The sequence below is a fragment of the Paraburkholderia sediminicola genome, assembly GCF_046027355.1.
Taxonomy (GTDB): domain Bacteria; phylum Pseudomonadota; class Gammaproteobacteria; order Burkholderiales; family Burkholderiaceae; genus Paraburkholderia; species Paraburkholderia sediminicola_B.
The window spans coordinates 115344-172526 of record NZ_JAQQEK010000019.1; the positions used below are offsets into that span (position 1 = coordinate 115344).

The window sequence follows — 57183 nt, forward strand, 5'->3', positions numbered from 1 at the left end:
CTTCTTCTCGATTTTTTTCACGAACGGCGGCAGATCGCTGTTCATGTGCCACTTCGTCAGTCGGAAACCGTCATCCAGTTTCTCAAGAGGACTGGCGGTCTGTTCGACCACATATCGCTCCGAACCGCCCAGAGTGTTGGTATGCACGTAGGCAATATGATTGATGTCGGCAAGGTTATCGGCAATCAACTGGTAGTTGGCGTCATAATGCAGATAGTCAGGGCGCCCGTGCCAGGCCGGATCCTTCAGATATGGGAAGTCCGGAATCTTCGACTCGTCGACAAGGGTCGGCTCCCCCATCCAGATCCACACGAGGTGCCCCGTGTCCACGATCGGATAGTTCCTGACCTTGAGGTTCGGCGGAACCGACTCCTGCCCCGGGATTTCCACGCATGCGCCACTCGAATCGAATAACAGGCCGTGATACATGCAGCGAACGCAGTTTCCTTCGAGACGTCCCATCGAAAGCCGCGCTCCCCGGTGGCAGCACCGGTCCTCCATCGCGCAGACTTTGCCGTCGTTACCGCGGTAAAGCAGCACCTTCTCGTTCAACAGCGTGCGCCCGACCAGCGCGTCGTCAATCAGCTCGTGACTCCAGGCTGCCACATACCAGCAGTTCTTCATAAACATCGTGCTATCTCCAGTTTGTTGAAATTAGACCGCACGGAGGCGGTCTCGACAGATCGCTATGCGTGATCGAGGTCCATCACGCCGATCGTGCATCCGCACGAAAATGTGGGAATCGGCTCGTAACACCATACCTGGCCGCGCGAGCCGTACGCCGCGCCCGCCGCAGCAATGAAGGTGCGTATTTCGTAGCCCCCCTGCCCACCCTCCCGGTAAATCTCCTCGTCGGCGTAATCGAGCAATGCGGCGCGATCGTTGCGAACCCATCGATCGAGAAAATCTCTATCCCAAGCCTCGTTGATCGTTCCGGAATCAGGCGTACACGGCCAATGAGAGATCCCGCCAGTTCCGATTACTGCAATACGCTCCGGCATACCCTCTGCAGCGTGACGAATCGCTTGTCCCAAGGCGTACGCGCGATGCAGCGGCGCCATGGGCGGACATTGGCAATTGATGTTGACGGGGATGACCGGCAGGTCGTAATCCGGTGTCAGGTGATGCAACGGCACCATGACGCCGTGATCGAACTTCCATTCCTCGCAATAGCTGACATCGACTTCTTGCATCACACCGTCGATCAATTTGCGCGAAATCGCGGTGCTTCCCGGTACCTTGCGGCGAGGGATGCGCAGCCACTCCGGATCCTCGATCGGACCTTCATAGTGCTGCGCCATGCCAATCGCGAACGACGGCATGTTATTCATGAAGAAATTAGCGAAATGCTCTGCGGCGATAACGACTAGCGCGTCTGGCCGTGCGTCTTCCAGCGCGCGTCTCATGCGCGCATAGCCGGCTTGCAGACGCGCATACTGATTCGGGTCTGCGCGTTCGCTGCGCGCCGTGATGCCCGGCCCATGACTGCAAACCCCGGAGAAAACAAGACTCATCACCGCGCTCCTTTTGTCGCATATAGTCCTTCGCGGACTGAACCGTATGCTTCGAGACCGTGTTTCATCGCGTTGATATACGCGTCCCACTCATAGCCGCAGGCGGCGGCAAAGTGCATCAACAATTGACCGTTAACCCCCAGCACATATAGCAGGCCGATATCCGGCCTGCTCAACGCTCCAGCCTCTTCCGCGCTCAGTTCGTAACCGTCAGCAAATGCACGTGGATCAGCTCGGTAACGCGTCATCACAGCACCGTCTCGATTGGCTTCATAGATCGCTTTCTGCAAGGCGTAGAGGCTCATTTTTCGGTTGTCAGCTCAGATGCGAAATGTGGCGGGAGTTCATAGGCACGGACCGCTCGTTCGCGCGCCACCACTACCCGAACTGCATCGCGCGCCCAAACGCGCGCCGCAAGCGCGCCGTACCGGGACCGGGCAGGCAGTTCGGCGTGGATTCGTTCATCGAAGCTCCACAGATAAAACACGAATAGATACGCGTCGACCGCCGAGAATTCCTCACCGAGTGCGTACGACGAGTCGCCCAATCGCGTCTCGATCTCGGCAAGCATCTTCACGAGCTTCTTCTCTGCGTGCGCGCGCACCGCGGAGATCGCATCCGGGTGGTCGCCCGCATAGGTTTGCGGCCTGAAGATTGATCGGTACGTGACGTGCAGGCTGCTGGAAATCCAGTTCATCCACTCGTGGGCCCTCGCGCGTTCCCGAGTGCCCGGACGAGGCATGAGTCCACTCTCGAGGGCGAGATCGGCGATATAGGACAGGATGGCCTGCGACTCGGTGATCACCGCATCCCCCGCTCCGAGTGCCGGCACGATCGCACTCGGGTTTATCTTCAGATAGTCCGGGCCGACGTTCGCGCCCGAGCGGATATCGACGCAAATTGCTTCATAAGACAAGCGTGATTCTTCAAGCACGATATGCGAAGCGAGCGAACAGGCCTTGGGACTGTAGTAAAGCGTGAGCTTCGGCGGAAACACGGTTGAGGCAGCTTGTTGCATGAACTAATCCTCTTATAAGACGACTTTCGATTGATTGCCTAGAACGAGCCGAATTCAGGATCGTTCGACATTGTCAGGCTGATGTTGAGTTGACTTAAGTTTACTGTCCGACTGCATGCGTCTCTGTCACTAAGTGTTGATGACAAATCATTCGTTCGATGTGGAAAAAGCTTTGTCAAGCGACTTCAGGCCGGATTTCTCAAATGCAAACGAGGACACGTCACAGGCAAACATGAGACGTGTCCTCGTTCGCTCCGCACTACGTCGGTTAGAACTTGTGTCGCAGCCCAAGCATCACGATGTTCTGCGTACCGCTCGTTGAAGGCGCATTCAGATAAAACCCGGCGGGCGCACGACTGCCCGAACCGCGCTGGAAATTGTCGGTCAAGCTAATATCGGTGCGCTTCGAGAGGTAATAATCGAGGCTTAGTACGGTCGTGTTCCAGTGTGAGCGCGCATCGATCCCGCCGTACCGACCCTGCGAATAGATATAGCCACCGAGGAAAAACAGGCTCGGCGTGACCTGGTAAGAAAATGACGTGTCGTAATTCGTCAGCGTGAAGCTGGTTTGATCGAGGTACGTGAAATGCACCTGATCGATCAGCGCAGCCCACCGCAAGCCATTACCGAAATCGTAGTAGCCGCCAATTCCGTAGTTGCGTTGCCGTTGCACGCCCACGGACGGATTCAGTGGGCTGCTCCGGAACAGCAGGAACGGCGCACCGCCGTAATCGTTGCTCACCGCACCATTGGCGTTGGCCATACCCGGCTGGTCGAGTTGGACAAAGGCGACTGCGATACGCAGACTATCAGTCTGGTAGCCGGCCCCGACGCTATATGCACGATTGACGCCGAACGCCCCGGCCGCATTGCTGAACGCGTATAGCACCTCCGCATTGAGGCCACGATAGGTGGGCGTGACGTACTTGAGCGAATTGCTGTATCGCCATGTTCCAATGAGATTATCGGCATCACCCGGATGATCCACCTGCCCGACGTTGCCGACCAACGTGGTCATCGAAGTGAAGTAATCCCAGAACGCGTCGTATTGCCGTCCAGCTGTGAGTGTCCCCCATTGCGGATTGGTCAGCCCGACCCATGCCTGCCGGCCGAACAGCCGGCCGCCCTGCCCCAGCTTTCCACTAACGTTGTCGAACCCGTTTTCCAGAGTCGCGATCACCGCGCTTTTTCCGCCTAGGTCCTCTCTGATCCTGAAGCCGAAACGGCTGGGCTGGGGCACACCGCCCACCATCTGATAGGCCGACGAGCCGCCCGCATTATTCACGGCCTCCAACGAAACGGAAATGATGCCGTACAGGGTGACGCTGCTCTGCGCATGGGCGACGCCCGCCGAGGCGATAGTAATCAACATTCCTATGTATATCTTTTTCACGCGAGTCTCCGATAGTTATTTTTGAATGAGATTAGGGGAACTCCTTCCGGCTCCGAGTGGCGTAAGGCAGCGCAATCAGCACCGATAACCCGCTGATGACCATCAGCGCCACCATCACATACAGGCCGTCCCCAAGGCGTCCCGTGCGGGTGGCGATCAAGCCGATCAGCCAAGGGCTCGCGAAGCCACCCAATGAACCGAGACTGCTCACCAGAGCGATGCCTGCTGCTGCTGCCTTTCCAGACAGAAACATCGGCGGCAACGACCAGAAGATCGGAATCGCCGCATAGATGAACGCGATCGCAACGCTGAGCGTGACCAGCGTTGCGATCAACCCCAGATTAGCGCCGAAGGCCGCGATGACCATGAGGGCGCCCGAGCCGACGAGCGAGCACACGGCGAAGTGCACGCGCCGCTCCGCCCTACGGTCCGAATGCATCGATATCAGGACTGTGCCGAGCGCGCCGATACCGCAGGGGATGGCGCTGTACATACCGATCATCAGCGCGTTGTGGACGCCGACTTCCCTGAGCATCACAGGCATCCACAGACTGATCGCATAGGAACCGCAGGCCAACGCGAAGTACAGGGATGCGCACCAGTACAGACGAATGCTACGAAAAGCCTCGACCACCGACGCCGCGGAAACGGTGTGCTTTTCCTGCTGCTCGACGGACAATGCCAGGCGCAAGGTCGATTTTTCATCGTCAGTGAGCCAACCCACCTGCTCCGGCCGGTCGACGAGGAGAAAGAAGGCTGCCACTCCCAGCAGCACGGCAGGCACCCCTTCGAGCACGAACACCCATTGCCAGCCGCGCAATCCGTTGACGTCCGCCATGCCGTGCATGATCCAGCCGGAAAGCGGCCCGCCCAGCATGCCGGCCAGCGCCGCTCCGGCAAAGAACCACGAGACGACCGTAGCGCGACGCCGCGGCGGGAACCAGTAGGTGAGGTACAGGACGATCCCCGGGAAGAATCCGGCTTCAAACGCCCCTAGCAAAAATCGCAGTACGTTGAGCTGCCACGAGTTCTGAACGAACATCGTGCAGGCCGACACGATGCCCCAGCACACCATGATCCGGCAAAACGTCCGCCTCGCACCGATCCTAGTCAGCAGCAGATTGCTTGGCACTTCGAATAGTACATACCCGATAAAGAAGATCCCCGCGCCAAGACCGTATGCGGCCTCGCTGATGCGCAGGTCGCGCGTCATCTCAAGGTGGGCAAAGCTGATGTTGATCCGGTCGAGAAACGAAACGAGATAGCAGGTGAACAAAAAAGGCACGATCCGCAGCATGATCTTGCGGTACAGCCGGTCCTCGCGGACTTGATGTTCTCCGCTTGCGTCATCCGATAAGGCGATGTTCACGTCCGAGTCTCCAATAGGTTTTTTTTGCGCTTTTGCGTCGTGGTTATCGGACGCCGGTTTGTCCGCTCTGGTCGGCGCCCATGAGTCGATTAGCAGGTAACAGCGGGCTCGCCGGCCCCGACTAACCGATCGTGCAGTTCCCGGGTAGACCCGACGCCGAGCTTGGCATATGCCCTGCGGCTGTAGGTAATCACCGTGTTAATGCTTATGCCGAGTTTCTTTCCGGTGTCGGCCAGCGTGCGACCGCTAAGCAGGCTCGAGCAGACATCCAGCTCGCGCGACGAGAGCGCTGCGCCGGCGTTGTGGTCGAGCGACTCGCGCCAGCGGGCAACCGGGATATCGTGGGGAATCGTGAGTCTCGCGTGCGCCTGTGCGAACGCGAGGAAGAGCGGCGCAACCTCCGTAAGCGCTTCTAGTTCCGCGTCGGTAAATCGGCCGGTATGTTCATCGCGGTAGCAGTTGAGCAAGGTTGCCGCGCCGCCCGCATGCTGGTTCGACATCGTGAGCCTGTCTTCGATGCCGACATGCTCGTAACACGCCAAACGATAGCGCGCGTTGGTCACCTCTTCACGCGTGCGGTAGCGCAGATGAACCGATTCGTCGCCGGTTTCGCGAATCGCAATCGACGCATCGTCGGCTCCGTCGTACCGATGCATTTCGCTCATGTAGTGCATGGCCGCGCGGGCTGCATTCGAGCGCGATACGCGACTCTCAGTGGCAAGCAGGCGCAAATCGTTGCCGCGCAGTCGAATGAACAACGCGCAATGATCGACCGTCGCGAACCTGTTCAGCGCATCGAGCATCGTGCGCGCGCAGGCGGGCGTGCCGAGCGAGCGCGTCAGCGACTCGATCAGGTCGATCGACAGGCGTGCGTCGACCGCACTCGCCCGGGTGGTCCAGCTACGCATGGGGGATGTCTCCGTCCGGCCCGTCACGCTGGGCCTTTTGTGGTTTGCGTCAGCGTAACGCGATCAACGCTTCGACAGCATCCCCTCGAAACAGGAGGCGACCCCTCGCGACCTCCTTCATCGGCAGGAGGCATACGTCACAGCCGCGCGTTCAACGAAGCCGCGCGGTGCTCCTTCGTCACCGCTCCTCCGGTTCGGGCAAACCGGTGGCGCTCACTTGGGCAATTGCCATCAGTCCGTCAGAGAACGGGCGGGTACGGTATGGCTGAGCACCTGTTTCGCAGCACACAGGTACGATGCACGCTGCGCCGCATCGCAGTCGCGATTGAAGATGATCGATACGGCGAAGCAGCGCTGCTGGACCTGATCGACGACCGGCACGGCGATCGACGAGTAGCCGTCGAGGACAATGCCAGGGGACACGCGAAATCCATCCACGACAGCCATGCCGTTCTCCCGCACCCAGGCGATTTGTTCTTTAAGATAGTTTTCGGTGATGTGGCGCGTATCGTCATGGCGCGGATTATCGACAAGCTCGCCCCGCACCTGCGCAGCGGTCCAAGCTGGCGGCAGATAGGCCATAAAAATCCTGCCGGCTGCCGTGCGGGTCAAGGCCGAAAGCGCGCGCCCCACCCGGAAATCGACGGGGAAAGTGCGCATGCCTTCGTTCTGGGCAATGATCGTGGCTGCGTCGCCGTTCCACATCGTCAGCACAACCGGCAAACGCGTCGCCCGGTCAAGCTCCGTCATCACGCGTCGCGCGGTCTGCATTGCATCTACCCGCCGGAGCGCTTCCATGCCAAGTCGGATGGCCGCCGGCCCGAGCTCATAAGGCCCGGCCTCGCTAACCTGCGTCACGAGACCCGTCTTCATCAGGCTGATCAGGTAAGCGCGCGCCTTGCTCGTTGTCATCCCAGCGCGAGCCGCAAGACGACTCATCGGCGTCGGCTCGCCAGCCTCCACCAGCGCGTCCAGCAGCAGAAAACCGTGTTCAATCGACTGTATGCCTTTATTCATCGGAAGTTCTACCCAAGTAGCTCGGTCAAGGGGCGTCGCGCGGCCGCAGGCGTTCATAGATCGGCGCGCGGCGCCCCTCACTAGGGTTTCCCCCGACGATCACGCCTTTCTGCATGCCAATGCCGACCTTGTTGACCGTCAAAAACCATTGGCGTAGACTCAATAATACAACGCTCGCTCAACAATGATTAGCACGGACGCGCATTCTTGCGATGAGTCCTCTTCACAATCCTCGCGCGCACGGAATAAGCCCCTCTCGCGCTCGGGGCGAGGCGCAGGTGGTGCTCAGCGATATTCGGTGACAGAGTGAGCCGCGCGCGTGTGCAGGGTCGCCAGCCGCACACATACAAAGCAGAGGGTTCTCTTCCCATTAATTGCTGATTTAATAGCAACCGATGCAATGGTGCCCAACGCAATCTCAGGCGGCCAGGCGCGGGATAACGAGCCCGACTAGGCCGTAACACGACATGGGGCCGTGCCGACACAGCCGCAACGCCACGAGGAGGTTGTCATGGATGTACGAACCATCGATATTCATCGAGAGCCGGCGTCCTCGTGCGTGTCCGTCGCCATCGATCTGATCGGACGTTTGGGCGAGCCGGGCTATGCTAGACAACTGACGGATTCCCTGTCGCAGGTGGTCAAGTTCGCCCACCTGTGCATCCTGTCTTTTTCGAAGCTGACGCCCCCCGGCCTGCTGGGCACCGGCAGCACGCTTTCGCCTGCCTGCGCGGAAGACACGGCCTATGTCTATCTTGGCGGCCACTTCTTCAATGCCGACCCGACTTGGCAACTGCGCACCGCGAACATCGACTCGGACAGACAGCTCTTCATCCAACGGCAACGGGCCGAAGATATCGCGAACGCGGATTACCGGGTGTCCTGTTACGAAAAACCGGGCATCGTTGATCGGTTGTCCCTCTTCCAACGCTTTGACCCCGGCAACTGGATTGCGGTCAATCTCTATCGCGATTCGAGTCAGGGGCATTTTGACAACTCTGAATACGCCCGGCTCATCACAGTGGCACCGATCCTGACCGCTAGTGCGAATAAGCACCGGCAGCTCGTCACACCCAAAGCGACGCACGCACCCAACGGCTTGCTGGAGCAAGCCGCCACCGCGCCGACCATCGAGCAGCGCCTTGCTGCGGTCAGCCCGATGCTGAGCGCGAGGGAATTCGAGGTCTGTGGCCGAATTCTGCTGGGCCTCAGCGCGAAGGAAATAGCACGGCAGCTCGGCATCGCGCCGAACACCGTAGCAGAGCATCGCAAGAATGCGTATGCCAAGCTAGGCGTTCGCAACCACAAGCAACTGTACGCACGATTTTCGTCCTAAGGCGACTGTGCGCTGCGCGCCGATACCGCAACCCGACCTCGACGTGCATGGAATCGCCTGCTTCAACGGTATGTCCGTGCGCACGCTGAATCGCCTGTTCGCTGCCGAAGGTACTACGGAAATTGCAGAAATCTGGAGCGGTTGGCTCGCCGCCAGTCCTACGCTGCCTAGCGAAGGAAGGGTAATGCGAGTGAGCCAGATGGCTTTCGATTGCAGAACGACCTGTATCACTTCGGCTGAGCATTTGAGAAGCGCTACGGTTTGCCGCCGTACGAGCTGCTGCGGCGGGATCGCCGAGCCAGGACTCCTTCGCACCAAATACCGGCTCCATCCGTCCTGCTCGAGACCGACGAGTAGCGCGTCAACCGCCCGATAGACTCGCTCGACAGCCTCTGCGCCAACCTCGCGCTCAAGCGCGAGATATTCAGCCTCGAGATCCTACGATAGTACGCGAACCAGGTTGACGCTTTGCTTCGTTAACGACGCTCGCACGCGACGCTGATCGTCCTCGAAACGCACCTTCGTGGCAAGACCCCTTACTTCCATCCGGGGCAGCACACCGGCAATGCTTGGGCTCGATATCGTACATAAATCAGAAATCTGCCTGGGCTCAAGCGGTCCATTTTCGTCGAGCGCGCGAATCACCCGCCACTCCTACTCGGTCAACCTATGTGCGGTAATGAGCGGACGAAACCGCTCCATCATTTTTTCCCGAGCTCGCAGCAGCACCGGAAAATTGTGGTGAAGGAAGCGCTTGGAGACTGGTTCAGACATGGCAGACGGTGGGCAGAGCGGGAGCCGCGTGCTCGGGAGAAACCCTCAGCGGCACGACAAGCTGTTGACGTCAAATCATATCAAGTGCAATATTGCTAACATATTAGTATTTTTGTGGCACGGCCTCGGACCCATGTTCGCACCATCTGATCACTTCCTTCACGCCGAAGGCGAAGCCCTCCCTCACGATTTTGACGTGCAGACGGCTCGTGGGCGTTGTCTCGCGGTTCAGCCTGCCCTGCGCCCGTGAACTGCGTCGTGTACGGCACGCTGCTCAACGACCGCACTACGCTCGATACGCTCGGCAATGCAGTTTATGAAGCACCGTTCGCGTTCGTGCTCGACAAGCCACTCGATGGGCCGGGCGTCACGCTCTTCGAAGTACTGTCGGCCACCTGCCACGTCGTACCAGCCATCGAAATCATGGACGCCTTGATCGAGCAGTTCGATCGCGATACCCATGCGATACGCAAGGTGTTCGACACAATCATCGATTTCGCCGCCGATGCAGGGATTGTGCTCGGTGATCGACCCGTGAAGCCGATGGCCGTCGATCTGCGCTGGGTCGGTGCGATGCTGCACAAGAACGGCGTGATAGAGGAAACCAGCCTTGCAGCTGCCGTGCTGAATCATCCGGCCACGGGCGTCGCGCGGCTTGCGAACAAAATCTCCCCTTATGACGAGGCCCTCAACGCGGGCGAGATCCCGCTTGCCGGCTCGTTCACGCGGCCAGCCCCGGCCATTGCGGTCGACGGCGTGGACGGGGTTTTCTTCGGGCCGGCTGACCTGGCGGCATCAATGGGCTATCACGGGCAAGCGAATCATCCTGAGTTGCAGCACGCAATCCTTGATGGTATCTGCACCGTCCGAGCCGCAGGTAAGGCTGCGGGCTTACTGATGGTCAATCGCAAATTACACAGACCGATCTCGACGCCGCAGCACTGTTCGTCGTGGCGAGCGTCGAAACGACATTGCTCGTCTAGGCCGCGGCAGGGCAGGCCCGCCGTTTCGCCCGAAAAGACACTGAAGTCGGAAATCGTGACGCAGTCACGCAAGGCGGATGCTAAACCCGCTTCGCGCCCAGGAACGCGTCACACACAGCCTAGCCACGCCGTGAGCTTCGGAAGTTCACGGGTAACACACATTTAACTTATTTATCAGGGTGAGTGATGATTGAGCTTAGAGACCCTTCTCTACTTCGGACGCAATGTTTTCTGGCGGGTGAATGGCAGCACGCGGAATCGGGTCAGACATTTGACGTGATTGATCCAGCAACCGGCGCGCTGATCTCCCGCGTGCCCAAGATGGCAGAGGCTGAAACGCGACGGGCGATCGACGCGGCCAACACTGCTTGGCCAGGATGGCGCAGCCAGACGGCCAAACAGCGTGCCGCCATTCTGCGCCGATGGTACGAGCTCATGCTGGAGAACATCGATGACCTTGCTCTCATTCTTACGACCGAACAAGGAAAGCCACTCGCAGAGGCTAGGGGTGAGATCCAGTACGCCGCAGCCTTTCTTGAGTGGTTCGGTGAAGAAGCTAAGCGAACATACGGCGACGTCATCCCGACCGTCACGAACGACTGCCGCATTTTGGTCACGAAAGAGCCGATTGGCGTATGTGCAGCGATCACGCCGTGGAATTTTCCTGCCGCCATGATCACTCGCAAGGTTGGACCCGCACTCGCCGCAGGCTGCCCGATCATTGTTCGACCTGCGGATGCGACGCCACTCTCGGCCTTGGCACTCGCGGTACTTGCTCAGCGTGCCGGCGTTCCGAAAGGCATCTTCAGCGTGATTACCGGCAGTTCGCGGGCAATCGGCGCGGAGCTAACGAGTAACCCGACTATCCGCAAATTATCCTTCACTGGATCGACTCCAGTCGGGAGCATGCTGATGGCTCAATGCGCCCCGACGATCAAGAAACTGTCCTTGGAATTGGGCGGAAACGCGCCGTTCATCGTTTTCGACGATGCCGATATCGACGAAGCAGTCGCGGGGGCGGTGGCATCCAAGTTCCGCAATAGTGGCCAAACGTGCGTTTGTACGAATCGGTTTTACGTCCACAATACCGTGTACGACGAGTTCGCCACCAAACTCAGCCGCGCAGTCGAAAATCTGACCGTTGGACGAGGAACCGAGGCGGGCGTGACACTTGGTCCGCTCATTAACGAGGTAGCCGTTCTCAAGGTGGAAGAGCACATTCGGGACGCGCTTGAAAAAGGCGCCAAACTCATTGCCGGCGGCAAGCGGCACAGGCTCGGCCACAGTTTCTTCGAACCCACAGTGCTGACTGAAGTCACTCAGTCGATGCAGGTAGCCCGCGAAGAAACTTTCGGACCGTTGGCACCGATCTTTCGCTTCGAAAGTGACGACGAAGTCATCTCCATGGCGAATGACACCGAGTTCGGCCTCGCTGCATATTTCTATAGCCGTGATCTCGGTAAAGTGTGGCGCGCTGCGGAAGCGCTCGAATATGGCATGGTCGGAATCAACACCGGCCTGATTTCAAACGAAGTCGCACCGTTCGGCGGAGTCAAACAATCAGGAATCGGACGCGAAGGCTCGCACTACGGTATCGACGAATACTTGGTCATCAAATATATGTGTGTCGGAGGAATTTGACGTTTGGCCGCCTGATGGCGACCACGCATCGCTCAGCATAGTTGCCGAGGTTGAGCGATGCGTCGCATATCCGTCAAGGGCACTCTTGATCGGCCGACCTACCTCGAACGTTAGGCCATCAGTTGTTTCCTGCAGGTTAAAGCACTAGTCAACCTAACGAGTGTGATGAAACTTCGGAAGCGAAATCGTTCGGTAGCGAGAACTCGTCGGCATGGACCGGTTCTTTTCAAAACACTGGGCATCTCGCCGCGCAACGGCGTCCGATATCCGCCCGAGGTCGTCAATGAGCAGAGGATCAACCAACGTGTCTAATCCCAGGGAAATTGTAGAACTCGCACACGAAGTGAGGCGGCTTGCGTCCAATAAAATAGACGATATTAATGGCATCAATCGAGAAACTACGTTTCTTGCGGTCAATGCCTTAATCGAAGCTGCACGAGCTGGTGACGCCGGCAAGGGGTTCGCCGTCGTCGCAAACCAAGTAAAGTACGTCGCAACGCGGATTGCAGAAATCACCACCAGCCTCAATAAGGAACTGGCAGGCTCGTTGTCGAAACTTACAGAACTCGGTGACAGGATGATCGAACGTTTGCGCTCGCATGAAGGACAGCGTTGCGCAGACCTCGCTCTCAACATGATCGACATCATCGACCGCAACCTATACGAGCGGTCATGTGACGTGAGATGGTGGGCGACAGACTCGGCGGTGGTTGACTGCCTGAAGCACAGAAGCGACGCATCGAGCGATTACGCGTCCAAACGGCTCGCCGTCATACTCGATAGCTATACGGTTTATCGCGATATCTGGGTTGTCGATCGCGACGGGGTCGTCGTCGCAAACGGCCGTCATGCGAGCTCTTCGGCGCGTGGGCAAAAGGTGGCAGACGCGAGGTGGTTCAGCGCCGCAATGGAAACCACGTCCGGCGCGCAATACGCAGCCACGGATGTCGAAACGCTGCCGCGGATGGGGAATGCGCAGGTGGCAGCCTATTCGACCGCGGTACGCGAAGGCGGTTCGGTCGCGGGGCGTGCGCTGGGCGCTCTCGTCGTTTTGTTCGACTGGGCGCCCCAGGCTCAGGCCGTGGTCAACGGTGTTCGTCTTAGCCAAGAGGCGTGGCAGCGAACTCGTTGCATGATCGTTGACTCCTCGTTCCGTGTGATCGCAGCTTCTGACGGCAAGGGTATCCTCGACGAACGATTTCCATTGAAGACGGACGGGAAGCCTTCCGGGTTCTATAGCGTCTCCGACGGCACGACCGTGTCGTTTGCGGCTACTCCCGGTTACGAAACCTATCGGGGCTTGGGGTGGTACGGCGTTATTTGCCAAAAGCCGGCATCACGACAATAGCTGAGACCACGATCTGAATCGCCGACTTCCGTGTATCTCCGTGCGGCGGTTGATGCGCGGCATCCCGACGCCACGACCAAGGGATCCAGCCCCTCACTCGGCGTGTTGTTGCTGGACATTTGATTTAACGCTGAGCCCCGCCAGTCTTGGATTGGCGGGTTATTCTTATTTCGAAAACATTTCTCTGCGCCCGTAACCCGGCAAAGTCCCGTGCGGCGGGGCGAGGACGACTGCTGTTGATTGGGCACCAGTTCAGCGTCTGCAACGAACGTAGGGGCTTCGCGGGTTGAGGACCGAGTCCCTTTCCCAGGCGCTGCGCCCAACCGATTGATGACCGAACAAGTGCCTCAAATCGACACAGCGCGAGAAATAGCGGCCGAATTTTACACTTCCAGGCCGATATGTATAAAAAATGCCGAGGATTTTAATCCTCGGCATCGAATCAGCCTTGTACGACAAGGCCCCTAACAACAAACTAAATGAGGGACTGGACCAAGGGAGGGTTATGACACCCGATCGCAAATCCGCTTTGCCGTGCCGATGGCGCCCTTGCTAGTGTACGGCGATCATAAATTCACTCTCGCTTGTGTCTCTCGACCCAATTGATGATTAATTCGGCGTAGCGATCAGCCGCGTCTTCCCATACGAGATGCCCGGTGTCCACGATCTCCAGATGCGCAGTTGGCAGGCGATCGACCAAAAATTGTCCGTTCGACACGGGAACGAAGGGATCGTGGCGCCCCATGATCACGAGAGTTGGCGTGCCAATCTTACCCAGCCGCTCCTTGAGTACCGGTAGCTCATGGGGGTAGCGCCGCACTAAGCGAGCAGATTCGGCGAACCGCCCTTCGCCACTATAAGAAGCGATGTAGTCTTCGCGCACGAAGTCCGGCGCGGTGTAGTTCTGCAAGCTCCCAAGGAGGGAATCAATCAGTCCGTCGACGTCGATACTCGAGAGTGGGTCGAGCGACGGCAGGCCGATCATCTCCTTTAGCTGGCTGCCCACCTCAAGCGGGTCGGCCGTGGCACCGCTACCGATTGTTATTGATGAGAACGTATCCGGGTGGTTCGCAGCAGCGAAGAGAAGCGACGACGTGGCGATATCGGGACCAACGGCGTGCGGACGGTCGAGATCAAAGTGGCGCACCGCTTTAGCGATGAAGTTGCCCATCGCTTCTGGCGCGATGATGTCTGGACGCCCGTCGGACTTCCCAAAGCCCGGAAGATCCAGCGCCAGGACATCATATCGCTCGGTAAAACTGGCCCAGGTTGGCAGAAACGCCATAAGGCTCTCGGGCCAAGGGCTCAGAAGCAACAGGGTTTCGGCGTCTTCACGCGGCGCTCGCGCATAGCGGATTGAAAGCCCGTCAATCCTGGTAGTGTTGAGATCGACGGGAAAGCGCTCGTGTGGTTGAGCAGCAGGTTTCACTTCAGAGTTCATTGGCTATCTCTCACTCGATTACACAGGCTCCGCGGCGAGTAGTTGCGACACACTCACCGCTGCATCCAATGATGCACCGATCGCCGACGGCGCTGACAAGGACGTGTGAACGAAACACACGCAGCTTTCGATGACCTTCGTGGGATCCTATCCCGGGAACATGCTATTGCCACTTACTGTCTGCGAAGACGGCACCTCTTCTTGCATGACGTCCCAGTGCTCAGTCAACTTTCCGTCGGCGATGCGAAAGATGTCCACTGCGACCATAGGCTTAGGTCCCCACCCGGTGTATCGGCCATGGATCATAACCAGGTCGTCCGCGGCCACTATCATTCCCGGCTCGTATTTGAACTCTTGAGACAACCCTGCGATCAGGCCCGGGATAGCGTCGCGTCCATTCGGAATAAGCGGATTATGCTGCACGTAGGTGCTGGAGAAATGCTTCTCGACCACACTGGCATCGCGTCGAATGAAAACCGCGGTCATCACCTCGATGACGAGGGCTTTATTAGCTGCAGCCGAAGATGTATTGCTCATTTTTGTGTCTCCAATAAGGGGAAGGATTTACAGCGTGCCTAGGTGATGACCGAGCCGAAGCTCGAAATCGGCACCGACTGCTTTGGCACGCTCACGCGCTCGCAGGCTGCGAGCGTATACAGCCGGCGAGCGCGTTGCTTCGAGAAACGCGGCCTGTGCCTCCAGCAGATCAGCTTCCGCTGGCAGGCTGTGTCGATTGACCAACCGTTTGGCCTCGGCTATGGCCTGCTTGTCGAACGAGGCCACCCGGCGAGAGAAGGCGTCGACGAAGTCATCCAACTCCGCATCCGGCAGAGCGCGATTGATCCAACCGTACCGCTCTGCTGTGGCAGCATCAAAATCGTCTCCGCCAATAATGATCTCGAGTGCGCGTGCACGTCCGGTGAGCAACGGCAGGCGTTCAGTTGCGCCGCCACCCGGCAGCATGCCGGCGGGCACTTCGGGCTGGCCGAATACAGCCTTCTCGAGGCTCGCGAAGCGCAGATCGCAGGCTAGCGTCAGTTCGCTGCCGCCGCCGCGGACGCGGCCTCGCACCGCTGCGATGCTGACTACCGGGGCCTGTGACAGGCGCGTGGTCAAATCAATCCACGTCGGCAAGCCGGTAGGGCCTGGCTGTACGGGAGTCTCCGCCGCGCGTGACACGTCATAACGCGCTATGAAAAAGTCTGGGTGCGCGCTATCGAACACAGCCACACGCAGCTCCGCATCCGATTCCACCCAATTGACGATTGCCTGCAGCTCAAGAATCGCTTCCGGGTTGAGCAGGTTAAGCGGTGGGTTACTGAAGGTGATGCGCCAATAGGCCGGCGTGACCTTTGTGATGCTGAATTGACTGGACTTCTCGCTCATCTCGGTCTCAATGGAGTAGACAAAAAATCGCCAACCCGTCGATGGGTTTCATTCCCGCAAACAGGATGATGATCATCATCCCCAAATAACAGGATGATGGCTATAATCAAGGTTGTCAAGTCCAAAGGTAACAATGTTGTGGGTCACTCACAGGCGGGTAAATCAGAAAACCACCAGCGCATTGTCGAGATCGCTGCGCAACGCTTTCGCGAGAACGGCATAGACGGTCTAAGTGTCTCTGACCTGATGCGCGAAGCAGGGTTGACGCATGGCGGTTTCTATCGCCACTTCGATTCACGTGAAGACCTGGTGGCCGAGGCAGTAGGGTGTGCCCTCGAACAGGGGGGCGAGCGCGCCGCTGCCATAACGAACAGCGGCCATAAGTCCTCGTTCAATGCCCTTGTCGATGCATATTTGAGTGAATTCCATCGCGACGACCGTGGGGAAGGTTGCGCTGTTACTGCCCTTGCCGCCGATGTGGTCCGCAGCAACGAGCGTGTCCGCTCGGCCTATACTCAACAGGTACGCTATTACTTGGACCTGTTCTTTGCTGCTCTACAACGAAGGGATGGCGAGGCCAGCCGACAACAGGCGGTGCTGACGTTGAGCGCTCTGGTCGGCGCTCTATCGCTGGCGCGTGCGGTCAACGACGAGCAATTGTCGTTGGAAATCCTCAGATTGACGGCTCGCACACTTAAGGCATAAAAGACGCGAGATCTCGGACCACGCCATTCCGTGACGCACTTCTACTCTATTAGCAATGACTGTTTGGCAACGCCGGCCCTCACGTTCTACGTGGATGGTTGCTAAGACTATCCTGCGAGCAAAGTTGGTTCGACTCCTATCAAACGTCACCATCTTTTAGATGAACGTGGTAGTTCATATCGAACAAACCCCAGCCCCACTTCTTCTTGGCCCATCCGAAGAGACCTTCTGGGATGAAGAGTGTGACGATAATGGCGGCAAGTCCCAGAATGATCAGGTACCAAGCGCCATAGTTCGAAAGCGTCTCGCGGAGACCAAAGAACACGAGCGCACCAACGATCGGCCCTTCAATCGACCCCGCGCCGCCGATAATCACAGCAAAAATCGCAAATGCCACCCAGTTCACCGAAAATGCGGCGTCCGGGCTTACCTGAAGCGTGTTCAGATATGCCACGCCACCAGCGAGACCAGTGATAGCCGCACTAAGTACAAAAATGGCCCGCTTCAGTGTCAATACACGGATGCCAACGCTCTCAGCGGCGCCTTCATTGGTCTTGATGGCACGCAGGGCCACGCCATATGGGCTGCGTAGCAACAGTATGAGCGTGAGAATCGCCACGGCCAGCACGGCGAGCGCGGACCAATAGGTCACCATGCCACGCATCGCGCGCCCTACGTAGGTAATCCTGTCAAACGACAGGCCGGTCCCCGCGCCAAGCGTATCCGAGTTGTTCACGCCAATCCGGAACATTTCGGCAAGCGCCCAGGTAGCAATCGAGAAGTGTGCTCCGCGAAGCCTGAAGAGCATGGGCGAAAACACGAACGCGATAGCCGCCGCAACCAGACCAGCTACCGGGAGCAGTACGAACGGGTTTCCCGTCGCGAAATTCGCCACATAGAAGAAACCATACGCCCCAACACCAACGAACGCCTGTTGGCCGATCGATACGACACCACCGAAAGAGCTCAGCATGTTCCACATCTGCGCCGCGGTGATCAGGACAAAGACCTCGACCAGCAGATGTGTCGCCGACGCGTCAGCCCACCACGGAACAGAGAACGCAATCAGAAAAACCAGAATTCCGACGACCACCTGCTTCGAAACGGATGATGACCGGCGAACAGCAAAGGTTTTTTCAGCCATTTCAACTTCCACATTGCGCTCCATTATTTTACGCTCCGACCAAAAATGCCATGGGGCAGAATAAGAAGCGCTAGGAAGAACGCGATATGTCCGGTGAACGGCCCGTATCCGGTGTGAACAGACTCACCAAGCATCTGTGCCAAACCCAACGCAACACCGCCGACAAGCGTTCCCCACATCGAGCCCAGACCACCCATGACGACAGCTTCAAACGCGAACAGCAGGCGCTCCGGTCCGGACATCGGGGTAAAGGGGCTGCGCACGCCGTAAAAGACCGCAGCAACGCCAACCAGGGCGAAGACGAGTGCACTTGCTAACGCAAAGACTTTGCCGTCGTTAATGCCAACGAGGCGCACAGTGCTCCGGTCGTCCGAAGTCGCCCGCAGAATCCGACCCACACTCGTTTTCCGCAACATCAATTCCATGGCGACGAATATCGTCAGCGCAACCAATGTCGTTAGAAGCGGAAGAGTGCCAACTGAAACAGTGCCCACTTGCAGCGCACCTCCCGTCAATGTTTCCGAAAGAGGTAGTACCCGCGTGTCCGCGGTAAACGCCTCCTGCATGACGTTCTGCAATACGATGGAGATACCGAAAGTGGTGAGGAGCGGCGACAACGGACCAGCTGTGAGTGTCCTCGACATGATGAATCGCTGGAAGATGTAGCCAAGAAAGGCCATTGCCGGCACGACGATGACGATTGTCGTCAGTGCATCTACCTTGAGCCAATAGGAAACACCGAGCGAAATCATGGCACCGAGGATCATGAAGTCCCCGTGAGCCAGATTCACGATGTTCAAGACGCCGAAGCCGATCGACAACCCTAGTCCGATAATCGCATACAGTGCCCCCAGAAACACTCCGTTCAGCACACTCTCGATGAAGGTACTCATGCATTTACTCCAAAATACTGCCGCGTAATTTCCTGAAGGTCAGCACCTTCACTCTTGCCCTCAAGGACCAGCGCCCCTTTCCGCATGCAATAGAAGCGTTGTGCCGTGTTGAGAGCTTTCTGAATGTTCTGTTCAACGAGCAATACCGATACACCCCCCTTCATAACCTTCTTTATCGCGTCGTGAACCTGCGTTGATGCCACCGGCGAGAGTCCCAGCGAAATCTCATCGCAAAGAAGAAGAGCGGGGTTACCCATGAGCGCACGCGCGATAGCGACGAGCTGTTGTTGCCCGCCGGACAGCGATTGGGCCATTTTGTTCTTGTTCTGTTCCAGCACCGGGAACTCATTGTATACGCGGCGAAGATCCCATGGGCCCGCGCGCTTCGCCACACAGCCCAGAAGCAAATTCTCTTCGACAGTAAGGGACGCGAAGAGTCGCCGTCCTTCGGGTACCAGGCTAATCCCATGTCCAACGCGCTCATATGCTGGAACGTGACCTACCGAATAGCCACGGAACTCGATGGTGGTTGAGCTCGAAATCATGTCGCCCGCGATGCACTTCAGTAGCGTCGACTTACCGGCGCCGTTCGAACCAATCAGAGCGACCGCTTCCCCCGCCTCGATATGCATACTGACGGAGAATAGCGCCTGGAATAGACCATAGCCGGCCGAAAGGTCAAGAGTTCGCAGCAGTGGCATCGAAGTCAGTTCCCAGATAAATTGATTTCACCGTCTCATCGTCCATAACCGAACGGACGTCTCCATCACAGACAACCCTCCCCTTGTCCAACACGACAAGGCGGCCGGCAACGCTTGCGAGCGCGTGCACCAGGTGCTCGATCCAGATGACGGTGACGCCATCGCGGTTGAGCGCACTGACGAGGTCGACCAGACGAAACGTCTCGCGTTCAGTGAGACCGCCGGCGACCTCGTCGAGAAGGATAACGTCGGGGTTCGTCGCCATCGCTCGCGCAATCTCCAACTGCTTGCGTTGAAGCAGTGTGAGCGTACTGGCGTCCTGGTTCGCTCGGTCGAGGAGGCCAACGCGCGACAAAGCCGTCGCCGCAAGGTCCTGTGCTGCGGCTCCTGCTTTTCCTGCACCGAATCGCGCGCCTACCAGCGCATTCTCAAATACCGTCAGATCTGCGAAGGGCCGTGGTATCTGGAACGTTCGGCCGATACCGGCCTTACATCGCTGGTCTGCGCCGTACTGCGTGACGTCTTGCTCACCTAGCCAAATCGTGCCGGTACTGGGGCGGTGCTCTCCGGCTATCAATCCGAAGAGTGTCGTCTTACCCGCGCCGTTCGGGCCGATCACGCCTACGAGCTCACCTCGACCGATTTCCAGAGACAGGTCTTCAATGACTCGCTGAGTGCGATACGCTTTGCTCACCCCCTGCAGACGGACGATTGGACCTTGGGCGCTCACGACGCCCCCAACAGTTCAAATTTGCGTTGCACCGGAATTTCCGGTGCGGTCGCATTGCTCGTGACAAACAGCTGCGGCTTGGGTTGGCCCGGCAAGATGCGCCACTGTCCGCCCACGACGCGAATCTTGGCAACGTTCTTGATCGAACTGGTCGGCCAGCTAATACGTCCGATTACGGTTGTCAAATCCGTGTGAGCAATGGCCACACTCACGCGCTCGGGATCTTTCGGGTCGCCTGACGCCTTCAGCGCGCTTATACCAAGCTCCCAGAGGGCGTGCACAACGCCGAGGGGCTGGGTCCAATCGCGCCGCGTCTGCGCCTCATAGTCGTCGGCCAGTTGCTTGGCCGTTTGACCTGACAGCGTAGATTTGAACGGATAGGCAGGCGACCACCAGATTTCGGTCGACATGCGGTCCGCACTTTGGCCCATGGCTTGCACTCCCGACGGGAACAGGAACGCCTTGGCGACCGTGGCAACCTTGGGGTGGTATCCGAGCTGTTGCGACTGCCTCCAAAACGTCGACCACTCCGTCGGCGAAAACAGGCCAGTGACAATCTCGGCGTTCGCCTTCTTGAAAGACTGGATTTGCAGAGTGAAGTCCGCCGCACCTACCTCGAATCGCCCAATATCGATGACGTTGTACCCATCCTTGATCCATGTCGCCGGCAAACCAATTTTAGCGCTACCCATGGCGTTGCCGGGCACGTCGTTAGACCAGGCAGACGCCACCACCTTCTTGAGCGGGAGGCCCTTCCAGATGTCTTCGTACACGGCGGCGATGTCCTCCGTGCCCCAGAAAAAGTGATGAATGTACTTGAAGCCTTTATCCGGCTTGCCTTTGAGCGGGTACATCCAGGCTTCCCACGGCGTCATCGTCGAAATGCACGGTACGCCGTTGAGCTCGCAAAGCTGGGCAACGTTGATCATGCCGATCGCACCGGGCGCCAGCATCAGGTCAACCTTATCGGAGTTGATGAGCTGGGACGCGATACTCGCAGCGCGGTCGGCGCTGGTCTGGTCGTCGCGCTGGAGAATTTCGACCTTATACGTCTTGCCGCCAATGACGAGTCCGTTCGCCAACAATTTGCGCATCGACTCGACAACGTAATTATCCGATTCACCGAACAGCGCAAGCCCACCAGTCTGTGAGCTGATGTAGCCGATGCGAATCGTGTCCTTATCCGAGGCCCACACCTTTCTCGGGAATAGCGCGCTCGCGGCAAGCGCGCCAGTGATGGTAAGAAAACTTCGACGACTCGACAGCTCTGGACTGCTTTGCCCCCCCTCGTGGGTTACTGCTTCGCCGAGGTTAGCTTTAAGACTACCGTCATTGGATCTGTTGTCCATATCACGCGATCTCGTATGTGTTCACCGATATCAACGCGAGCGGCAAAAGATATTGACCGCAATCGCGTTGGGTTAGGGTGAAGTATCGGCAGGCAATATTGGACGTGCGTTGTCCAGCGGGAACAGAAAGTTCCCAGAACGGCCGCTAGGTATTCGCCCGAATCTGACGTGCTTCGAGGGCAGCGGAGTGCGCTCGCCAGAGCCGTCCCACCTTGCGTCTACCATGTTGCAGCGGGGATCAAGCGACAGCGCGATGTGAGCCCAGCCGCTTTCGCTGAGGAAACGACAGTAATTCGCTCCTGCACAAGGCGGATAAGTTTAAGTAAAGAGGCCTCGGCAAGCTGTCCGGTCCGGTCCGAGCCATCACTCGTCGTGCGTGACTTCGGCGTTTGATCAGGAGATGAATTTAGACCAGGACACGCGGTGGTCGAAAACGCACGACTGGCGCCCGCTTGCATACGCCCATACCGAAGTTGTCATTCCAAAAACAGGTGAATCAGTCGCCGTTGTGTAATATTGTCGGCAATTGCGGAATCAGACTGAACCGATTGCCTCTGCCCGTGGCACACGAACTCTTCGATCACGCGCGGTGTCAAGAGAAGCCGCAGCTCGCGGATTGACCACTCGTTGCTCGCTGCCTTCGCGCGAGAAACGTTATCAGATACTTTCACGCAGCGCGGTATTCGCAACGAATCGCAAAGCCGCCACCTCCCCCCAAGGTCTCTGAAGCGCTGTACGTTCTTTTTGGCAGGACGAACGCTCAACGAGCAACTAGCGATACGAGTCGTATCTATCGAGCCTACAGACTGGAATCGACTAGCTTATCAGCGCGAATCGCGAGTTCAACGCCTACTAGGCAGAACATTCAGAATTCGGTCGATCGGCACAATCTCGTACGGGTTGTGAGCCGCACGTTGCGTCCCCCCCACTGCAACCGGACGACGGACTTACATGTCCGGTGAGCCATCAAACGAAGCTCTCGGCCGATTCAGCATCAGGGCGACACGTCGCGCATGGCGCCGACAGCCAAGCCCCCAGGGCCCATCGGCGAATAAACTCCTGCATCACACGATCACGATAAAGATGAGAACGCATGCCCATGAGCGAAGGCCAGCTGGCCCGTCGTCGAACGCATTTGCCCTATTGCTTCAAAGGGAAACAAATAATTGGTTAGCGAGAACTGGGACGAAAAGCTTGGACATTGGTTGTTCCGCTACTCCATACTTGACCGACGATCCATGCTCGGCATGACGGCGCCGTGAACATGCAACGGAAAGAGCGACCCTATGAATACGTTCGAGGCATTCGAAGGAAAGCAGACACAGTCGGAACCTGCGGAAATCGTGCCGTTCCGCGGTGTAATGTTGCACCTCGACACCGATCAGATCACCGTTTGGGAGGAGCACTTTGAACCTGAAGAGCTCACTGAAGTGCATCGACACACGCGTGATTATCTCTGCGTTGCGCTGACCGATATTGATCTCACCGTTGAGCCGATTCTCGGTGAACCCGAAGAACAACTTACAGTTCTGGTAGGCGCCGACAAGACGCGGTTCGATCGCAACAGAGGGCGGCTGCCTAGAGGAACGGTATTCCACTCGCGAGTTTCGACCGAAGGTGCCGTGCATACCGCTTTCAACCATGCCAGTACGACGTCAAAGCTTCTGATCATCGAACTGAAAGGGACTGGTATGGAATCCAAATAGGAGTCCGCGATCGTCGTCTTTGCTCTTCGCCCAGCGTAGGCCGTCACAACCCGGCCTGGTCAACAAGACACTTCTCAGACCTTTTTTAGGTCGTGATACCCCGGCCCACGCTGATATTCTTACCGCAGACGAACCGGCTGACCGACCCTTTCAGTTCTCCCGGGTTGGCGAGAGCGGAGGAAATGCATCATCGGGTGCTTCTACTTGCTGCATGGCTAAGTAATAGTAAGTTGGGCATCGCTTTTGCCGTCGTAAGGCGTCGACCACAGATGAATGAACCGATTTTCTGCGGATAAGCCGCCCAAATCGGGAGCCAAGTTCAAAATTGTCGCGACCCGTTTAGTCTAGTCTTCGATGATCCGCGCAAGAATCATGGCGTATCGATTTCCATGGATACACGCAACCTTGCAGCTTGGGACCGTAGACGCGGTCGCCAATGGAAACAGGATTTCCACTTAATGGGCAGATTCCCCGAATGGTCGAAATCCGGCGCACGCCAACATCAGTTCCTGAAAACCTGACATCCAGACACTCGACGTTCGCTTGAACTTCATGTATAGCAATGCTTTTGGTGAATCGAACACCCGCGAAGCGTGCTCAGGATTCGGAAGCGCTACTTGAGCCGAAAACCGAACCCGACGAACTGCCACAGGCGTAGCAACAGGAGCCGCACACACGCCAGAACACCCAGGAAATGTGCTATCAGCTCAGCTCGCTGCCGACGACTCTCGCAACGCCTGTCGCCTGTCGCCTGTATTCGCGTGGCGTTTCCCCGAACGCCGCCTTGAAGCACTGGCTGAAGTGGGTCAAATTGTTGAAGCCCCAAGCGAACGCAATGTCACCGATCGGTCGAATCGCCTGCCCGTGGTCTCTCAAGTCGCGGGCGCATTTTTCAAGGCGACGCTCGCGAATGAAGCGTTCAACCGACATGCCATCGTCGGCAAAGATCGTGCTGAGATAACGCGTCGATATGCCGAGATGCCCAGCAACGTCTGCACGTGAGAGCGTCGTGTTTCCGAGATTTCCTTCGATGAATGTGCGCCCACGCCATGCGAGCATCGAACGAGTGACAGAAGTGTTCGAGGGTTGCCCATTGTTCAGCGAAGACATGAATGCCATCACGATCATATCCATTGCCTGCTCACATAGGCGCTGGGCAATTGACGGGTCGAACTGCTCGAAGTCTCGTGCCAATGACCTGGCAAACTCAGCGGCAATCCTGCCGAGCGGGTTTTCGGCCGGTACGACCGTTGCTGTCAGCCTCTCTAGCGCACCTACCCGTTTGCGGACCAGGGTTCGAGGGATCTGGAAAACGAGCTGGGACATCTCTTGTGGGAAATCGGCGAAGAACGCCTTCGACGTGTCGAGCAACGTCATGTCACCCGCGCGAAGGATACCTTGGCGGCTGTCCTGCTCGACAATCGCCATGCCTTCGATTTGAAGGCATACGAAGATCTGCCCCTCGCCGACCTGCGCGATTTTCGGCGTTGCTCGCGCAATCGCGTGTGCGGCCGTTTCGATTTCGAGCAGGTTCGCTGGCATCGAAGGGTGAAGCTTGATCGACCCGAAAAAGTGATCCCCTGCAGCACTCGTGCATTCCAGATGAGTCAACAGCCCACCTACCTCGCGCTGCCAAAAACCGAGTCGCGTACTCGGCGGGAGGTCCTGGGTCGAGATTACATTTTGCATGGCGTGCGCGTCCTCTCCATCTGTTACCGGCAATCCCTGTGCGCGTCGGCAATCCGTGAATACATGCGTTTGCAGGCAACATCCTTGCGACAATGTGGCTTTTGCAGTATAGACCATCGTGCACATGAGAATGAGATGGCGAAACACGCAGAGTGCGACCAGACAGCATGGATTCAGACGTGCACGTTTACCTGATAGAAACGTGCCGACACTGCTCGCGGCCTTGACGGCGAGTATCGATCCGGCAAACAGCAACGAAACCGGTGTCGCCTGAATCAGGATCTATTCGCCCAGGCCCGCCAGCACGGCGCTGTGCTTCTACACGCGGCTAACGACCAGCAAGCACAGAGACGCGCCGATCAGCGCGCCAAAGGGGTGCAACATTGTGACCTGTTGAATCTGCGAGCTAGTCACGCACCGCAAGGAGACATTCGCGGGTAGCCCCGGCGCCTGCGTCATACCGATCGCGACAAAGAGCAGTACGGATTCGATGAACAAAATCCAACAAAGACGGACTGCGCGCCAGCTCGGACATCTCTGGTCCCAGTCAAAAAATAAAGCAGTGCATACGAAGTAAGCGCGACCGATGGCGGCGGCTTACCGCCGCCATCGCACCTGGTCCAACGGTACGCCGGATCACGCCTTCGTGCGAGTCTTTCCGGGCGCAGGTGACGATGTAGCGTTCAACCTCGCAAATTCACGTTGCCGCTCTTCAAGCAACTCCACGAACGCACGCACTTTGATCGGGCGGAACCTCGCAGCCGGAAACACGGCATGCATTCCTCCGGACGGTAATGACCACTCCGGCAACACATGAATAAGACGACCTGTTGCGAGTTCGTCAACGATCGCAAAATCCGGCAGAACAGAGAATCCCATCCCCTGACAAACCGCCTCCTTGACCGCCAGCGTCGCATCGAGGAACACCGATGCCGTCATGTTCACGTCGCGTGCGTCGTTTCCGAAGCGCGAGAATTGCCACCGAAGGGAAGAGCGCAGCGCAGTATTGGCCACGAATGGCAACGACGCCACATCCTCCGGCCCGTCCAATCGTACGGTCCGCTTTCGCCACGAGGGTGCGGCGACCAGCAATTGGTTATATGAGCCAATCTGACGCGCCTGCAGATTCGACTCCGCGAGCCGTCCTGCGCGAATCGCAAGCTCGAAATCCGATGACATCAGGTCCAGGGTCTGGTCGTTCAGGACAGCATCGACCTTACACTGAGGATATCGCTCGATGAATGCGGCGATCGTCGGAACGACGACGCTCACCCCGTAATCAAAGGGCGCGGTGAGCCTCAGAGTCCCCGCAGGCTCAGAGGCCACTTCAGCCAGTTCACTGAAAGCATCGCCCGCTTCGTGAAGTATTCGCGCGCAACGCTCGTAAAAAGCCTGCCCTGCTGGAGTCGGCTTGACACTGCGCGTGGTGCGGGTCAAAAGCGAGGTACGGAACTCCCGCTCGAGCCGGGCAACCTGCTGACTGACCACGGCCTTCGTTATACCCAATCGCTCTGCCGCAACGGTGAAGGAGCCCGCTTCGACGACCGCAGTGAAGTACGCAAGACGCTTCAGGTTGGCGAGGTTTTTGAATGCCGTATCGGATTGATTGTTTGCTTTTTCCATACACCATGTATAGACCGTGTGTATTTAAAAATCAATCCAATACGCTCATCATTAACGCTCTACCATCTTTGGAACACATCCATGGCCAAGCGCCTACTTTATCTCCTCGACCCCCTTTGTGGGTGGTGCTACGGGGCCGCACCCGCGCTCTCGCTGATCAACGACATTCCGGACATGGAAGTCGAGCTTTGCCCAACCGGTCTGTTTTCCGATGAGGGTGTTCGCCCCCTGGATGACGCCTTTGCCGCCCATGCGTGGGGGAATGATCAGCGCATTTCTGCGCTGAGCGGCCAGGTCTTCAGCGAGTTGTACCGGACGCGCATTCTTGCCGACCGCAATCAGCAAATCAACAGCGGGCCCGCAACAGTCGCGTTGACTGCCGTCTCGCTGACCGCGCCCGAGCGGCAGGTCGATGCACTCAAAGCCATCCAGCACGCGCGCTATGTTGACGCACGCGATATCACTGACACAGACACTCTCGTTGCGCTTTTGCGAGAAATTGGATTGGAACAAGCCGCGCTGACGCTTGCCGAAGGCAATCAGGAACTGCTCAACGCGAGCCAACGACGCACGGAACACGGTCGCTCGCTGATGAAGCTCTATGGCGCCCGCGGTGTTCCAACGTTTGTACTGAACCGTGGAAACGAGTCCAGTATCCTGCCAACGGCAGCCGCCTACTCGAACCCGAAAGCCTTTGCCGAACAACTCGCCGCCGCTTGACAACGGCACGACCTCAATGAATACGACGCGTCCTGCGTCGCGCACCGACGAATCACATCAAAGGGACATACAAGTATGCGCAACGTTGCGATTGTTTTTCACAGCGGATACGGCCACACGGCCGCCATTGCCAATGCCGTCGCCGAGGGCGCCGCAAGGGTTGCCGGTGTTACCGTCAACCTGATTCCGGTAGATCGCATTGGTGAGTACTGGAACTTCCTTGAGGAGAAAACCGATGCCATTATCTTCGGCACCCCCACCTACATGGGCAGCGCATCTGCCCAGTTCAAGAGCTTCATGGACGCTTCGTCGAACGTCTGGGGCAAGTGGCGCGACAAGCTCGCAGCCGGCTTCACGGTCTCGGCCTCGCAGAGCGGCGACAAGCTGGCCACGCTACAGCAGCTCGCCATTTTTGCGGCTCAGCACCAGATGCTGTGGGTAAGTCTCGGACTGATGCCTGGTAACAACAGCACCAAAGGTGCCGCCGACGACCTCAACAGGCTGGGCTCGTTCCTCGGCGCAATGGCACAGGCTAATGCCGATCAGGGTGCGGAGGGCGTCACCGAGAGCGACAAGCAAACGGCACGCACGTTGGGTGAACGAGTGGCCGTGGCTGCCACACGTTGGGCACGCACTTAAGTCTAGTATTGTCGGCCACCGTCAACGCAGTGGCCGACGACTGCGATCCGGACCGGCTCTATTCCCTTCGACCTTGCGTGATGATCAAGATCTGCTATGTGTATCGGAGAACCTGCACCTCACGGGCAAGTAGTGGCCACGACCGTGCATCGGCGAACGCTGAATCGTATGTGGCTCCGACGACGCGCGGATTTCGCGAAAGAGATTCGTGTCGACTTTGGGGACCGGGGACGTCCATCGATCGTCTCCCATTTCAGATCGAAGAACCCGGCCAAGCGCCGCAACGCTTTACGAACGTCCACTTCGATGTCTTGTCCCTTGAGGCCGATCCCCGTTTCGCTGTCAAGGTACGCGTTTGGACCAGAGCAAACCAGTTCAAGTGTGTGTGGTACGGGTTCGCCTTCACTCAGTTGATTTGCAAGGGTGAATACTTATGCTGGACCAATTATGTCGAACGCGTCCACTGGTGGCAAACCCAGAATCACAATCCGCTTGCGCGCAGTGCCTACGCGTGGGACGGAGTGTCTCGTACGTTTAGTCATTGTGGTTTGTCCGGATACCAAGGTGCACACTGGCACAAATCATCCTAAAACAATCATTTATGACATTGCGAATTTCCCTAAACTCGAAGATCTGTCAACTGCACATCCGCGGAGGGTGTCATGAGCATTCCTATCACCATCGGAGAGTGTACTGCTCCCGATTCTGAATTCACCCGGAAAGCTGTTTCGCTCGTGGAACGAGTGCACACCACGGCGATGCTGGGTCACGTGCACCGCACCTGGTGGTTCGCCGAGTTCCTTGGCAAGAAGCGCGGTTTGAAATACGACCGTGAGATTGTGTATCTCGCATCCTTGTTCCACGACCTGGGCCTGACTGAAGAGTATTGCGCTGACAATCGGTTCGAAGTCGACGGCGCTGATGCGGCCAGTCGCATTCTGCTAGCAGACGGGTACGCGGAGATGAAAGCGCAGCTCGTTTGGGAGGGGATTGCACTTCATTCCAGCGGTGGTATTGCAGACCGGAAGCGACCCGAAATCGCGTTGATTTACTTCGGCGCTCACGTCGACGTGTTCGGGTTCTCGATGGATGAGATCACACCGTCCTTCGTTGACGATGTGCTCCAACTCTATCCACGTGCCGGATTCAAGCTGGCCTTTCAGGAAGCGATTGCTGAGGTTGCCAGAAAGAAACCTCATACAGCAATCGGTACTGGGTTGGCGGACGTCGCGCGTCGCCATGTACATGGCTTCGAATGTGCAAACGTGTGCGACCTGATCGACCACGCTCCCTTCGAAAGCTGAAAACCGGGTTGCCGGAGAGAATGCTTTTCGCCGGCAAATTCAGCGCATGCGACGCAGGAAACCGTTCGTCACGGTATTGGCACTGTAGTAACTTTTCTCAATGGAAAAATTGTCATGTCAAAGAATATCAAGACGGTTGCCACGCGTGATTACGATGCGGTCGTTGATGCCGCCAGCAAGTACGCGAAAGGTATGCGCGTCGGCAACGCAAGTTTGATCGCCGAAGCGTTTTACAAAGATGCCGTGATGTACGGTTTCAACGACAACCATCTGGTAGGCGGCTCGATCCAGAACCTCTATGACTTTGTCGAGAACAAGGGTGAGGCGCCTGATATGGTAGAGCGTGTGGACGTGCTCGCAATGACGCCGACCACGGCTGTCGTTCGGGTCGATATGGAAAATGACGCAATCGGTAGGGACTACATTGACTTTCTCTCTCTGGTGAAAATCGATGATGTATGGCAAGTGATTGCGAAGGTCTTTCATCAGTTCGAAGCCTGAAATCGGACAAGGTAACGCGTGAACCCGATTTCGACTGGCTTGCGAATTCCCGGCTGAACGCCTGATATTGTTCCGTGCAGACTGTGTCGGATCTTTGAGCAATTTTGGTGGAAACGGTCATGCCTCTGTACGACTACCTGTGTGATGCGTGTGGTGTTTTTGAGGTGATGCGCAAACTTGCCGAACGCGACGACCCGGCGTCCTGCGGGAATTGTGGCCAGCCGGCCCAACGGATGCAAACTGCGGCATCGCTCCTCTTGCCGTCGGCCGGCAGTTCCTCCACGGTTACGGAGGGGGCGGGTTCTTACGGAATGCGACACCGAGGGCGATGCTCATGTTGTTGAGCGTTGCACCTTCACACGATGTGCCGGGAGGCTTACGGTGCGAACGCGGCACTTGGTGCGTTCGCTTTGCGCGCGCATCCACCAGCCCAGGGTGCCGGCCTTGGTGCTCGTGGTAGTAATCCTCCTGGCGTCCCAGATCGAGTAGCTGGCCCACGGGGGTCGCCTGCCATCCCGCAGGCGACCCATCGAGCAGATCGCACAGCGGTTCCCAATCGCAGTCGTAATCGAAACACAGCACGCGTTCGGTTTCGTCCGCGAACTGGTCAAGCCACGCGACGAGCGCTGCACGTAAATCCTCGCGTGAACACACGACCAGGCTACTGGCCAAGCTGCGAAAGCACCGCAGCATGCACGAATTCACGACAGCTCGCGCGATCGAAGTCCGATCGCTCGCCGTAGAAATCGCGACCGCCGTCGGCCACGAGCGCGATGCTCGTGAGGTCGCACTCGATGAAATCGCTAAATTCCATGTCGACAAAGACGCGTATTTTTCAGGCTCCTAATGCCGGTTCGCGGGCCTGTTCCAGCGCGTCGCGGGCCGCCCCAGGCGTACGCTTCATGCTCCGCAAAAAGGCCTCCCACCCCTCCTAGGCGATCGCGGCGCGCCCGCTGTCGTCGTGCCGGGCGAAGCCTGCCGGGGAGGCGTCGAACCAGCAGCGCAGCGCGGGCGCGTAGCTCGACGGGCGCGGCGTCGAGATACAGCACCGGTTCGCCCTGCAGCTTGCTTACCGGCGCACGGGCGGCCATGCCCTCGCGCAGCGCATGAGATGCGTCATGCGGGCCGCCCTGCCCGTCGCTGTCGGTGTCGAGCTGCGCGCCCATCCAGTCGAGAAGCCGGCTGGTCTGCAACTCAATGGTGACTCGAAGCATTCACCTCTCCTTTTGATGAATCTCTCTCGGTACAGCAGTTCTGCGAATGCATACTTTGTTTAGCGTTCCTACATATACGCGATCGACTGCGCGTTCAACAGAAAATTCATCGCTTACTTCGGGATACTGATGCAGGGCATCGCCATACGGGCATCAGCGCTGGCGATTCGCCGGGACAATATCTCGCTGGCGAATGCCGCAGCGCGTTCCATCGACAGTGACGATCCGAACCGGCCATGCATACGGCGATCGGCGACAGCTGTCGTCAACGAAAGGTCTGCCGCGCCGGTCCCCACGATCGAATCCAGCACCGCGATCTCAAACTCGAATTGTGCCGCGCGCGTGATCATATCGGCAATGGAATGGTGTGCGTGCGAGAGCGTCATCCCGTACGCGACAGCGACATCGATCAGTGGCCAGCGATGCGCGCTGATGCCGTAGCGGTGCGCAGGCAGGTCGGCATTCCGAACGGCTTTCGCACCCAGAGGCTGCTCCGGCCTGACCAGGTTACGTCCGCGGATGGCCAGACATCCAGCGACGCGACGGATTGTGGTTTCGAGCGTTTCAGCGTCTACGACAACGCGCAATCTGCCATCGCGCAACCCCGGATGTGCCGCCGGAGGCGCCAGCAGTTGATCCCACGCGAGCAGGAGTGCACGCTCCCAACCGCGGAGACGCTCTGCAGTAAGCGCCTTCGGAAACGCCCCCTTGCTCCCACTGCAACAACGTGGGGATTTGATGCCGCACAGCCGCGCGCCACTTCCGCAACCGAAAGGCCTAGCTCCTCGCGCAACCGCCTGGCGCGAGGGCCGATTTCCCGGCACCGGGCCGAGGAAATTCGCGCCTGGAGATCACTCAATTCTTCTTGGACCACTGCACTTCCGGCATTGAACCCAGGAACCGACAACGGCTGCATGGCATGACTTAGCAGCCATCCCTGCGGTGCCTGCAGGGATGCATCCAGCGCGTTCACCATAGCTACCGCAATGGTGTCGGGCAACCTCCCCCTCTCCCACTGCACCAGGGTCGATTGCGCCACGCCCGCCCTGGCCGCGAGTTCAGCCTAGGGCAATCCTAACGCCCTGCGACGCTCGCGCAGGCGCTACGCGATCCGCCGTGCGTCGGATCGTGGAATCCATTCACGGCCTCCGGTCATCCTGGTCTCGTGCCTGGCACCTGCAACATTTCATCGATCGGATGTTTCGTCCGACCCGGAAGCCTGGTCTTCCAGCGGCCGACTCACGTCCGGTGTATTCAGCCCGCAAAGCGTACGCACTGGCCCGCGCGTCATGCGGCGCGTGCCGCTCGCCGCCATACAGAGCGAAGTATCCAGCGCGCCGTTCCCTGTCGCGACGGCCCGCGATATTCTCGACTCGCCAGCCGTGCGGTAGGGGGCCACCCAGCAGGCACCGGAACAGGTTCCGGTCCGTCTCGCAGTCATAGCAAAGCACCGGCCCGAAGTCGCCGGGTATGCGGCCGAGCCATGCGCGCAGTGCCTAGTGCAGGCGGTCGAACTGAGTCGCGCGCCCCTCAAGCTAACCGAGCTGCGGCAGCACCACCCTGCGGACAAAGTCACTGCACCGCGACTGGTCGAAGTCGGTACGCTCGCCGTAGAACTCGTCCCCGTTCTCGCCCGCGATGGCGAGACTGATCAGGAGGCAATCCCGGAAGTCGGTATATTCCGTGTCGATGAAATAGCCGCTATTCGAGCCACCTTGCAGTCAGCGTCAGACGAATTCTCAGGAATGGAAGAGGCGATCATTTACGTCACATCGGCGAGGGAATCGGCGTCGTCACACGAAGGTCTTTTCAGGCGCGCAGCTGCTGAGCCCAATCCACGCCCTCATCCTCCGCGAGAAACTTCAGCCCCCACACTACGTCCCTGCGGGGGCAGCAATCGACCAGCTGCTGCAGAACGTTCAGCCGAATGTTCCTCAGGCTGCCGATGAGGTCTCTCACGTCTTCTATCAGGACCAGCTCCAGTGAGACACTGACGTATTCGAGAATTGCTCGTTCTGGAACCGAAACGAACACCTGTGGATGCCGCCATGCAAGCGGCTTCAACCCGTAACCTTCGTCCATCCCCGTGTCGAACAGGGAGTGGGAATAGTAGGAACAGGCGAGCCTATCCACCGCCCAGGAAGGAACGCTGCAGTAGCCGCGCCCCCATAAATCAACCCGGTCCCGGAAACGAAGTTGATGCGTCATCCGATGCCACTCCAGCGCCGTTCTTCCCCCTACGTGGAGATTCGGGATAAACGCCCGCAAATAGGCAATCGTTCCATCGACACCCGGCTGGTCACCTCGAAGCAGATAAGCATCCTCCGACAACCGTCGCAACCATCCCTGTCGCACGAGTTCGTTCACCTGGTGCGCGTCAATTCCAAGTGCCGCGAAGTAGCGCAGACCAAGCGGCTGTGATCGTGGCGCGAAGTCCATCAGGAACTGCACAACTTCGGTCGTGTTCAGCATTTCGGATCCTTCGCCATTTCTGCGCCCGCATAGCATGCCCCAACAGATTGCAAGGCGCGACAGAGGGGTGTACTTTGGCTACCCATGCGACTGGGAAAACTAGTAGAAGTCAGCTCGCTCGCAGCCAGCGTTATTCCTGCCCGCGCGCAAAGCGCACCCGGTTAATGTCGTGATTAAAGAGGTCAATGTCCGTGAATCCGGATCGCATCATGCGGTCGGCACGAGCGCGCAATTTGTCATCCGGCGCCGGCATGACCGCCATGCCCGCATGTGTCCCAGCGTCTGACACAGCTGCGAACACGGCGATTTCGCGCGGCGACGCAATCAGGTGCGTTCTGCTCATGTAGCCGCGAACGATGTATTCACGCGCCCTCGCGATCAGCATCCCGTAGGTTGCCAGGATCAAAGCATGGCACGCAGAACGCTGAAGGCGATTGCCCACCAACGCCGCCGCGAACACCGTCTCACGAATACCGATCCCGTCAATGGGCGCCGCAACATCCAGTACGAATGGCTTTTCGAACGCGCATCGCAGCAGAACTAACGCGAGTTGCGATGCACGCCAGCCGCCAAGTTCAGACGAACGGTCCCTTTCGAATTCCAGCCTCAAAGGGGGAGCCGCCCGGTCGCGCACTTCGACACTTCGAATCAACGCGCGAAGCGTCGCACGGTAAACATCCAGCGCGCGGCCCGTTGAAAGATACCGGTATTTCGTCGGAAACGGCATTTCGCGAGAATCTGCGCCAATCAGGCGCCAGCAGATATATCCCACAGACCGGCCCTCGCGCGACTCGCAACCGTGTGGATAGGGAGCCATGTCATGCACCGCGCTCTGCAGCAACCGGATCGCATGCGGGTCAAGAGGCTGGCCGCCGCGCTGTGCGACAGCTTCATCCAGACATATCAACCGTTCGCGAGCGAATTCGAGCCATCGGGCAAAAGGATCGAACGATGCATCGATGGCGTCAGCCTGTTGCCATATATCCAGAGAGTCAGAGAGCCTGATCGGGGCGCCGGCGAATGGCGATTGGCAATGGCAGCAATGAAGCGGGTGATCGAACAGCTTGCCAGCCAAGCCATATAGTCCCAAGGAGATTCCGCAGACGCCGCACTGGCCTGTGAGAGGACACCCATGAAATGGGCAGGTCTGCAGCGCCGCCAGTTGGAACCAGAGCGCATGAAATCCTCCCTGCATGCACAGTGGACAATAGCGCAAAGCCGGCGCCCACAAAACTTCCTGCAGATGGATCAGCGGAAGCACAAGCGCTTTTTCGGGCGATTGCCATGTCCACCCGAGCTGTACATTCAGGAAATGCTCGTCAATCCATCCGGTTCGATAAAAGCCAAATCCGGAGCGAGGTGATTTATTTCGTGCGAACAGTTTTCTTGCAACCGAAAGTCCGAGATGATTGAACGCTGACAGACGCAGCAGCACGCCAAACGAAGACTCACTGCGCAGGGGAGCCTGATTCGCGCCTGTCCAGGCACAGTTCGTCATTGAGCTTTCGGCCATGCTCTGCCGGCGCCAGACGAACGGCCCTTGCATCCAACTGTCATACGACTTCGGCGTCCGTCAGCATGCCGCATGCGCTTTTCCACAGACAGAGACTTCCCGCAACTTGAGTCGGCGGAGGCTGGTGCGACCCGCATGGCACCAGTTCGCCCTGCTCCCCCTTCCACGCGTAGTACCGGTCTCGCCCGCGCCTCAGGGCGTGATACGACCATAGCTCATCTACCGGAATCATCCGGTCATGAGCAAGGACATAGACTTTGGGCACCTCCGCCCATGTTTCGCAGAGAACAGAAACTAGCGACTCCGTCCCGGCAACGAGCAGCATGTACGTGTCAGTATCGCTGTAGTCCACGCCGGAGTGATGGACGACGTACGACGGCGAGGTTCGCGAAAGTCCCACTATCTTCCAGCGATCAAATGGATCGAACCGTACGCCAGTGGCTTTTGCCTTCCATGAAATATCAGTAAAAAACATCGCGTTTCAGTTGAGACCTCACGGTCTGCGTCACAGTCAAGGTCATAAAAATGGGTCGTAAATACCGTGGCCTGAACTCTATCATAGCGCGACCATTCGCGCATGGACAGGGTCTCAGGAAAGGTCGACAAGGAACAGCGACTCGCTGCGCTTGGACGCGCCATCCGTCAGAAGCGGCGGGACGCCGGCATTTCTCAGGAAGCGCTGGCTCATTACGCCGGCATCGATCGCAGCCATATGGGAAAGATAGAGCGTGGCGAACGTAACGTCTCAGTGCTCAACGTGCTGAAAATCGCCGACTCGCTGAACTGCAAGGCATCCGACTTCTTTTTGACTTCGGGTCTCTAGAAGACTCCCCATTTTTTTCGTTTTAGTGTCCAGATTCAGTCGTTGGGCCTCAGGGCACCGGCCAGATAATGGAAGCTCGAGTGAAACGTTCGGTTGAACAAGCAGCAACGAGGGCAGCGATGCCGCGCACGTGTGTCGGTCGCCGGTTGCGGACATACGCGCGCCCATCATTCAGGCAAGACGCCGCTGGCACTTGTGACACATTACGTCAACTGCGTGATGCTCGACCGCCCAGAACCATCTTGTTCCAACAATACACGCACGATTACCGCACGCATCTAACAGTATGCCCACGATCAAATTGGGGTAATACTGGGTTCGGCTGGTTTACCCGGAAAGGCCTCACGTCAAGCAGCGGCACCCGGTAGAAAATAGCCAGACCGATCTCCTCGCCGCTGTCTTTTCGACCGTACGCGCACACGCCACCTCGGTGCATCCAGTTCATCCGATTCCCCTCCAGCATCAGACAAGCGAGATAACTCGCAATCGTGACCAACCCGAACGCGCAAATCGCGAGGCGGGTCCCTCCCCGTTGCACCCTCCAGACGCGAGGCGTTTGCTGGACAAGTTCCGTTAGCCAGCGCTGCAACCAGTCCAGATCGTGATAACGGAAGCCCTTCGCCACCGCAGCGCCCAACATGTCACGAGCCAGTGCAAAGTCTGCCGCGTTGGTACAGGCTGGATTGTCAGTTTCATGATTAGCAGACACCGAGTCCATCGTTTTCGCTACTGCACTGGCCCATCGTTGCAATCGCCTAGCCAGCACTCTCCATACGGGCACTGGATTTGCCCTGTATTCGGGTACCTCATTTCGCAATGCATTAACATAGGGACGAGCCGTGAGGCTGCTACGCCAAGAAAAGGCGGTCACGCTCTTCCCTGCACGTAACCTGGCCGGGAATGGCGGTGACTCAGCGTCGATAGCGTGCCTCAGAATCATCTGGTTAAGGCGCTCGCTCGCGATCGGATCATGGAACTCCACGGGGTTCCAGAACTGCAGTTCTTCAGACACGCGCCGACACCAGCGCTCAACCGGCTCGAAGGCAGCAACCAGACTGCGCGTGTCTGCCTGCCAATCCAGCATGTCACGCGCGCTAATTGGCTCGCCCGAGACCGGCATTGAACACCAGCCGCACCCGTACGGCCGCTGGTACGCCGACACTACCCTGTGGTCTATGTGCAACGGATTCCTGGCACCACAACTTTGACAAATCATTGTGAGCGGGCAATTGTGCATCGGACATACCTTTAACCATCGCAATTGAAAAAAGTACGAGTGGTAGGCGGCCAACGCTTACGCGCCCCACTTCATCGCTGACTTTAACGGCCGGTTTGGCAAGATGCCGCGGAGCACATTCGATGCACACCGGCCGCTGCGTGCCGACGACGATCTTGATCTGATCCTGACATGCAGGGTGCCGCGGCGCGTGTCGAAGGTATTGACGGTGCAGTACGACCGGGTGATCTATCTGCTAGAGGATACGGTAGCGAGCCGCAGCCTGATTCACCGTTATCTGGATGTGTTCGAGTATCCGGATGGGCGCATCGAGATCCGGGTGAATGGCGCTGCCCTGCCCTGTGTACCGTATGACCGGCTCTCGGAGATCGATCAGGCGGCGGTGGTCGATAACAAGCGGCTGGGACACACACTGCAGATGGCGCAGGTGATCCAGACGCAGCGTGATGACCGGCTGACATCAGGCTCGCCATCGAGGACCAACCAGGGTGAAGCCCCGCGACCGAAGGAGCGCCGCGCTGCATCGCATCGTCAAGCAGGTCTTCAGCGGAACGGCGGAAGCGCTGCGCGCTCGCGGCGAAACACACGCGGCACGAGCCGATCAGATCGAGCAGGCATCAGCAGCATTGGCTGCGGCACGGCGCAGCGTCACATATGGCAGACCAACAGGTCGATCTGCGGCTGGTGCGCGACAACCTCGGCCATGCGTCGCTCACCACAACGAGTCAGTACCTTCATGTCGACGATGATCGCCGTCATCGGGAAACCGATGAGAAGCATCACATAGGATGGTGAGCCAAACCGCTATGTCAGTCGGACAGCCGCAGCGCCGAAGCCCGCGATTCCCGGCAGGGAGCACCTGCAGCTTACACCCTCACTTTTCCGCAATCAGGCGATAGAGTCTAGCCTTTGCGGAGGTACATCAGGGCGTTACTACGTCGTTGCGAACGGCCGGCATATAAGTGCCGAACGCCCCTTGTCGACCCAACTTAGCCGTTGACAGATTGCAGTCGAGGGACGCGTCCAGGCTCGGAAAGAGACATTGGCTTTAGAGACGGACCAACCTGCTTTAAATCTGACGGCCAGTTCGCGAAGTCCCTGCCCGACCGCGCCATATCGCCGGGCGTTACACTCGGTCGCCATTCGACCTTTGCTTTTAGGCGTCGAGCGATTCCCTACGCCGTACCCGTCGGCAACCCCGATTCGATAGTTTTTCCCGACCCGAGCAGCTATGTCTCGTCGTTCAAATCACATGTGCCACGGCCACCATACTAGATCGAATTATTCTCGGGTCGTCGCTCCCCAGATTCCCGATTCTCCGTCACGGCTCGGCGAACGGCTTCCAAAAGGTCGGGGCGCTCCTCGGGGTCGGGGACTTCGATCAGCTTGCGCGGAGCCTTGGCGTGGGGCTTCAGCGTCACACCGTCAAGTTTTTGCGGCGCAGTCATAGTTCGTCTCCGGCTTCGATCACAGCTAATTCGGACGGCAGGCTCGGTATTGCTTTTGGTTTCGGAAAATCACGCCTTCGGATCTTTACTGACTAGGGAACTGTGGACTCCGTGCGTCGTGCGTCTCCAGGCTTCGTCGGCGCGTTGCTGGGCCGATCTCACGGTATATGCGACCCCTTGCTTGCCTTTCGGAGCTGGCGAAAACGTCGAAGTCAGACCAGAAAATGTCCGGCGGACGGTCTTGCTGACCATGGCGCGCTCCGCGTTTGTGTCGGAATGGTAAGTCTAGGCCTTTACGCGTAACTCGCGATACTGCACGTTTACACTGTGCTTTGGCGAGTCCACTATGGGCGCGAGAGAACGCCTCAAGCGAAACCGTGCCGTACGATCACGTTGCGCCAAGGGAGCCGCACGTGATAAAGCGAGGCGCATCGCGGCAACCCCAGAATACAAACAGTCGCGCCGGCAGCGAAAGAAGGTGGAAATGCTCTTCGCTCACCTCAAGCGCATCCTCAAACTCGATCGCTTGCGACTGCGTGGTCCAAGTGGTGCTCATGATGAGTTCCTGATGGCAGCAACTGCGCAAAATCTGCGAAGAATGGCCAAATGGCTCGCGCCCGAAGGTAAGCAGGCAAACCAGGCAGCTACATGACGAGAAACGGGGGCGTCGCGCGTTGCAAAGCCGCCGCCTCGCTAAACTCTCCAACTCGAAACGTATTGCCAAAGCCCGCGCCCCAAACCCGAATCCGGAAGATCGAGGTCAGCGCTGCAAGCCGCGACAGCCGATAACCGACCCGGATTCAGCCGCGCTTTTTCGATGGTTGCGATGCAAGAGTGTCTGTAAGTACCGCTTCGATCGTCGTGGCGGCAAGCGTCTTTCGAACGCCATCGTCGATCGAATCATAGACTTGGCTCAGCGTCGACCCGATGCCTCGACCGACGGGGCACGCCTGACTCGGTTTCGAAGGGTGCAGCGCGAAGCGCGCACCCTCTTCAAGCGCATTAAAGACGTCGAGCAAACTGATTGCGTCCGCACTCCTCGCCAGACGCCATCCCGCGTTGACACCGCGATAGCTCTCGACAAGCCCGCCTTTCGCAAGCAACCCAAGCGTACGACGAATCACCACCGGATTGGTGTTGACGCTCGCAGCGATCCGATCGGACGTGACCGGGTCAGGAGTGCGCCGTGCGACGAGCGCCATCCACGCCAGGATGTGGGTCGCCACGGTCAAGCGGCTGTTGGCGCTCATAGAAAGCCCGTGTTAGTCAGTTTAGTTGTAACTATATTCGTTACAGCATGGGTAGTCAATCCTGGCATGTTTGATGACTCCGGCGACATAGCGCGTTCTTCGCCTTAAAAGACGGACGATTTCAGGCTACTCGCAGCCTCCCATTGGCGTGACGAAGCCACCCTGCCCCCGTCATTCGAATCCCAGCGACGACGCCCGTTCATGACAAGAGACTTGTGTTGATGGCCTGGATGGTTTATGTTGTAACAACTATTGTTACATCTAGTATATTGCAACGATAAACGTATGGCGTGCAACGTTCCATAGTCAATGAAACGGAGCGGCCGTTCTTGCTACTTTCAACACCGAAATGAGAAGCCCGCAGATGTCCACACTCTTCGATCCCATCCAGATTGGCGCGCTGAAATTGTCGAACCGCATTGTCATGGCACCGCTCACGCGCATGCGCGCGTTCGACGAACGCAGTCCAGGCGTCCTCAACGCACACCACTACGCGCTGCGTGCGAGCGCGGGACTTGTCATTACCGAAGCCACTTCCGTCACGCCTCAGGGCGTTGGCTATCCCAACACGCCGGGCATCTGGAGCGAGAAGCAGATTGCCGGCTGGAAAGAGGTGACTTCAGCGGTACACGATGCGGGTGGCCTGATCGTCTCCCAGTTGTGGCACGTCGGGCGAGTTTCCGATCCGCTCTACCACGACGGCCAACCTCCGGTCGCCCCCAGTGCCATTGCGCCGGAAGGCCATGTCACCCGCGTGCGGCCTCAGCGGCCGTACACGGTACCGCGTGCGCTGGAGACTGAAGAAATCCCCGGCATCGTCGAGGATTTCCGGGTGGGCGCCGCAAACGCACAACGCGCGGGTTTTGATGGTGTCGAGCTTCACGCGGCAAATGGTTACCTGTTCGATCAGTTCCTGCACGACGGATCGAACCTGCGGACCGACCGCTATGGCGGCTCGATCGAGAACCGCGCGCGCTTCCTGCTGGAGGCAGTCGATGCGTTGCTCTCGGTTTGGCCCGCGGAGCGCATCGGCGTGCATCTGAACCTGATGTCGAGTTCGTACTCGATGCGCGACTCGGATCCGCGCGCGCTGTTCACTTATGTCGCCGAGCAACTCAACGCGCGCAACATCGCTTTCATTTTCGCGCGCGAGTCGCTGGATCGCGGCGATGATCGCATCGGCCGTGACGTGCGGCGTATCTTCAAAGGGGCCTACATCCTCAATGAAGGGCTGACGAGGGAGAGTGCGGAACTGGCCATCGAACGCGGCGATGCAGACGCGGCAGCGTTTGGGCGTCCTTTTATCGCCAACCCTGACCTGGTGGAGCGCTTTCGACGCGGTGCACCACTCAATGCGGTCAATCCGGAAACCATCTACGCGGACGACGAAATTGGCTACAACGACTATCCGCTGCTAGATGAAACCGTGTGACACAGACGCGCGATGGATGACATCTCCGCAGGTCTTCAAAGATGCAACGAAGGCCTGTCAGCTGCGGTGCGCAAGGAAGACGTCATTCTGTAAGATGCGGTCGCGGTGATCTATTGACTGATCTGTCCGCAGTATGTGCCTGCAATGGATCATCGGAAAATGCGATCGACGCCATAGTGGCGTCAATCGCATCGTTGAGGTCAGCGCAGCGTCCTGAAGCTCAAGCGCACTTCCTCCACGAACATCCGCGGCTGCTCCCATGCCGCGAAATGCCCGCCTTTCGGAAGGCGGTTGTAGTGAATCAGCTTCGGATACGCTTTCTCTGTCCAACTCTGCGGGGCCGCGTAGATCTCATCCGGAAACACGCTGACGGCAACGGGAATTGCAACGTGCTTCGGCGCAAAGAAGTTGAGCTTGTTTTCCCAATACAGCCGCGCCGACGAAACGCCCGTATTCGTCAACCAATACAGCGTGACATTGTCGAGGACGTCGTCTCGCGTCAGCCCCTCGGTCCGACCGTCAAAAACGCACGCGATCATTGCCTGACTGGCGGCGTCGTGATCGAGCATCCAGGCAGCGAGGCCGATAGGCGAATCTTCGATCCCATACAACGTCTGCGGACGGTTCGCCATCTCTTGCGCGTAGCCGAGACCGTGCTTGTAGAAGTAGTCGAGCTGATCGAACGCGTGCTTCTCATCGGGCGAGAGTCCGGCCGGCGGCGGGTTTCCGTATTTCAGTGCATTGGCAATGTCGTCCGGTACGGTGGCCGGCATGTTGGTATGAATGCCGACCAGTTCCGGTGGCGCGATGAGCGCCATCTGTTCCGTGGCCGCATTGCCCCAGTCGCCTCCTTGCGCCACATAGCGCGTGTATCCGAGGCGCTTCATCAACACGATCCACGCGCGCGCAATACGTGCAGGATCCCAACCGGTCGTAGTCGGCTTGCCTGAGAAACCATAGCCCGGCAGCGAAGGAATCACGATGTCGAAAGCGTCCGATGCATTTCCACCGTGAGCCGTCGGGTTGGTCAGCGGATCGATGATCTTCAACTGTTCGATGATCGAGCCAGGCCATCCATGCGTGACGATGACGGGTAACGCATTCTGATGTTTCGAACGAACGTGGATGAAATGGATGTCGATCCCATCGATCTCGGTGACGAATTGCGGCAGCGCATTCAGTCTCGCTTCGACCTTGCGCCAGTTGTAATCTGTCGACCAATGCCGGTGATAGTCGAATTTCTGAGTGCGTTTCCGCAAATCCACATGCGCGTGCAATTGACAGACCGGCTCGTGAATTTGCTGGATGAGCGCGTAGATCTGGTGCTGCGGCTTGGGGAGCAACCGAGCAGCAGCCTGATCGCAACGCGTGTCGGGCTGCATCGACAAGTGCTGTGCGCAAGCCCCGCCTATCTGAAAAAGCATGGGACACCGCGGAGGCCCGAAGACCTTCTGTCGCACGACTGCGTGACATACGAAGGATACGCGGTGGGCAGCAACTGGGAATTTCAGTCAAGAGGCCGAACACTGAAGATCGAGGTGCCGTCCCGGCTAGTGGTGAGCTCGGTGGAGGCTGCCATCGTTGCCGCGGCGGAAGCGGCCGGCATTGCACGGGTCGTGTCGTACCAGATTGAAGAACCGGTGAAATCCGGTAGTCTCGTGAAGCTTCTGGAAGCCTTCGAACCGCTGCCGGCGCCTGTCAACCTCATGTACGCGGCCCAAGGCCAGATACCGCTCAAACTTCGGGCATTTATCGATTTCGCGGTGCCGAGACTGAGGGAAAGGCTCGGCCTCGCGAGTGCTGCAGGTCCACGGACGCCACGCTCGCGCCGCAGGCCAGCGGCATCGTCTTAAGGAACAGGAAAGTTCCCGCCAGCCGGGGCACGTTCTGCGACTTGCGTGGTGGCGCAAATCGCCTTTCGCTACATCGAAGTTAACGTGACCTACTTTTTTGCCATGCAGGTCGTCTACGACCGTCAACTTCACAAAGCCGCTACATATCCCCGCTGAGGAACATAAAATTCTTCCGAACAAGCAAGAGATAGGTGCGAACGGATTGCAAGACATATTACGCTTGCCCGCCATCCTGACGATTCGGAGCACTTTCTGCATTCAGTGCGCGCCTGAATGCATCTCTTGCGCGCAGCCGTTCGAGATACGCGAATACTTCCGGTGGAAAATCGTCCTCCAGCCCGTTCATTGCCGCAAATATGAGCGCATATCCGACCGAGATATCAGCTGCTGTAAAACGGGCACCGCACACGTAATCGCTCTTGGAGAGAATTGCGCTGATTGCCCGAAGGCGCCCGAAGAAAAAACGCCGGTAATCGTTAGCCACCCGGGGTGCTCGAGTTTCCTCGGGTTCGAGCCGCGTGTATCGCATGTAAATGGCGATCGGAAACGTCAGTGTGGCTTCACCGAAACTCAAAAAATTGAGGTATCGCGCGTACGTTGAATCCGACGGCGAAACGGAGAAGCTATGGGTTTCGTCCCGATCTGCCAGATACTGGCAGATCGCGCTGGACTCCGTCATGATCACATCTCCGTCAATGAAACACGGGACGGTTCCTAGCGGATTCAATCCCAGGTACTCTCGCGCCTTCACCCGCGGAGGAAATGGCAGGACGTGCAACCGATAAGGCAACTGCAGTTCCTCAAGCATCCACAGAGGGCGAAACGATCGCGACCGGGCGCAATGATAGAGGTCGATCATGGTCAGTGGTTATTCGTTGCGAAGCATTGGTCCAGGTGCGTCCACTCGAGTCGTGCCGGTGCGCATCGAAGGGGCCGCCGCGGCCCATTCGCGTAAGACAGCCTTTGCTATCTTCCCGATTCCAATGCGCGGTAGGCTCTCGATAAGCAGAACCTCACTCGGCCCTTTGAATCTTGCCAGGTTTTGCGCACAATGCTCACGCACCACATCTGGCAACAGTCGGCTCTGCTCCGGATCAAGGTCCGGGCTTGCGACAACGTATGCGACGACCACCTCGTTATACATTGCACAAGGCTTACCGACGACCGCGACCTCTTTCACAGAAGGCAGCCTTGCGATGGTCGCCTCGACTTCCGCTGCTGAAACATTCTCGCCGCCAACCTTGATGATGTCTTTCTGCCTGTCGGCAAATTCCATCCAGCCATCGTCGTCGAGCCTGACTCGGTCTCCTGTTTTAAAATAGCCGGCCGAATCGAACGACTCTTCTGTCGTGCGTTCGTCGCCATCGTACTCGCTGAAAATTGAGAGCCCGCGACGGCCGCCAACGAGGAGACTTCCTGTTTCACCCGCTTTAACATGACGCCCCTCGTCGTCCACCACTCGCACCTGATATGCATGGCTCGGTCGCCCGATTCCGCCCGTCAATTTTCCGTGACTCGGCGTAGACACGATGACCTGGGTCAACACCTCCGTCATGCCCCATCCGGCCACCATTGAAACACGGTAAAAGGATGACAAGGCGTGGTCGTGTCGAGAAGTTACCCAGACGCGGAAGTTGTGGTCGGGCACCGGCTCGGTTTTCAACGCTGCCATGGTGAAATGCACCTGAGAGCCTACGCTCGCCCTGTACCGCAGCGCGCTGTCCCAATAACGGCTTCGGGAGAATTTTGGCTGAAGGACGACTGTGCCACCTGCCCACATTGTCGAAAAAAAGCACCAGGACAGGCCAACGACATGAAAGAGCGGAAGAAAGAGCAGGTGAATATCGCCGTCCTGCAAGCGCTGTTGCCGGGCGTTCAGTTCCGCTGCCCAAAGGATATTGGCATGCGTCCAAACAACCCCCTTTGGTCGAGAAGTGGAACCTGTGGTGTACATCACCGACGCCTGCGCCAAAGGATCGGCCGGCCTGCGAGGCAGAGGCCCGGCATACAGTCTTGAGAAGTCAAACACCCTCTGAGCCCCTACCGCACTCTCACCGCCTTCGGCCTCAGCATTCACTACAGCAATCCAGGCAAGTTGGGGGCAATGCTCTGCGAGAAGTGAAGCGAGATGAGACTGGGTCACGGCGCAGACAGCGCGCGCAGCGGCAACCAGGTATGCGAGTTCGGGTCCCGCTGCTAGCGCATTCGTTGCGACGCACACCGCGCCAAGCCAGGCGCACGCAAAGCGAACCAGCACTGCCTCTGGACAGTTCTCCATGTGGACAACGACGCGGTCACCTGCGCGCACTCCACGGGCAGCCATACCGCCCGCGAGACGCTGCACATGTTCAAGAAGATCCGCATAGCTGTACGTACGACCCTGGCCATCGAAGGGATCCCATATGAGGAAGGGATGATCTCCTCGACGTGCAGCAAGCTCGACCAGCCATGTGGCGATGTCATAACCGGCATAAGGGTTCGTAACGACGTCTTCAGTATCGGAGATGCTGGATGGGACCATACTGCTTTCTCTCTGTCATCGGGTGGTTGGGACGGTAAGTTCGCAAGTTGTTAGACGCTGCGCAGGCTTGATTCCGGAAATGCCAATCGTGATTGCGCCTGGTCATACTCGTGCCTCAGCCGCTCTATCAGTTTTGCTGCAGGTACGATCTGCTTTACAGCACCGATTCCCTGACCTGCGCCCCACACGTCCCGCCAGGCTTTGGCCTTTGCATTGCTTCCCGATCCAAAATTCATAGTTGACGGGTCTGACTCAGGCAGGCCATCTGGATCAAGTCCCGCTGCAACAATGCTTTTGCGCAGATAGTTGCCATGCACACCCGTAAACAGATTCGTATAAACAATATCTGACGCCTCGCCTTCGACAATGGCATCCTTGTAGCCTTCGACGGCGTTGGCTTCCTCCGTGGCGATGAAAGCACTGCCGACATAGGCGAGGTCGGCACCGCTCGCCTGCGCTGCCAGGATCGAGTTGCCGTTGGCAATTGCGCCTGACAACAATAGCGGGCCATCAAACCATTCTCGAATTTCCTGCACAAGAGCGAACGGCGAAAGCACGCCGGCGTGACCACCGGCGCCGGTTGCAACTGCGATCAGTCCGTCTGCGCCCTTCTCGATTGCCTTACGTGCAAACACGTTGTTAATGACATCGTGAAACACAATCCCTCCCCACCCATGGACTGCATCATTGATCTCTTTCCTCGCGCCGAGTGAAGTGATGACAATCGGGACCCGATATTTCTTGCAGACTTCCATATCCGTGTCGAGACGATTGTTTGATCGATGGACAATCTGATTGACCGCGAACGGTGCCGATGGTCGCTCCGGATGATTCCTGTCATGCTCCGCCAACTCGGTTGTGATGCGATCGAGCCATTGCTCAAGCACCCCTTCAGGTCGGGCATTCAACGCAGGAAAGGAGCCGACAATGCCGGCTTTGCATTGTGCAATGACGAGATCAGGGTTCGAAATGATGAACAAAGGCGAACCGACGACTGGGACAGAAAGCCTGTTATGCAGAATGCTGGGAATAGCCATGCACATACTCCGTCGTAAAACGATTTTGGAAAAGTACCGCTGTGAGCGAGCCCTGCAGGGCGCTGCTTCTACCCGTTGACCACTTCTTTCAGGCCTGAGGTGCGGTCAACCTGATGACTTCTTCTTCGACATCGCGCAATTGGTCTTTGCCGAAGTACATTTCGTCGTTAACAAAGAAAGTCGGTGAGCCAAATGCTCCTCGGTCAAAAGCTTCCTGGGTATTGTCGATCAGCCGCTGCTTGACCTCGGGGACGTCGATCCGCTGTGCAAATCCTTTGCCGTCCAGACCGGCCTTATCGAGTGCCGCGCAAAGCACGGCAGGGTCGCCCATGTCGAGTTCGTCTTCCCACATGAACCGGTACACTGAAGTCACGTACAGGTCGAACGTTCCGTCCAGCTGGGCTGCGACGGCTCCACGCATCAGCTTTAGTGTATTGATCGGAAAATGCGGGTTGTACCGGTACTCCGTGATCCCATATCGGGCAACAAACCTGGCAGTTTCGAGTTTGCCGAACTGTGGTTTGTTCTTGATGTGGGAAAAGGCGTCTGCGGGCGATTGATTCCCAGTCAGCTTGAATAGTCCGCCGAGCAGAATAGGCACGTACCGGAACACCACTTCATGGCGCGCCTCGATATGCGGAATCACCTTGTGGCTGAGGTACGCATTTGGACTGCCGAAGTCAAAAAGAAAATCAACCTGGATCTTACTCACGTTGTCTCCCGTCATATCGTTCAACATGCACTATATTGTGCATATGCACTTGAAAACAGTCATTGCGACCGGAATTCGCAATGATCAATCGACCGCTAAACGACAACCGCCCATGCTGAAAATAATTGTCGCGGCACCGTCATCGTGCCGGAAAGGCACCGATGCCACCGTGCACATTTTTCAGCTACGGCATCTTGCCGAGATTTTCCTCAATGCTTTTCACGATATTGATCAACTTCGAAGCGAAGTGCATCAACTGATCTTTTGGGAACGCTTGCGCAGCTCCAGCAACACTCATGACCATAACCGGCAGTCCCCTCCCCGGATTGAATGGGACGGCAATACCGTGCACGCCCTTCACCCAGTCTCCGAGAGAAGAGCAGCATCCCGTCGCTTCATACTCGTCCACCGCCCGCACAATACCTGCGCTTATCGCGGGCCAAGCTGCATCGTCCAGCGCGCGGATTCGTTCCATCAGATCTGAACGTTCGGGCGCGGGCAATCCGGCCAGCAACGCCCGGCCTGCGGCGGTGGTCCCTAAGGGTATGCGCGAGCCTACGTCCAGACTAAGGGTGACGATGGAACTTCCCTTGCAACATTCCAGGTACAACATTGAAAGCCGGTCGCGCGTTGACAGCGCAACGATGGCCTCGGTCTCTGCGGCAAGCAACTGCATGAACGGACGGGCGACCTGGCGCACGTCGAGTTTCGCCAGCATGGCGCTACCCAATGCAACCGTTGCTGTCCCGAGGCGATATTTACCGCTGTTCGGCACCAGATGAAGATAGCCCAGCCTGGTCAACGTGTACGTCAGTCTCGTAACGGTCGAACGCGGCAGCCCGCATTTTTGTGCGATCTCGTGATTGGCCAGAAAGTTATTGCCCGTTTTAAAGCAGCTCAATACCTCCAGGCCACGAGCGAGAGCCGTAACAAAATGACGATCAGACGTGCCATCAGATCCTGATTCCTCGTCCGCTGCGTCATCATCCACGCGATCGCCTTCTGCTGTGTTCATATTCAATTTTTCATCTCCGGCCGATCGCCGTTCGTAGAGGATTGTCAAGGTTGCTGCGTCGCACAACACATTTTGCAGCAGCCCGGGCATCCTGGTCGGCGCCGCGAGCCGCGACACGATACCACGCGTCCAGTACGAAAAAGCGGGCTTGCCGGCTTCACTGTCAGCCACCAGGATGCGCCGCGCGGCGCTCCGCGCTTCGTAGCACGTCAAGCTCGCGGAGATTGCTTTTTAGCACTTTCCCAGTCGGCGCGGCTGGGAGCTTTTCTATCACGTGAATTTCCGCTGGCACCTTGTATGGCGCAAGTTGCTGCCGAACCCATCTGTCCAGATCGTCGGTGTCAACATAGACATTGGCTTCGGGCTCTACGTAAGCGATAACCTGTTCGTTTCCTTCGGCGGGGCGGCCGATTACCGCGGATTGAACCACCCCGGGATGGGAATTTATCGCCTGCTCGACTTCGACCGGAAAAACGTTGAATCCTGAGCGGATGATCAACTCGCGGGTACGGCCCATGATGAAGACGCCGCCGTCCTCGCCCTGTCTAGCGAGGTCGCGGGTATTGAACCAACCATCCTGAATCGACTCTGCCGTCAGGTCCGATGCGCGGTAGTAGCCTTTCATTACATTGGGTCCACGCACCCACAATTCGCCAACTTCGCCACGGGCTACCTCGCGGCCGTCACTTCCCATCATACGAACCTCGACGCCCGGTACGGGTGGTCCAACGGAACAGTCGTTCCGGGGAACAGACAGCAACAATGTCTGGCAAATGGTCGGTGAGGTCTCTGTCAGCCCGTAGCTGTTTTGCAGGGTTGTCCGCATGGCCGCCTCGACCTGCGCCTTGAGCTCTGGAGTAAGAGGCGACCCTGCCGCACCGACTGAGCGTAGCTGATGGCGACTTATATCCACGCCATTCGCGCGCGACCATTCAAGCAACTTCGAAAACATCGCAGGAACACCGACGAAAACGGTCGCGCCGCGCTTGAGTATCGCGTCGGCCAGCGCCTCCTCCGAGTAGCGCGACTCGATGACCAACTTGCTACCGCAAGCAAGCGACCCCAGGAGTTGCGATGAGAGTCCCACCACATGCGCCATGGGCAAAACGCCATAAACCGTATCTCGCGGCGACAGGAGCCTGACCGATCGTGCGACTTCCGATATGAATAAGAGATTCGAATGCGTCAACATGACGCCCTTCGGGCTGCCTGAGGTGCCGGACGTGTAAATCATCACCGCGACCTGTTCGGCGGGGTCAGTGTGCGTTTGCTCTGCTGCAGCCGGCTCGTTCAGCGGCCCGATATATAGACGGCCAGTCAGCGGCCAGAATTCTTCCTTTGCACCACCCCGACGGGCATGCGCTTCAGCTTCCGGAGAGACTTCAGGCGTATAGATGACGCGCCTCGCACCCGAATGCTCAGCGAAGGTATCGATCTCCCGCGGTGACAGGCGCGCATTCGCCACGACAGTCCACGCATCAAGCCGGCTCAGCGCCAGCAGGAGCACGCCTACCGCGACGCAGTTCTCGCAAACAACGAGTACGCGGTCACCCGGTCGCACACCGAGTTCGCCCAAGCGTTCCGCAGCCCCCTCGACTGCCTCATGCAACTGCCTGTAAGTGAGACTGGCAGTCCGGTCGAGCAAGGCGGGCGCATCCGGACTCGCGCTGACCCATGGGTCGATCACGTGGTGAATGCGCCGTAGCGGACGCCGGTTCAGCAGGACAGTCATGCAGTGTCTCCGAGTCATTTTCGTATCGCTCTGCGGTCTACTATACTGCACAGCGGTTCATCCAAGCAAATTTTATCACTTCCGACAGCACAAAAAATCTTTGACTTTCCTAGAGTGCGTTCCGATAATGGATTGCAGTGCAGTTCGTCATTCTGCGCTGCGGTTCAATATCGGAGACATGATGGCAACATCCAAAAAGGCTGTAGTGGTGATCGGGGCCGGCGACGCGACCGGCGGAGCAATCGCACGTCGTTTTGCGCGCGAGGGTTACGTCGCATGCGTGACCCGCAGACATCCGGAGAAACTCACTCCCCTTGTCGAACAGATTCGCTCGGAAGGTGGTGAGGCGCACGCCTTCGGGTCAGACGCACGCAAAGAAGAGGCGATGGTTTCCCTGTTTCAGGAAATCGAAGCGAACATTGCTCCAGTCGAAGCCGCCATTTTCAACATTGGCGCGAACGTCAAATTCGACATTACGGACACCACTGCCCGCGTGTATCAGAAAGTTTGGGAGATGGCGTGTTTTGCCGGCTTCCTGATGGGCCGGGAAGCGGCAAAAGTGATGTTGCCCCGTGAAAAAGGCTCCATTTTCTTTACTGGCGCCACTGCGAGTTTGCGCGGCCGAGCCGGTTACGCAGCGTTTTCTGGCGCGAAGCACGCGTTGCGCGCGTTGGCCCAGTCGATGGCCAAGGAATTGGCACCTAAAGGATTACATGTTGCACAGCTGATTGTCGACGGCGCCATCGACACGGAATTTATCCGCGAGAGCTTCCCCGATCGTTACAAACTCAAGGAAGTCGACGGCATTGTCAATCCCGAACATATTGCCGACACCTACTGGATGCTGCATCAGCAGCCACGCGATGCGTGGACGCATGAGCTCGACATTCGGCCCTGGATGGAAGGGTGGTGAGCGCATCGGAAGCTGACTTGCGCGGCGATTTGCCAAGCCGCCAACTTGCTCAGCGGCTCCCGACCCATTCGTAACCCGGCGGCTGGATGGATTAGTCCTCGTCGCTGCAATCAGCAGTCCGCCTCTGAACGCACTGAGCATCCGGGTCCGTGCGGAGCTTCTGGATGCCGTCCGGTTCGCGGAGACCAACCCTGCAATAAGGGCGGTTCACCGCTTCTCGTCCAGCTGGCAGGTCAAGGACCAGACTTCTCCTGCTTAACCGACTAAAGACCTACTTCCTTCTGAAGAAATATATGCGTGAAGCCGTCATTGTTTCCACCGCCCGTACTCCGCTTGCAAAATCTCACCGTGGAGAGTTCAACCGGACACATGGGCCGACCCTCGCCGCATGGGCCGTTCGAGCAGCCGTAGACCGCTCAGGCGTGGACCCGTCCCTGATCGAAGACACCATTCTCGGCTGCGGGTATCCAGAGGGCATCACCGGGCGCAATGTAGCCCGCCAGACTGTCGTACGGGCAGGCCTCCCTCTGTCCATTGCAGGGACAACCATAAACCGCTTTTGCGCCTCGGGACTTCAGGCAATCGGAACGGCGGCCGCACGTATTGTCGTCGATGGTGCACAGGCTGTTATCGCCGGAGGCGTAGAAAGCATAACCGGAATCCAGACTCGCGAAGACGCCGACAAACACCTTGATCCGTGGATTGCGGAGCATAAGCCTGATCTCTACATGGCCATGATCGATACGGGTGACGTCGTCGCAAAGCGCTACGGCATCAGCCGCGAAGCACAGGACCGATTCTCTCTCTCAAGCCAGCAGAAGACTATGCGGGCGCAGGCTGAAGGCAGATACAAGGAAGAGATCACTGCTGTTACCACCACGATGGCGGTCAAGGATAAAAACACCGGCGTCGTCACGCTGAAAGAAGTCACGATCGACAAAGACACATGCAACCGGCCCGACACCACGTTCGAGGGCCTCTCGCGGCTCGAGCCAGTAAAAGGCCCGGACCGATTCGTGACAGCCGGCAACTCCTCTCAATTGTCTGACGGTGCATCGGCCTGTGTACTGATGAACGCTAAAGATGCCGAACGGGCGAACATCGATCCCCTCGGTGCGTTCAGAGGTATGGTTGTCGCCGGCTGCGAGCCTGACGAGATGGGCATCGGACCCATGCTGGCCGTACCGAAGCTGCTTGATCGACACAATCTCAAGGTGGATGACATAGGACTTTGGGAATTGAACGAGGCATTTGCATCACAGGCGATTTATTGCCAGGAAAAACTCGGAATCACGTCTGAACGCCTCAATGTCGATGGCGGTGCAATTGCCCTAGGCCATCCATTCGGAATGACAGGTGCACGCCTGGCCGGCCACGTACTCCTTGAAGGACGCAGACGCGGCGTGAAATATGCCGTAGTGACAATGTGTATTGCTGGCGGCATGGGTGCGGCGGCGCTCTTTGAGATCTTTTGAGGAGGCCGAGTAGATGGACCGCGAATTTAGCGCAGAGGAAAACCGCTTCCGTTCGGACGTGCAAACTTTCCTGCAAAGCAGTTTGCCTGCGACCATCTCAAACAAAGGCGCGCAACCAATATAACAAGTCCGTCGCCGGCCCAAGACTGTTGATCAGCAGAAGTTAGGCCGACATACGCCAAAAGGCGAATATCAGAGGCAGAAAGGAGACATCCATGCAGCAGATCGTAATAGACGCAATACGGAAAAGTGGAGACTATCGGGCGCTTGTGAGAGCCAAACGCCGCTTTAGCTTCACCTTTGCTGGACTGATGACACTGACTTACTACGGATTCATCGTTCTCGTGGCGGCGGCGCCTCGCTTTTTGGCACGGCCGATCTACCACGGCGCTTCCACCAGCATCGGGATCGTCGCCGGTGTAATCGTCATTGTGACTGCTGTCAGTCTGACCGGATGGTACGCGCTTGTCGTGACCCGCGTCCTCGACCCCGGCATGAAGCGCGTCTTACAGAAATCCAGCGGAGCGCACGCAGAATGAAACCGACATTACACATTCCGCTTCTAGCTCTCTGTGTTCCAGTTTGCGTTCAGGCCGCCGAGGGCAACGGTTCCGCTGCCCTCGGCGCGGCGCTGAACCCTATCGCCATTTCGATGTTCTTCCTGTTCGTATGTGTGACTCTCGCAATTACACGTTGGGCCGCCCGTCGAAATACATCGACGCGCGCTTTCTATACAGGCGCCGGCAACATTACAGGCTTGCAGAATGGGCTTGCGATGGCGGGCGACTTCATGTCCGCTGCGTCCTTCCTGGGCCTTTCCGGCATGGTTTTCGCGTTTGGCCTTGATGGTCTTATATACGCCATCAGCTTTCTTGTCGGATGGCCATTCCTCATGTTTCTGCTCGCCGAACCGCTGAGAAACCTGGGCAAGTTCACCTTTGTAGACGTGGTTGCACACCGGTTGCAGCAGGTCCCCATACGGTTGCTTACCTCCTGTACTTCGCTTGTAGTCGTCGTCTTTTTTCTGATCGTGCAGATGGTTGGCGCGGGCAAGCTAATCGAGTTGCTTTTTCATCTACCTTACTGGATTGCCGAGGTGATCGTCGGCATATTGATGGTCACGTACGTTTCATTTGGAGGGATGACCGCCACTACATGGGTACAGATAATCAAGGCTGGGCTGCTTCTTTTCGGCGTAACGTTCATGGCGGCGGCCTCTCTCGCTCAATTCGGTTTCAGTCCAGAGGCGATGTTCACTGCGGCCGTTCGCGCCCATCCGCACGCGGAAGCGATCATGGGACCAGGGCACCTCATGCACGAGCCACTGAACGCGCTGTCGCTCGGCATAGCGGGCATGCTCGGTCCGGCGGGATTTCCTCATATCCTGATGCGCTTCTTCACCGTTCGTGACGCGGCAGAAGCGAGAAAGTCGGTATTCTTCGCGACGGGCTTTATTGGCTATTTTTACCTGCTCACATTCGTCATCGGTTTTTCTGCGATCGCCCTTCTCTCACAACATCCGGAATTTTTCAAAATCGGTTCGACCGGTCAGTTTCTGCTCACCCGAGACCTTATCGGGGGAACAAACATGGTCGCCGTCAACCTGGCCAAGGCGGTCGGAGGAAGTGTCTTTTACGGCTTCATTGCCGCTGTGACTTTTGCGACCATACTCGCCGTGGTAGCGGGTCTGACATTGGCCGGTGCGGCGACCGTCTCGCACGATCTATATTCTTCGTGTATAGCTCGTGGGAAACAGTCCGATCGCCGGGAGATGCAGATATCGCGCATATCGACTGTCGCACTAACCATGGTCGCAGTAGGCTTGGGCATTCCTTTCGAGCACGTGAATGTCGCCTTTATCGTCAGCATGGGAGCAGCGATTGCCGCCAGCGCCAACTGCCCTGTTCTTCTTTGTTCAATATTCTGGCGAGGCACAACCACGCTAGGCGCTGTGCTTGGCGGCCTACTCGGCCTTGTCTCGGCCGTGGTTTTGACAATCCTGTCCAAACCGGTATGGGTCGACGTCATGCAACACGCCAGCGCGCCCATCAGTCTCGACAATCCTTCTCTTTTTTCCGTGCCGCTCGCCTTCGCAGGCATATTTGTTTTCTCGAAGCTTGACCGCACTGCTCGCGCAAAAAAGGAGATTGCCGCCTTCGACGCGCAGGAGTTTATCTCCCAGACAGGCATATCACCTATGGAAGCCACCAGTCACTGATGCACCGCAAGACGCTGTGCAGGCTAGAGTTTGTACGGCGTTGATGTCAAGTTTCAGTTGACAGCTCGTTGACTTTCACAAAATGCGCTTCACCTGTGAATCGGTTTATACTTCGCGTGCGAACATTTAAATACGATGGCGTTCCAGAGAAGATACCTCTCGATGCCGCGAATTGTGGGAGGCAAGTTAATGACCCCAGAAATCAAAGCTGAGCGATCAGGTAGTGGTGTACTGGCCGTCATCGTGTTGGCGCTCGTTTGAACAGAATCAAGAGAGGAAAGGATGAATCCGTTGGAAATGAGCGGTCTTGAATTGCTGCGCGCCGCCGAGTCAGGTCACTTGCCGCGGTCTTCGATGGCGGAGACGATTCCCATGTGGTTCGCAGAGGTCGACCCTGGATACGTGAAGATGACAGCGCGCGCCGGCAGCCAGCATCTGAATCCACTTGGCGGCGTGCACGGCGGCTTCGCCGCAACCGTACTCGATTCCGTGACGGGTTGCGCCGTGCACTCGATGCTGGAAGCCGGCGTCGGTTACGGCACGATCGACCTGCAAGTGAAAATGCTGCGGCCTGTGCCGCGCGATCAGGACGTCGTGGCGGAAGGCCGCACGGTCCACGTCTCGCGGAACATCGCAACCTCGGAAGGTACGTTGAAATCCCTCGACGGGAAGCTTCTCGCGACGGCAACGGCGACTTGTTTTTTGAAGAGAGGTTGAACCAGCGACTGATCAGCGAACTGCGATCCAACCGTTCGTGCCGTAGCCGCAAAAGCATTCGCAACTTCCGCCGTCGTATCCCCGGGCACGGTAATCAGTCGCGTTTCCACTCATACGAAACGTGGCACGGCTCGCGTGTGCGAGCCGCGAACGCATGCGTTGCGGTTGTCCGCGCGAATGGTGTTCAGTGATCGACTGCCTTCGCCGACAGCATGCCCGTCTGCCCATAAAACTCCTGCAGCGCAAACGCTTGCCGCTCTCGCTGCGCACGGGCGCCGCGATCCAGCATCGAGAAGACCCAGATGCCCGCGAACGCGAGCGGCACCGAAACCAGCGCGGGGTTGTCGAGGGACACCAGCGCATGTGCCCGATGCAGCACGTCGACCCATACTGATTTCGAAAACAGTGTCAGCAGCACTGCGGAGGTCAGCCCGAGACTGCCGCCCACCACCGCGCCGCAGGTCGTCATGCCACGCCAGAAAATCGACGACACCAGCACCGGAAAATTCGCACTGGCCGCGACGGCCGCCACGAGACCGACCAGGAACGCCACATTGACGTGCTCGAAGAGAATGCCAAGTCCGATCGCGACGACGCTCAGAATCAGTGTCGCGAGACGTGACATGCGCATTTCGTGAGCTTCGTTGACTTTACCGCGCGCGAGCCAGCATGCGTAAAGATCGTGTGAAACCGTGGTCGCCCCGGAGAGCGTGAGGCCCGCGACCACCGCCAGGATCGTCGCGAAGGTCACGGCGGCGATGAAACCGTAGAACAGGTTGCCGCCCACCGCCTGCGCCAGCTTGACGGCAACCATGTTCGAGCCGCCGACGAGGTCGCGCGTGAGATTGAAATGCCCGTCGACGGCAGCCTTGAAGAACTCGGGATGCTGCGCAAGCAGTGCGATCGCGGAGAAGCCAATCACGAAGGTCAGCAGATAGAAATACCCGATAAGGCCGGTGGCGACGAACACGGACTTGCGCGCCTCCTTCGCGCTGGGCACTGTGAAGAAGCGCATCAGGATATGGGGGAACCCGGCGGTGCCGAACATCAGCGCGATGCCAAGCGAGAGTGCGTTGAGCGGATCCTTCAGCAGCTTGCCGGGGCCCATGATGCTGAGTGAGCCAGGATGGACGTCGACCGCGCGTCGAAACATCTCGTCGGGATTGAAGCCAAATTGCGCGAGCGCGGTGACGGCCATGAACGTCGCGCCGCATAGCAGGAGCACGGCTTTGATGATCTGCACCCAGGTGGTCGCCGTCATGCCACCAAAGAACACGTAGATCACCATCAGCACGCCGACGACGACTTCCGCGATCCAGTACTGCAATCCGAACAGCAACTGGATCAGCTTGCCCGCACCGACCATCTGCACGACCAGATAGAAGACCACGACGACGAGCGACGTGCTGGCAGTCAGGAGGCGAATCGGTGCCTGTTCGAACCGGTAGGCGACCACGTCGACGAACGTAAACTTACCGAGATTGCGCAAGGGCTCGGCGAGCAGGAACATCACAAACGGCCAGCCGACCAGAAAACCGATCGAATAGATCAGGCCATCGAATCCGAACACGAACACCATGCCGGAGAGGCCCAGGAACGAGGCTGCGGACATATAGTCCCCGGCAATGGCGAGCCCGTTCTGAAAGCCGGAGATGCCGCCACCCGCGCTGTAGAAGTCCTTTGTCGTGTGGGTCCTGCGCGATGCCCAGCGCGTAATGCCGAGCGTAACGAGTACGAATAACAGGAACATGCCGATTGCGACGGGATTC

The 57183-nt window shown here is 58.0% G+C and carries 52 protein-coding genes and 4 pseudogenes (2 of these 56 running past the window's edge); 21 read left to right on the plus strand and 35 right to left on the minus strand.

Going from position 1 to position 57183, the window contains the following annotated elements:
* The 8 genes from PQR42_RS28530 to PQR42_RS28565 form a co-directional block, all read right to left on the minus strand.
* Window positions 1-630, minus strand: the 5' portion of a protein-coding gene (locus PQR42_RS28530) for an aromatic ring-hydroxylating dioxygenase subunit alpha (RefSeq protein ID WP_408494221.1). It extends 405 nt beyond the left edge of the window; only the first 630 of its 1035 coding nucleotides appear in the window; it begins with the start codon at window positions 628-630; the stop codon falls past the left edge of the window.
* 56 nt (window positions 631-686) lie between these two features.
* Window positions 687-1514, minus strand: coding sequence for a DODA-type extradiol aromatic ring-opening family dioxygenase (locus tag PQR42_RS28535; protein WP_408494223.1), 828 nt, complete (start codon window positions 1512-1514; stop codon window positions 687-689).
* On the minus strand, window positions 1514-1819 hold the full coding sequence (locus PQR42_RS28540) for an aromatic ring-opening dioxygenase subunit LigA (protein ID WP_408494225.1): 306 nt from the start codon (window positions 1817-1819) through the stop codon (window positions 1514-1516). Before PQR42_RS28540 ends, PQR42_RS28535 begins: the two co-directional genes overlap by 1 nt.
* The gene (locus PQR42_RS28545; RefSeq protein WP_408494227.1) at window positions 1816-2532 is read right to left on the minus strand and encodes a glutathione S-transferase family protein; all 717 of its coding nucleotides are present in this window, start codon (window positions 2530-2532) and stop codon (window positions 1816-1818) included. The genes PQR42_RS28540 and PQR42_RS28545 overlap by 4 nt, the downstream gene beginning before the upstream one ends.
* 268 nt (window positions 2533-2800) lie before the next feature.
* On the minus strand, window positions 2801-3925 hold the full coding sequence (locus PQR42_RS28550) for a porin (protein WP_408494229.1): 1125 nt from the start codon (window positions 3923-3925) through the stop codon (window positions 2801-2803).
* A 31-nt stretch (window positions 3926-3956) separates the two neighbouring features.
* Window positions 3957-5294: an MFS transporter gene (locus PQR42_RS28555; protein WP_408494231.1), complete on the minus strand. Its 1338-nt coding sequence runs from the start codon at window positions 5292-5294 to the stop codon at window positions 3957-3959.
* Between the two features lie 89 nt (window positions 5295-5383).
* A complete protein-coding gene (locus PQR42_RS28560; RefSeq protein ID WP_408494233.1) occupies window positions 5384-6202 on the minus strand; it encodes a helix-turn-helix transcriptional regulator in 819 nt (272 codons plus the stop codon).
* A gap of 231 nt (window positions 6203-6433) precedes the next feature.
* Window positions 6434-7219: an IclR family transcriptional regulator gene (locus tag PQR42_RS28565; protein ID WP_408494235.1), complete on the minus strand. Its 786-nt coding sequence runs from the start codon at window positions 7217-7219 to the stop codon at window positions 6434-6436.
* Between the two features lie 511 nt (window positions 7220-7730).
* On the opposite strand from PQR42_RS28565, the gene PQR42_RS28570 reads away from it, so the two are divergent.
* Entirely contained in the window at window positions 7731-8555 is an 825-nt protein-coding gene (locus PQR42_RS28570) for a response regulator transcription factor (RefSeq protein WP_408494237.1), read from the plus strand.
* 333 nt (window positions 8556-8888) lie between these two features.
* Here PQR42_RS28570 and PQR42_RS28575 read toward each other — a convergent pair.
* Window positions 8889-9329 (minus strand): annotated as a pseudogene (locus PQR42_RS28575) (MarR family transcriptional regulator); the annotation flags it as partial.
* 318 nt (window positions 9330-9647) lie between these two features.
* Here PQR42_RS28575 and PQR42_RS28580 point away from each other — a divergent pair.
* The 3 genes and pseudogenes from PQR42_RS28580 to PQR42_RS28590 all read left to right on the plus strand — a co-directional run.
* A pseudogene (locus PQR42_RS28580) lies at window positions 9648-10478 on the plus strand (aldolase/citrate lyase family protein); the annotation flags it as partial.
* Window positions 10479-10498: 20 nt separating this feature from the next.
* Window positions 10499-11953, plus strand: coding sequence for an NAD-dependent succinate-semialdehyde dehydrogenase (locus PQR42_RS28585; protein WP_408494239.1), 1455 nt, complete (start codon window positions 10499-10501; stop codon window positions 11951-11953).
* A gap of 304 nt (window positions 11954-12257) precedes the next feature.
* Window positions 12258-13301: a methyl-accepting chemotaxis protein gene (locus PQR42_RS28590; protein ID WP_408494240.1), complete on the plus strand. Its 1044-nt coding sequence runs from the start codon at window positions 12258-12260 to the stop codon at window positions 13299-13301.
* A 574-nt stretch (window positions 13302-13875) separates the two neighbouring features.
* Here the strand turns inward: PQR42_RS28590 and PQR42_RS28595 are convergent.
* The 3 genes from PQR42_RS28595 to PQR42_RS28605 all read right to left on the minus strand — a co-directional run bounded on the left by PQR42_RS28595 (window position 13876) and on the right by PQR42_RS28605 (window position 16128).
* The gene (locus tag PQR42_RS28595) at window positions 13876-14742 is read right to left on the minus strand and encodes an alpha/beta fold hydrolase (RefSeq protein WP_408494242.1); all 867 of its coding nucleotides are present in this window, start codon (window positions 14740-14742) and stop codon (window positions 13876-13878) included.
* Between the two features lie 147 nt (window positions 14743-14889).
* Window positions 14890-15279, minus strand: coding sequence for a nuclear transport factor 2 family protein (locus PQR42_RS28600; RefSeq protein ID WP_408494244.1), 390 nt, complete (start codon window positions 15277-15279; stop codon window positions 14890-14892).
* Between the two features lie 27 nt (window positions 15280-15306).
* Window positions 15307-16128, minus strand: coding sequence for an enoyl-CoA hydratase/isomerase family protein (locus tag PQR42_RS28605; RefSeq protein ID WP_408494246.1), 822 nt, complete (start codon window positions 16126-16128; stop codon window positions 15307-15309).
* Window positions 16129-16221: 93 nt separating this feature from the next.
* Here PQR42_RS28605 and PQR42_RS28610 point away from each other — a divergent pair, with 93 nt between their 5' ends.
* On the plus strand, window positions 16222-16833 hold the full coding sequence (locus tag PQR42_RS28610; protein WP_408494248.1) for a TetR/AcrR family transcriptional regulator: 612 nt from the start codon (window positions 16222-16224) through the stop codon (window positions 16831-16833).
* 139 nt (window positions 16834-16972) lie between these two features.
* On the opposite strand, the gene PQR42_RS28615 is transcribed toward PQR42_RS28610, so the two are convergent.
* The 5 genes from PQR42_RS28615 to PQR42_RS28635 are packed head-to-tail and all read right to left on the minus strand — an operon-like array spanning window position 16973 to window position 21650.
* A complete protein-coding gene (locus tag PQR42_RS28615) occupies window positions 16973-18001 on the minus strand; it encodes a branched-chain amino acid ABC transporter permease (protein WP_408494250.1) in 1029 nt (342 codons plus the stop codon).
* Complete coding sequence (locus tag PQR42_RS28620; RefSeq protein WP_408494252.1) at window positions 18001-18870, minus strand: branched-chain amino acid ABC transporter permease; 870 nt, start codon at window positions 18868-18870, stop codon at window positions 18001-18003. The genes PQR42_RS28615 and PQR42_RS28620 overlap by 1 nt, the downstream gene beginning before the upstream one ends.
* Window positions 18867-19571, minus strand: a complete 705-nt coding sequence (locus tag PQR42_RS28625; RefSeq protein ID WP_408494254.1) for an ABC transporter ATP-binding protein — start codon at window positions 19569-19571, stop codon at window positions 18867-18869. The genes PQR42_RS28620 and PQR42_RS28625 overlap by 4 nt, the downstream gene beginning before the upstream one ends.
* Entirely contained in the window at window positions 19549-20301 is a 753-nt protein-coding gene (locus PQR42_RS28630; RefSeq protein WP_408494256.1) for an ABC transporter ATP-binding protein, read from the minus strand. Before PQR42_RS28630 ends, PQR42_RS28625 begins: the two co-directional genes overlap by 23 nt.
* A complete protein-coding gene (locus tag PQR42_RS28635; protein ID WP_408494258.1) occupies window positions 20298-21650 on the minus strand; it encodes an ABC transporter substrate-binding protein in 1353 nt (450 codons plus the stop codon). The genes PQR42_RS28630 and PQR42_RS28635 overlap by 4 nt, the downstream gene beginning before the upstream one ends.
* Window positions 21651-22936: 1286 nt before the next feature.
* On the opposite strand from PQR42_RS28635, the gene PQR42_RS28640 reads away from it, so the two are divergent.
* Complete coding sequence (locus PQR42_RS28640; RefSeq protein ID WP_408494260.1) at window positions 22937-23356, plus strand: cupin domain-containing protein; 420 nt, start codon at window positions 22937-22939, stop codon at window positions 23354-23356.
* Window positions 23357-24058: 702 nt separating this feature from the next.
* On the opposite strand, the gene PQR42_RS28645 is transcribed toward PQR42_RS28640, so the two are convergent.
* Together PQR42_RS28645 and PQR42_RS28650 are read right to left on the minus strand one after the other, a co-directional pair.
* Window positions 24059-25045 carry a helix-turn-helix domain-containing protein gene (locus PQR42_RS28645; RefSeq protein WP_408494262.1) on the minus strand — a complete coding sequence of 329 codons (987 nt, stop codon included), beginning with the start codon at window positions 25043-25045 and terminating at the stop codon, window positions 24059-24061.
* A gap of 636 nt (window positions 25046-25681) precedes the next feature.
* The gene (locus tag PQR42_RS28650) at window positions 25682-26668 is read right to left on the minus strand and encodes a LysR family transcriptional regulator (protein WP_408494264.1); all 987 of its coding nucleotides are present in this window, start codon (window positions 26666-26668) and stop codon (window positions 25682-25684) included.
* An 81-nt stretch (window positions 26669-26749) separates the two neighbouring features.
* Between PQR42_RS28650 and PQR42_RS28655 the strand changes: the two genes are divergently transcribed.
* From PQR42_RS28655 to PQR42_RS28675, 5 genes are all read left to right on the plus strand, one after another.
* Window positions 26750-27388 carry a DsbA family protein gene (locus tag PQR42_RS28655; protein WP_408494266.1) on the plus strand — a complete coding sequence of 213 codons (639 nt, stop codon included), beginning with the start codon at window positions 26750-26752 and terminating at the stop codon, window positions 27386-27388.
* A gap of 75 nt (window positions 27389-27463) precedes the next feature.
* Window positions 27464-28027, plus strand: coding sequence for a flavodoxin family protein (locus PQR42_RS28660; RefSeq protein ID WP_408494268.1), 564 nt, complete (start codon window positions 27464-27466; stop codon window positions 28025-28027).
* A 662-nt stretch (window positions 28028-28689) separates the two neighbouring features.
* Window positions 28690-29331 carry an HD domain-containing protein gene (locus tag PQR42_RS28665; protein WP_408494269.1) on the plus strand — a complete coding sequence of 214 codons (642 nt, stop codon included), beginning with the start codon at window positions 28690-28692 and terminating at the stop codon, window positions 29329-29331.
* Between the two features lie 114 nt (window positions 29332-29445).
* The gene (locus tag PQR42_RS28670; RefSeq protein WP_408494271.1) at window positions 29446-29832 is read left to right on the plus strand and encodes a nuclear transport factor 2 family protein; all 387 of its coding nucleotides are present in this window, start codon (window positions 29446-29448) and stop codon (window positions 29830-29832) included.
* Window positions 29833-29951: 119 nt separating this feature from the next.
* A complete protein-coding gene (locus PQR42_RS28675; protein ID WP_408494273.1) occupies window positions 29952-30176 on the plus strand; it encodes an FmdB family zinc ribbon protein in 225 nt (74 codons plus the stop codon).
* 317 nt (window positions 30177-30493) lie between these two features.
* Here PQR42_RS28675 and PQR42_RS28680 read toward each other — a convergent pair whose 3' ends face one another.
* From PQR42_RS28680 to PQR42_RS28700, 5 genes are all read right to left on the minus strand, one after another.
* Window positions 30494-30646, minus strand: a complete 153-nt coding sequence (locus PQR42_RS28680) for a hypothetical protein (protein ID WP_408494275.1) — start codon at window positions 30644-30646, stop codon at window positions 30494-30496.
* Window positions 30636-31046 carry a hypothetical protein gene (locus PQR42_RS28685; protein WP_408494277.1) on the minus strand — a complete coding sequence of 137 codons (411 nt, stop codon included), beginning with the start codon at window positions 31044-31046 and terminating at the stop codon, window positions 30636-30638. The genes PQR42_RS28680 and PQR42_RS28685 overlap by 11 nt, the downstream gene beginning before the upstream one ends.
* A gap of 113 nt (window positions 31047-31159) precedes the next feature.
* Entirely contained in the window at window positions 31160-31633 is a 474-nt protein-coding gene (locus tag PQR42_RS28690) for a hypothetical protein (RefSeq protein WP_408494279.1), read from the minus strand.
* 1222 nt (window positions 31634-32855) lie between these two features.
* Window positions 32856-33518 (minus strand): type IV toxin-antitoxin system AbiEi family antitoxin domain-containing protein, encoded by a 663-nt coding sequence (locus PQR42_RS28695; RefSeq protein WP_408494281.1) that lies wholly within the window; start codon window positions 33516-33518, stop codon window positions 32856-32858.
* 130 nt (window positions 33519-33648) lie between these two features.
* Complete coding sequence (locus tag PQR42_RS28700) at window positions 33649-35064, minus strand: TniQ family protein (protein WP_408494283.1); 1416 nt, start codon at window positions 35062-35064, stop codon at window positions 33649-33651.
* Between the two features lie 544 nt (window positions 35065-35608).
* Here PQR42_RS28700 and PQR42_RS28705 point away from each other — a divergent pair.
* Window positions 35609-35854, plus strand: a complete 246-nt coding sequence (locus tag PQR42_RS28705; RefSeq protein ID WP_408494284.1) for a helix-turn-helix domain-containing protein — start codon at window positions 35609-35611, stop codon at window positions 35852-35854.
* A 265-nt stretch (window positions 35855-36119) separates the two neighbouring features.
* Here PQR42_RS28705 and PQR42_RS28710 read toward each other — a convergent pair whose 3' ends face one another.
* Complete coding sequence (locus PQR42_RS28710) at window positions 36120-36866, minus strand: hypothetical protein (protein WP_408494286.1); 747 nt, start codon at window positions 36864-36866, stop codon at window positions 36120-36122.
* Between the two features lie 731 nt (window positions 36867-37597).
* Between PQR42_RS28710 and PQR42_RS28720 the strand changes: the two are divergent.
* Window positions 37598-37886, plus strand: a pseudogene (locus PQR42_RS28720) (tyrosine-type recombinase/integrase); the annotation flags it as partial.
* 476 nt (window positions 37887-38362) lie between these two features.
* Here the strand turns inward: PQR42_RS28720 and PQR42_RS28725 are convergent.
* The gene (locus PQR42_RS28725; protein WP_408387394.1) at window positions 38363-38539 is read right to left on the minus strand and encodes a hypothetical protein; all 177 of its coding nucleotides are present in this window, start codon (window positions 38537-38539) and stop codon (window positions 38363-38365) included.
* Window positions 38540-38945: 406 nt separating this feature from the next.
* Between PQR42_RS28725 and PQR42_RS28730 the strand changes: the two are divergent.
* Window positions 38946-39191: pseudogene (locus PQR42_RS28730) on the plus strand (transposase); the annotation flags it as partial.
* A gap of 148 nt (window positions 39192-39339) precedes the next feature.
* On the opposite strand, the gene PQR42_RS28735 reads toward PQR42_RS28730, so the two are convergent.
* A complete protein-coding gene (locus tag PQR42_RS28735; protein WP_408387395.1) occupies window positions 39340-39789 on the minus strand; it encodes an Rrf2 family transcriptional regulator in 450 nt (149 codons plus the stop codon).
* Between the two features lie 364 nt (window positions 39790-40153).
* On the opposite strand from PQR42_RS28735, the gene PQR42_RS28740 reads away from it, so the two are divergent.
* Window positions 40154-41221: an alkene reductase gene (locus PQR42_RS28740; RefSeq protein WP_408387396.1), complete on the plus strand. Its 1068-nt coding sequence runs from the start codon at window positions 40154-40156 to the stop codon at window positions 41219-41221.
* 200 nt (window positions 41222-41421) lie between these two features.
* Here the strand turns inward: PQR42_RS28740 and PQR42_RS28745 are convergent, their stop codons facing one another.
* Window positions 41422-42480, minus strand: a complete 1059-nt coding sequence (locus PQR42_RS28745; protein ID WP_408387397.1) for an epoxide hydrolase family protein — start codon at window positions 42478-42480, stop codon at window positions 41422-41424.
* Window positions 42481-42486: 6 nt separating this feature from the next.
* On the opposite strand from PQR42_RS28745, the gene PQR42_RS28750 reads away from it, so the two are divergent.
* Window positions 42487-43074, plus strand: coding sequence for a LysR substrate-binding domain-containing protein (locus PQR42_RS28750; protein ID WP_408387398.1), 588 nt, complete (start codon window positions 42487-42489; stop codon window positions 43072-43074).
* Between the two features lie 214 nt (window positions 43075-43288).
* Here PQR42_RS28750 and PQR42_RS28755 read toward each other — a convergent pair whose 3' ends face one another.
* From PQR42_RS28755 to PQR42_RS28780, 6 genes are all read right to left on the minus strand, one after another.
* Window positions 43289-43933, minus strand: a complete 645-nt coding sequence (locus tag PQR42_RS28755) for a glutathione S-transferase family protein (RefSeq protein WP_408220790.1) — start codon at window positions 43931-43933, stop codon at window positions 43289-43291.
* A 9-nt stretch (window positions 43934-43942) separates the two neighbouring features.
* A complete protein-coding gene (locus PQR42_RS28760) occupies window positions 43943-45595 on the minus strand; it encodes an AMP-binding protein (protein WP_408387399.1) in 1653 nt (550 codons plus the stop codon).
* 50 nt (window positions 45596-45645) lie between these two features.
* Window positions 45646-46632, minus strand: coding sequence for an NAD(P)H-dependent flavin oxidoreductase (locus PQR42_RS28765; RefSeq protein ID WP_408182932.1), 987 nt, complete (start codon window positions 46630-46632; stop codon window positions 45646-45648).
* Window positions 46633-46720: 88 nt separating this feature from the next.
* On the minus strand, window positions 46721-47344 hold the full coding sequence (locus tag PQR42_RS28770; protein ID WP_408387400.1) for a 2-hydroxychromene-2-carboxylate isomerase: 624 nt from the start codon (window positions 47342-47344) through the stop codon (window positions 46721-46723).
* Window positions 47345-47528: 184 nt separating this feature from the next.
* Complete coding sequence (locus tag PQR42_RS28775) at window positions 47529-48530, minus strand: IclR family transcriptional regulator (protein WP_408387401.1); 1002 nt, start codon at window positions 48528-48530, stop codon at window positions 47529-47531.
* Complete coding sequence (locus tag PQR42_RS28780) at window positions 48523-50091, minus strand: class I adenylate-forming enzyme family protein (RefSeq protein WP_408387402.1); 1569 nt, start codon at window positions 50089-50091, stop codon at window positions 48523-48525. The genes PQR42_RS28775 and PQR42_RS28780 overlap by 8 nt, the downstream gene beginning before the upstream one ends.
* A gap of 178 nt (window positions 50092-50269) precedes the next feature.
* On the opposite strand from PQR42_RS28780, the gene PQR42_RS28785 reads away from it, so the two are divergent.
* The 5 genes from PQR42_RS28785 to PQR42_RS28805 all read left to right on the plus strand — a co-directional run bounded on the left by PQR42_RS28785 (window position 50270) and on the right by PQR42_RS28805 (window position 55414).
* The gene (locus PQR42_RS28785) at window positions 50270-51004 is read left to right on the plus strand and encodes an SDR family oxidoreductase (RefSeq protein WP_408387403.1); all 735 of its coding nucleotides are present in this window, start codon (window positions 50270-50272) and stop codon (window positions 51002-51004) included.
* A gap of 293 nt (window positions 51005-51297) precedes the next feature.
* The gene (locus PQR42_RS28790) at window positions 51298-52479 is read left to right on the plus strand and encodes an acetyl-CoA C-acyltransferase (RefSeq protein WP_408494291.1); all 1182 of its coding nucleotides are present in this window, start codon (window positions 51298-51300) and stop codon (window positions 52477-52479) included.
* A 215-nt stretch (window positions 52480-52694) separates the two neighbouring features.
* On the plus strand, window positions 52695-53018 hold the full coding sequence (locus tag PQR42_RS28795; protein ID WP_408220775.1) for a DUF485 domain-containing protein: 324 nt from the start codon (window positions 52695-52697) through the stop codon (window positions 53016-53018).
* Window positions 53015-54697 (plus strand): cation/acetate symporter ActP, encoded by a 1683-nt coding sequence (actP, locus tag PQR42_RS28800; protein WP_408450170.1) that lies wholly within the window; start codon window positions 53015-53017, stop codon window positions 54695-54697. Before PQR42_RS28795 ends, actP begins: the two co-directional genes overlap by 4 nt.
* Before the next feature lie 282 nt (window positions 54698-54979).
* Window positions 54980-55414 (plus strand): PaaI family thioesterase, encoded by a 435-nt coding sequence (locus PQR42_RS28805; protein ID WP_408494293.1) that lies wholly within the window; start codon window positions 54980-54982, stop codon window positions 55412-55414.
* A gap of 184 nt (window positions 55415-55598) precedes the next feature.
* Here PQR42_RS28805 and PQR42_RS28810 read toward each other — a convergent pair whose 3' ends face one another.
* Window positions 55599-57183, minus strand: partial view of a cation acetate symporter gene (locus tag PQR42_RS28810; protein ID WP_408494295.1) — the 3' portion only. It continues 101 nt past the right edge of the window; the window shows 1585 of its 1686 coding nt (coding positions 102-1686); its start codon lies beyond the right edge, outside the window; its stop codon occupies window positions 55599-55601.

Excerpts from the sequence above, each read along its gene's own strand:
- PQR42_RS28535 (WP_408494223.1), bottom strand. The coding sequence starts at position 1,514 with ATGAGTCTTGTTTTCTCCGGGGTTTGCAGTCATGGGCCGGGCATCACG.
- PQR42_RS28540 (WP_408494225.1), bottom strand. The coding sequence starts at position 1,819 with ATGAGCCTCTACGCCTTGCAGAAAGCGATCTATGAAGCCAATCGAGAC.
- PQR42_RS28545 (WP_408494227.1), bottom strand. The coding sequence starts at position 2,532 with ATGCAACAAGCTGCCTCAACCGTGTTTCCGCCGAAGCTCACGCTTTAC.
- PQR42_RS28560 (WP_408494233.1), bottom strand. The coding sequence starts at position 6,202 with ATGCGTAGCTGGACCACCCGGGCGAGTGCGGTCGACGCACGCCTGTCG.
- PQR42_RS28565 (WP_408494235.1), bottom strand. The coding sequence starts at position 7,219 with ATGAATAAAGGCATACAGTCGATTGAACACGGTTTTCTGCTGCTGGAC.
- PQR42_RS28570 (WP_408494237.1), top strand. The coding sequence starts at position 7,731 with ATGGATGTACGAACCATCGATATTCATCGAGAGCCGGCGTCCTCGTGC.
- PQR42_RS28585 (WP_408494239.1), top strand. The coding sequence starts at position 10,499 with ATGATTGAGCTTAGAGACCCTTCTCTACTTCGGACGCAATGTTTTCTG.
- PQR42_RS28595 (WP_408494242.1), bottom strand. The coding sequence starts at position 14,742 with ATGAACTCTGAAGTGAAACCTGCTGCTCAACCACACGAGCGCTTTCCC.
- PQR42_RS28600 (WP_408494244.1), bottom strand. The coding sequence starts at position 15,279 with ATGAGCAATACATCTTCGGCTGCAGCTAATAAAGCCCTCGTCATCGAG.
- PQR42_RS28605 (WP_408494246.1), bottom strand. The coding sequence starts at position 16,128 with ATGAGCGAGAAGTCCAGTCAATTCAGCATCACAAAGGTCACGCCGGCC.
- PQR42_RS28610 (WP_408494248.1), top strand. The coding sequence starts at position 16,222 with ATGATGGCTATAATCAAGGTTGTCAAGTCCAAAGGTAACAATGTTGTG.
- PQR42_RS28615 (WP_408494250.1), bottom strand. The coding sequence starts at position 18,001 with ATGGAGCGCAATGTGGAAGTTGAAATGGCTGAAAAAACCTTTGCTGTT.
- PQR42_RS28620 (WP_408494252.1), bottom strand. The coding sequence starts at position 18,870 with ATGAGTACCTTCATCGAGAGTGTGCTGAACGGAGTGTTTCTGGGGGCA.
- PQR42_RS28625 (WP_408494254.1), bottom strand. The coding sequence starts at position 19,571 with ATGCCACTGCTGCGAACTCTTGACCTTTCGGCCGGCTATGGTCTATTC.
- PQR42_RS28635 (WP_408494258.1), bottom strand. The coding sequence starts at position 21,650 with ATGGACAACAGATCCAATGACGGTAGTCTTAAAGCTAACCTCGGCGAA.
- PQR42_RS28640 (WP_408494260.1), top strand. The coding sequence starts at position 22,937 with ATGAATACGTTCGAGGCATTCGAAGGAAAGCAGACACAGTCGGAACCT.
- PQR42_RS28645 (WP_408494262.1), bottom strand. The coding sequence starts at position 25,045 with ATGCAAAATGTAATCTCGACCCAGGACCTCCCGCCGAGTACGCGACTC.
- PQR42_RS28650 (WP_408494264.1), bottom strand. The coding sequence starts at position 26,668 with ATGGAAAAAGCAAACAATCAATCCGATACGGCATTCAAAAACCTCGCC.
- PQR42_RS28655 (WP_408494266.1), top strand. The coding sequence starts at position 26,750 with ATGGCCAAGCGCCTACTTTATCTCCTCGACCCCCTTTGTGGGTGGTGC.
- PQR42_RS28660 (WP_408494268.1), top strand. The coding sequence starts at position 27,464 with ATGCGCAACGTTGCGATTGTTTTTCACAGCGGATACGGCCACACGGCC.
- PQR42_RS28665 (WP_408494269.1), top strand. The coding sequence starts at position 28,690 with ATGAGCATTCCTATCACCATCGGAGAGTGTACTGCTCCCGATTCTGAA.
- PQR42_RS28670 (WP_408494271.1), top strand. The coding sequence starts at position 29,446 with ATGTCAAAGAATATCAAGACGGTTGCCACGCGTGATTACGATGCGGTC.
- PQR42_RS28675 (WP_408494273.1), top strand. The coding sequence starts at position 29,952 with ATGCCTCTGTACGACTACCTGTGTGATGCGTGTGGTGTTTTTGAGGTG.
- PQR42_RS28680 (WP_408494275.1), bottom strand. The coding sequence starts at position 30,646 with ATGGAATTTAGCGATTTCATCGAGTGCGACCTCACGAGCATCGCGCTC.
- PQR42_RS28685 (WP_408494277.1), bottom strand. The coding sequence starts at position 31,046 with ATGCTTCGAGTCACCATTGAGTTGCAGACCAGCCGGCTTCTCGACTGG.
- PQR42_RS28695 (WP_408494281.1), bottom strand. The coding sequence starts at position 33,518 with ATGCTGAACACGACCGAAGTTGTGCAGTTCCTGATGGACTTCGCGCCA.
- PQR42_RS28700 (WP_408494283.1), bottom strand. The coding sequence starts at position 35,064 with ATGCAAGGGCCGTTCGTCTGGCGCCGGCAGAGCATGGCCGAAAGCTCA.
- PQR42_RS28705 (WP_408494284.1), top strand. The coding sequence starts at position 35,609 with ATGGACAGGGTCTCAGGAAAGGTCGACAAGGAACAGCGACTCGCTGCG.
- PQR42_RS28725 (WP_408387394.1), bottom strand. The coding sequence starts at position 38,539 with ATGACTGCGCCGCAAAAACTTGACGGTGTGACGCTGAAGCCCCACGCC.
- PQR42_RS28735 (WP_408387395.1), bottom strand. The coding sequence starts at position 39,789 with ATGAGCGCCAACAGCCGCTTGACCGTGGCGACCCACATCCTGGCGTGG.
- PQR42_RS28740 (WP_408387396.1), top strand. The coding sequence starts at position 40,154 with ATGTCCACACTCTTCGATCCCATCCAGATTGGCGCGCTGAAATTGTCG.
- PQR42_RS28750 (WP_408387398.1), top strand. The coding sequence starts at position 42,487 with ATGCGCGTGCAATTGACAGACCGGCTCGTGAATTTGCTGGATGAGCGC.
- PQR42_RS28755 (WP_408220790.1), bottom strand. The coding sequence starts at position 43,933 with ATGATCGACCTCTATCATTGCGCCCGGTCGCGATCGTTTCGCCCTCTG.
- PQR42_RS28760 (WP_408387399.1), bottom strand. The coding sequence starts at position 45,595 with ATGGTCCCATCCAGCATCTCCGATACTGAAGACGTCGTTACGAACCCT.
- PQR42_RS28765 (WP_408182932.1), bottom strand. The coding sequence starts at position 46,632 with ATGGCTATTCCCAGCATTCTGCATAACAGGCTTTCTGTCCCAGTCGTC.
- PQR42_RS28780 (WP_408387402.1), bottom strand. The coding sequence starts at position 50,091 with ATGACTGTCCTGCTGAACCGGCGTCCGCTACGGCGCATTCACCACGTG.
- PQR42_RS28785 (WP_408387403.1), top strand. The coding sequence starts at position 50,270 with ATGATGGCAACATCCAAAAAGGCTGTAGTGGTGATCGGGGCCGGCGAC.
- PQR42_RS28790 (WP_408494291.1), top strand. The coding sequence starts at position 51,298 with ATGCGTGAAGCCGTCATTGTTTCCACCGCCCGTACTCCGCTTGCAAAA.
- PQR42_RS28795 (WP_408220775.1), top strand. The coding sequence starts at position 52,695 with ATGCAGCAGATCGTAATAGACGCAATACGGAAAAGTGGAGACTATCGG.
- actP (WP_408450170.1), top strand. The coding sequence starts at position 53,015 with ATGAAACCGACATTACACATTCCGCTTCTAGCTCTCTGTGTTCCAGTT.
- PQR42_RS28805 (WP_408494293.1), top strand. The coding sequence starts at position 54,980 with ATGAATCCGTTGGAAATGAGCGGTCTTGAATTGCTGCGCGCCGCCGAG.